The sequence below is a fragment of the Porphyrobacter sp. MBR-49 genome, assembly GCF_053628655.1.
Window position 1 is genome coordinate 111435 of the sequence record NZ_JBRJGU010000004.1, and the last position, 55501, is coordinate 166935.

The window sequence follows — 55501 nt, forward strand, 5'->3', positions numbered from 1 at the left end:
CGCAGTCGATCTGGGACATCGCCGAACATTACAAGCAGGCCTATTGGGCGGACGTGAAGGCGCTCAACATCCGCCAACCCGCGCAGTGGACGGTCGCGACCGATTACGTCGTGCAGATGATCGAATTTGCGCGAGGCATCGCGGACAAGCATTGCTACGAGCTCGACAGCGGGCTCTATTTCGATGTGTCCACCGTGGCCGATTACGGACGCTTGGCCCGCGCCGTGACCGAAGACGGAGAGGGCCGGATCGAAAGCGTCGAGGGCAAGCGCAACGCGGCTGACTTTGCGATCTGGCGCAAGACTCCGCCCGGAGAGACGCGGCAGATGGAATGGGACAGCCCGTGGGGCCGGGGCGCGCCGGGCTGGCATCTTGAATGTTCGGTGATGAGCGGCGAAGTGCTCGGCTTCCCCTTCGATATCCACACCGGCGGGATCGACCACCGCGAAATCCACCACCCCAATGAAATCGCGCAGAATCAGGCGCATTGCTGCACCAATGGCCTAGACGACCCGAAGAATTCGGGCGCCAAAATCTGGATGCACAACAACTTTCTGGTCGAACGCCGGAAGGATTCAGGGGGGGGCAAGATGTCGAAGTCGTCAGGCGAGTTCCTGCGGCTGCAATTGCTGGTGGACAAAGGCTACCACCCGCTGGCCTACCGCATGATGTGCCTGCAGGCGCATTACCGCAGCGAGCTGGAGTTCAGCTGGGAAGGGTTGGGCGCGGCGCTGACGCGGCTGAAGCGGATGGTGATGGCGCTGGCCAAGTGGCAGGCAAAGCACGATGAACAAGGCGGCCCGGTCTATGGCGATGCGTGGGAGCGCAACAGCGACACTGTCGCCCTGATCGAACGTTTCGATGCCGCCGTGGCCAATGATCTGAACACGGCGGACGCTTTGACCGTGATCGATGAATGTCTCGGGCTAAAGGGGGACAGCAATTCTATCATGTCGGCGGTAAGCCGGATGGATATGGTTCTCGGCCTTGGCTTGTTCGACCTCACCCGCGCCGACCTGCGCATCCGCCCCAAGGCGGCGACCATCACCGAGGCCGAAATCGAAACCGCGCTCGCCCGCCGCAAAGAGGCGCGCGCCACCAAGGACTTCGCCCGCTCCGACGCGATCCGCGATGAACTTGGCGCGGCTGGCGTCGAAGTGATGGACGGCGACCCGCTCGGGTGGGAGTGGAGGCTGTGAACCCCATTCCGTCACCCCGGCCCCCGAGCCGGGGTCCCGCTGCCTTCAACCGCGTTAGAAAAAAAGCGGGACCCCGGATCAAGTCCGGGGCGACGATAGGGGAAAAAGACCAATGACCATCCTAGCCATCTCCGGCCTGATCCGCCCGATGCTCGAAAGCCGCCTCCCCGAAGGGCTCGACGTGCGCTGGTTCATGACCCCCGAACAGGCGATGGACGCCGTTGCCGATGCGGAAATCGGCTGGTTCGACATGAACGATCAGGCCGCGATGGCGCAAACCCTGCGCGCGGCGAAAAAGCTCAAATGGCTCAATTCGATCTACGCAGGCCTCGATTTCCTGCCGTTGGACGTGCTGATCGAGCGCGGGATCACCGTCACCAACGGGGCCGGGATCAATGCCATCACCATCGCCGAATATGTGGTGATGGGGATGCTCAATATCGCCAAGGGCTACCGCGACGTGGTGCGAGCGCAGGAACGGCGCGAATGGCTGCTCGACAGCCCCGGCAAGCGCGAATTGGCGGGATCGAAGGCGTTGCTGCTCGGCTACGGCGCGATCGGCAAGCTGATCGAGCCGCGCCTCGCCGCGTTTGGTGTCGATGTCAGCGTGGTGCGCCGGTCGGGCGGGGATGGCACCTTGCGCCCCGACGAATGGCGCGCGCGGCTTGGCGAGTTTGACTGGATCATCCTTGCCGTGCCCGCCACGCCCGAAACCGAAGGCATGATCGGCGCAGGCGAACTGGCGGCGATGAAATCGGACGCGGTGATCGTCAACATCGCGCGCGGATCTGTGATCGATCAACCCGCGCTGGTGGATGCGCTGTCCGCCAAGGCGATCGGGGGCGCCTTCCTCGACGTGACCACGCCCGAACCGCTGCCTGCCGATCACCCGCTATGGGCGCTCGACAATGCGCATATCACCATGCACCTGTCAGGCCGGGCGCAGGACAAGATGTTTATCCGCTCCGGCGACCGTTTCCTGGATAACCTCGGCAAATATCTGCGCGGAGAGCCGGTCGCCCCGGTGTTCGACCCGCGGCTGGGTTATTGAAACTGGGACATATCTGCTGCTCAAGTCAGCGTTTCGGGATGATCCTCAGTTCATAGGGGATGAACAGGAGTACCTCGCCCGGTCCAGACTGCGCCCATTGCACCGGCATATTGAGCCCGGTCAGTTCCACGCCATAGCCATCGCCAAGCACTTCGGCCTGCCGTTTTGCATCATCTGCCACCAGCGCAACGATCTGCGATCGGTAGCTGTCCGGTCCGACGATAGAGAGGGTGGGGTCTTCAAGTACATCCATCTGAGCTCGGCCAACCTCCGGAACACCTTCGACAAATGCCTTTATCGCCGCCTGCGCCTGCGCCACCCCGCGTGTCCCGAGCGGGGCTTTGACCAGAAAGTCGATCCGTTCGCTGTCCGGTCTGCGGTCGTTGATCAGTTCCAGTTCGTCGGCATTCTCTGGCGTCAACCGTGTGAGAATGTAGTCGCCTGTGGCCAGTTCCACGCCTTGCTTGTCAGCCGCCCGGATTGCGTTGGCCAGCATGGAGCGGATTTCCTTTTCACGTCGATCAGGATCGCGAGAGTCGCCGCGAATGGTGACCTGCTGGACGAGGAAATCGGCCTTGCGTCGGAGGCCGACGGCGGGCCGAAAGTCGGAGTAATCATCCTGATCAACGCGTGATGCGGTAACGACGATTTCCTGCTGATGGAGATCCTGCGCTGCTAGCGGTGCCGCAATTGCCGTGGCGAGCATAGCGAAAATCAGCCGACGCATCGCAAATCTCCTTTTGGTTTCGTCGGTTTATCCGGCAAGCGGAGATCATGGTCAAGCAGTCCGCGCTCACCCGTCCTCCAGCAGCAGCAACACCGCCGTCACCTCCAACCGCTCCATTGCGCCGAAGCGGTGGTCGACGCTGGTGATCGTGGCATCGGCCACCAACTGTCCGGGGATCGTGAATTCGTGATCGGGCAGGCGCTCGATCAGTTCTTCGCCGTGGGCCACGGCCTCGGCCCCGCAGAACTCCAGCACCACTTCGTGGCGCGTGCCGGAAAAGGTGATCGAGGCCCAGGCCTTTTCCTCATGCGAGATCAGCGTGCCCGCGCCGTCGGTCAGCGCCATCAGCGCGCTGCGCACGCGGTCTGCGGTGGTGCGGCGGGCGCGCAAGGCGGGGGCGGGTTCAGGGGCGGGTGCGGATTTGACCTCGATATCACCGAAATCGGCAAAGATGTGGGCGAAGGGATCGCGTAAAGATTCGGTCAGCATCATGCGGCCTCCTTCATCTGATCGGCGACCCGGTCAGCATAGCCCTGCATCCATGCGCGGGTGCGCAATTCGGTATCGGGACGCGCGATGCGCCCCATCCGAAGGTCGAGCACAAAGCGCGGGTCATGGGCGGCGAGCCGCCCGAATTTGGTGGCGGGCATGGCGTGTGTCCGCAGGAAGGTTTCGATGGTCCGAAGCAGCATGGTTTGCGTCCCTGTTGAATGCTTGGCGTTGGGCGGGCATTGGGCGAATCGCTCAATGTTCCTTAAATGTTCCAGCTGAAATCCTACTTGTCTAGGAAAAATCCTTCGTGTAGGATGTTTCCATGAAAAAAGCCGATCAAAACCATGGTGAGAGCCCCGCTGGCCCGCGCGCCCGGCTGCTGGAACTGGCGCAGGCGCGCGGGGTGAGCCTTGCTGCGCTGTCCGAAATGCTGGGGCGTAATCCGTCCTATCTCCAGCAATTCATTCGCAAAGGTTCGCCGCGCAAGCTGGAAGAACAGGACCGCGCCACACTCGCGCAGTTCTTCGGCGTGGGGGAGGAGGAATTGCGCGATGTTAAGGATAATTCCTATATCGCGCCACTCAAGCCGCGCGAATCGGGCGCGTGGGTGGATGTGCCCCGGCTTGATCTGGGCGCGGCGGCGGGGCCGGGCCGGGTACCGGGAAGCGAAGCCGCGTTCGACACCTTCCGCTTCTCACGCCGCTGGCTGGCCGAACACGGGCTCGAACGCGCGCAGCTATCCGCGATCACGGTGGAGGGGGATTCGATGGAGCCGTTGCTCAATAATGGCGATGAGATTCTCGTCGATTGCGCGCCGCGCCCATTCCGCGACGGCATCCATGTGGTGCGGCTGGGCGAAACGCTGATGGTCAAGCGCGTGGCGAGCACGGGCGCGGGACGGGTGGCGCTGCTATCGCAGAACCTCGCCTACCCGCCGGTCGAGGTGGCGGCGGACGAGGTGGTGATTATCGGGCGGGTTGTGTGGAAGGGGGGGCGGGTGTGATGCCTGCGCCTGTCAGTCCAGGAGATAGGGCATATGCTTGCGCATGTAGCCCTCGGACACGAGTTCAGCCTCACCAATATCGTGGTAGGGCATTTTCGCGGTCTGTGGTGGGATCGGCCGGGCGAACATGTTTCGCGGAAAGCGGGGATCGTGGCCCAACTCTGCTAGCAGCTTAGGGCGTTCCTCTTCCCAGCCCGGCTCCAATCCGATGCCGTGCTCCGGCCATGTCCTTTGCTTGTCCAGTTCGCAAAGTCGGTCAATGATACGATTGATGCCGCGCTGTCTGCTGCGATAGGGCTCAGGCATATCTTCAGGAGGCAACACCCCTCCCGTGAGGCGATTTTTCCCGTTGGACTGCGCCATGAAGATTGCGAGCGCCGTCACGCGGTCCATGCGCTCCTGCTCCACAAGCCAGGCCATAAAGTCTTCATTCTCGACGCCGAAGATGACCATCGAGAGGGCCACCACGTGCCAGATGAGAGGGTCGCCCCTCTGTTTCACCCATGCCATGTCGTCGGCGTTCGTGAAATCGAGCGAATCGCGCAGTGGTGAGGATCCCGGTTCGCTCGTCGATTTCCTGCCAAACATGGTTCAGACTCCTGTAATTCGGACAGAAGATTGCACGACACGGGTTAAAATCGCGTGACTTGCCAGTCCGGCTGCGAAGACTATCTTGCGCGCATGATCGACACCGCCAAGCCGCTGCCCCCCCAAAGCCTACCCATGCGCGCCGCGATTATTCCGGTAACGCCGCTCCAGCAGAATTGCTCGCTGATCTGGTGCACCAAGACCATGCGCGGCGCGCTGGTTGATCCCGGCGGCGATCTCGACAAGCTCAAGGAAGCCGTCGCCAAGGCTGGCGTGACGCTCGAAAAACTGCTCGTTACCCACGGGCATCTCGACCATTGCGGGCAGGCGGGGATGCTGGCCGAGGAGTTGGGCCTCCCCATCGAAGGCCCCCACCCCGATGACCGTTTCTGGATCGAGCAATTGGATGATGACGGTGCGCGCTGGGGGATGGTCGCCAAAAGCTTTGAACCGGCCCGCTGGCTCCAGCAGGGCGACACGGTGACGGTGGGCGAACTGACTCTCGACGTGATCCACTGCCCCGGCCACACCCCCGGCCACGTGGTGTTCTACCACGCGCCCAGCCGCTTCGCGATTGTCGGCGATGTCTTGTTCCAGGGCAGCATCGGGCGGACGGACTTCCCGCGCGGCAATCATCAGGATCTAATTGTTTCGATCACCCAGCGGCTCTGGCCGCTCGGCGAAGACGTGATGTTCATTCCCGGCCACGGCCCGACCAGCACCTTTGGCCGCGAGCGCAAGACGAACGCGTTTGTGAGCGACTACGCCTTGTCCTGAATGATCGTCATTGCGAGGTGCCGAAGGCGCCACGGCAATCCAGAGCGTAACGCGAACTGCTCTGGATTGCTTCGCCTGCGGCTCGCAATGACGGGGTGTTACATCACCCCCGCTGCCACCAGCGCCGCGACCACCGCCAGCCCCAGCTGGGTCAGCATCGTGGTGAGCGTGCCGATCATCCGGCCGACCTTGGCGTTGCCGCCGTCCATCCCGAACCCGTGCGCCACCCGGCCGATAAAGTATGCCGCCGCAACGTAAGCCAGCCACCAGCTGCCTGCGCCCGCCAGTTCGATTGCCGCGATCAACACCAGCACAAACGCAGTGTTTTCGACATAGTTCAACTGCGCGCGCATCCGGCGTTGCAGCGGCTCGCTGCCGCCGTCGCCCACGCTGATGCCGAGCGCGGTGCGCAGTGCGCCGATGCGGATCGACAGCCAGATATTGAGCACAGCGGCGGCCGCGGCGGCGGCGAGTGTGACTGGAAGCACGGTCATGGTAAGATCCCCTCGTTATTGTGCCGAGCGTGCTAGGCGCGCGCAGGGCGGGTTGCAACGTGCGAATTTTCAGCTATAGCGCGCCCCTTCCCGCCGCTGCTGGCCAAGGAATGCACGCATTTGCTGCGGCTTGTGCGCTCGCTTCCCTTGCCGTAGAGGCGACCTTTCGAGAATCACGGCGCCCGGTGGCGCGATCAAACGCATTTAGTTGAGGAATTGGTGCCGCCATGGCTGTCCCCAAAAGAAAAGTATCCCCGCATCGTCGTGGCAATCGCCGTTCGCACGATTCGCTGCCGGTTGAAGCCTTCGGTGAATGCTCCAACTGCGGTGAATTGAAGCGCCCGCACAATATCTGCGGACACTGCGGCCATTACAACGGACGTCAGGTTGTTGCTGTCGGCTGATTGCCGGTGGCCCTCACCATAGACCGGAAGGAAGCGCAATGAGCCTCCCGCGTATCGCTGTTGACGCGATGGGCGGCGATGTAGGCGTGCGCGTGATGGTCGAAGGCGCCGCGCTCGCCCGCCGCAAGCATGAAGGTTTCAACTTCCTGCTGGTGGGTGATGGCAAGCGCATCGAAGCGGCGCTCGCCGACCATCCCAATATGCGCGGCGCTTCGGAAATCCTCCATTGCGAAGACGTGGTGGGCGGAGACGAACTGCCGAGCCGCGCGATCCGCCGGGCCAAGACCACTTCGATGGGCCTCGCCGTCAACGCCGTGAAAACCGGCGATGCTGGCGCTGCGGTCAGCGCGGGCAATACCGGCGCGCTGATGGCGATGAGCAAGATTGCGCTGCGCACCATGCCGGGGATTGATCGCCCCGCGCTCGCCGCGATCATGCCGACCTTGCAGGCGCATGATGTGGTGATGCTCGATCTGGGCGCCAATACCGAAGCCGATGCGCGCAATCTGGTGCAATATGCGGTGATGGGCGCGGCCTATTCGCGGATCGTCAACGGCTTTGAAAAGCCGGTCGTCCGCCTGCTCAATATCGGCACCGAAGAAATCAAGGGCACCGAAGAACTGCGCGATGCCGCCGCGATGCTGGTCGCCGCCTGCGCCCGCGAAGATGGTGGACTGGCGCTGGTGTTCGATGGCTTTGTCGAAAGCGACAAGATCAACCGCGGTGAAACCCATGTGGTGGTGACCGATGGCTTTTCCGGCAATATCGCATTGAAAGCGATCGAAGGTTCGGCGCGGTTCGTGACCGACCTGTTGAGGCAGGCGTTTACCTCCTCGCTGCGGTCGAAGATCGGGTTCCTGGTTTCGCGTCCGGCAACCGAATTGCTGAAGCATCACCTTGATCCCAATAATCACAACGGCGCGGTGTTCCTTGGCCTCAACGGCGTGGTGGTGAAAAGCCACGGCAGCGCCAATGCCAATGGTGTGGCCCATGCGGTCGCAGTGACGGCGCGGCTGCTTGAAAACAAGCTGACCGAACGGATCGCGCATGATCTTGCAGCCTTGGGCGAAGGCGCACTCAGCCGCAATGGGCGTTCCAGTGCCGCCAAAACCAGCGAGCCGGACGCGTGAACGGTTCGCGTATTATAGGCACGGGATCGGCACTGCCGCGCCGGATTGTGACCAATGCCGAACTGGCCGAGCGGGTTGATACCTCGGACGAATGGATCGTCGAACGCACCGGAATCCGTCAACGCCATATCGCCGAACCTGATGAGACCACCGCGACGCTGGCGACCGCTGCCGCGCGCGCTGCGCTGGCCGATGCGGGGGTGGATGCCTCCTCAATCGGGCTGATAGTGCTGGCCACGGCAACGCCCGACAATACTTTCCCCGCCACCGCAACCAAGGTGCAGGCTGCATTGGGATGCCGCGGCGGGATTGCGTTCGATGTCGCGGCGGTGTGTTCGGGCTTTCTTTACGCGCTGGCGACCGCCGATTCGCTGTTGCGCACCGGGATGGCCAAGCGCGCGTTGGTGATCGGCGCGGAAACCTTCAGCCGCATTCTCGATTGGGAAGACCGTACCACCTGCGTGCTGTTTGGCGACGGGGCAGGCGCGGTCGTGCTCGAAGCGCCGGACGCGGATGCGGGCGGCAGTGATGCGCCCGGCATCCTTGGCACCCGGCTCCATGCCGACGGGGCGTGCCATGATCTGCTGTATGTCGATGGCGGGCCTTCGACCACGCAGACCGTCGGCCATGTGCGGATGCGCGGGCCTGAGGTGTTCCGCCACGCGGTCGTCAACCTTTCCAGCGTTCTTAAAGAAGTGCTTGAAGAAACAGGCATTTCATCGGACGAAATCGATTGGGTCGTGCCGCATCAGGCCAATGCCCGGATCCTTGATGCCACCGCAAGGAAGCTTGGCATTTCGCCGGACAAGGTGGTGGTGACCGTGGATCGCCACGCCAATACCTCGGCCGCATCGGTGCCGCTGGCGCTCGATACAGCGCGGCGCGATGGGCGGATCAAGCCCGGCGATCTCGTCATGCTCGAAGCGATGGGCGGCGGCTTTACCTGGGGTGCCAGCCTGATCCGCATGTGATTGGGACGCGGGTAAGTGTCCCGTTCGCTGACACAATTGCTGAAAACTCAACATTCGGTTCGGCATCGCATTGCGAAACCGCCGAATATTTGTAAGATATCGGTCTTTAACGGGGTCGCACCGCTAGGGAGAAATCGCATGATGCGTTCGGTAGGCACGTTGACCCGCGCTGATCTGGCAGAAACCATCAACCGCAAGATGGGGTTCAGCCGGGCAGAATCGCTTGAATTGGTAGAAGCCATCCTCACCAAGATGAGCGATGCCTTGGCCAAGGGTGAAAACGTCAAGATTTCGGGTTTCGGCAGCTTTGTGCTGCGCGACAAGAACGAACGTATCGGCCGCAATCCCAAGACGGGCGTTGAAGTGCCGATCACCCCGCGCCGGGTGATGACGTTCCGCGCGAGCCAGCTGCTCAAGGAACAGATTACCAAGGGGTGAGCAATCAGGGTGAGGTTTGATGACCGGATTCGATGACGGCAAGGATGATGGCGCGCTCCGCACCATCGGTGAAGTCAGCGATGCACTGGGCATCAAACCGCACGTGCTGCGCTATTGGGAAGCGCAATTCCCGTTGCTCAAACCGTTGAAACGCAGCGGCGGGCGGCGCTATTACCGGGCCGCCGACGTGGCGATGGTGGAAACCATCGACCGGCTGGTGAACCACGAAGGCTACACCTTGAAAGGTGCCGAGGCGGTGCTGCGCGGCGCTGCCAAATCCGCGCTCGACCGGCGCGGTCAGGATCGTCGTAGCGGAGATCGCCGGGTTGCCGCCGAAACGGTTGAGACCCCCGGTGTGCGGCTGATGGTAAGCGACGGCCCCGACATGGCCGAAACCATCGCCGCGCTCAAAACGATCCGCGCAAAGCTGGCGACCGCGCTGGAGGCTTAGCCGCCGGGCTTGGTGCCGCACACCCCCGACGCGCAGCCAAAAAAGAAGCGGCGATAATTGGTCGCAAGACCTGCATTTCCAAGCATTTGCGAAAACTCTTCAGCATTGCCAAAGTTGGTCGAATAGGTGGCGATCATTGCAAAGTCTTGTGCTCCGCGAAGAAGGAGGCGTTCGACTGTGGGCAAAACCGTTTTCAGATGAAAAAGATAAAGTGGACGCAGGATCCAGCCCCTGGGATCGGACGCCTCAATGAAAGCGAAGCTGCCGCCGGGTTTGAGTACGTGGGCAGTCAATTGCGCAAGGCGTTCATGCTGCGCTGAATCGAACGTCTTGAGACCGAAGGTCGAGATGACGAAATCGGCGCTTTCGCTCGGCAGGTCGCTGGCGAGCACATCGTCTTCGACAAAGGTGATTTTGTGAGCGCGCATTGCGTGCAGGCGATCCATGGCGCGCAGATGCATCCCCGGCGATATGTCGACAGCGATTATCTCGCCAATGGTTGGATTGGTGCTCAAGAGATGGGGCCACACCTCCCCTGTACCGGCCATGAAGTCGTAGCCCTTTGCGCCCGGTGGTAGCTTCTCAAGCATTTCCGCACACTGTCGCCGCCAGCGCTCGGTGAAGCCGAACGAACACGCCGTGCTAAAGGCAATGTATTTTCCAGAGCAGCGGTCAAAGACATCGCGGACATAGGCAGGGTCGTAAATATTTGGCTTGGTCATATCACTCCGCCGCCAACAACGCGGCTTCGCCCAGATCCACGCTCACCAGCCGCGAAATGCCGCGTTCCGCCATCGTCACGCCGAACAAACGGTGCATCCGGCTCATCGTCACCGCGTTGTGGGTGACGATCAGGTAACGCGTGGTGGTGGTGTGCACCATCGAATCCAGCAGATCGCAAAACCGTTCGACATTGGCATCGTCGAGCGGCGCATCGACCTCATCCAGCACGCAGATCGGCGCGGGGTTGGTGAGGAACAGCGCAAAGATCAGCGCGGTGGCGGTCAGCGCCTGTTCGCCGCCCGATAACAGCGAGAGCGATTGCAAACGCTTGCCCGGCGGCTGGGCGTAGATTTCCAGCCCCGCCTCCAGCGGATCGTCGCTGTCGATCAGCGCCAGATGCGCCTGCCCGCCTTCGAACAGTCGGGTGAACAGGACGCGGAAATGCCCGTCCACTTCCTCAAACGCGGCGCGCAGCCGTTCGCGCCCTTCGCGGTTGAGGCTGCCGATTGATCCGCGCAGCCGCGCGATGGCTTCGACCAGTTCGGCCTGTTCGCTGGCGCTATTGCCGTGTTCAGCCTCGATCCGCGCGAGTTCGTCGGCGGCGACGAGGTTGACCGGCCCGATCCGTTCGCGCGCGGCGGTGAGGCGCTCCAATTCGGTCGATTCGTCGGCGGCTGGGGCAAGGTTGGCCTCATCAAATCCGAACTTTTCGCCTAACATCGGCGGCGGGCACTGGAAGCGTTCGCCCGAAATGCGCGCCATTTCCGCGCGGCGCAGTTCCTCGTTCTCGGCGCGTGCGGCCAGGCTGGCGCGGGCCTCGCGTGCCTGCGCCAGCGTTTCGGTGCACGCCGAAAGCGCGGCATCGGCGGCGCGCTGTTGTGCCTCGGCAGCGCGCATGGCCGCCTCGGCGGCGGTGAGGTCTGCGGCAAGGCGGGTGCGCGCTTCCTCACCCGCTTCGATCTCGGCAATCAGCGCGGCGGGTTTGGCGGCGTGGACGGCGCGATCTTCGGCGATTTCCGCCAGCCGACGACCGGTTTCGGCCATGCGGCGCTCGGCATCGCTGGATCGCGCCTGCCACCCTGCATGATCGGCCTGCTGCGCCGCCAGCCGTTCGCGCGCCACCGCCAGCGCCTGATCTTGCGCGGCGAGGTCTGCCAGTGCGGCCTGCACGGCGGTGCGGGCGGCTTCGTTGCGCGCCTGCGCGGCATCCAGCGCGGCGCGTTCGGCATCGCGCGCGGGCAGGCGTTCGCGCTGCGCCCGTGCGGCGGTAACTTCGGCGGCGGCAGCGGCGATTTGCGTCTCGATCTCGCCCGCATTGGCGGCCAGTTCCGCCAGCCGCGCGGCGATCCGTTCCTTGGCGGCCTCAGCCTGATCGAGCCGCCGCAATGCCTGCCGCTCCGCCTCGATTGCGCCGGCGATGCCGCGTTCCTGCGCCACCAGTGCGGCCTGCAACGCGCCGAGTTCTTCGCGCACAGCCTTGTCCTCGGCCTCGGCATTGGCAGCAGCAGCGCGCAGCGGCGGCAGCGCGGCGTCGAGTTCGGCAAAGCGGTTGGCGGCTTCCAGCTGCGCCGCCTCAGCCGCGCCTTCGCCGCGCGCGATAAACCCGTCCCAGCGGCGCAGGTGCCCGGCGCGGGTGACGAGCCATTCGCCGGGCGCGAGCGCGCGGCCATCATCGCCGTCCACGCAATGCACCAGCGCAAGCCGCGCGGCGAGTTCGGGCGGGCAGTTGGACAGCCGTGCCAGCAGGCTGTCCGCCACCGGCGCGGGCGCATCGGCCCCGGTCCAGAAGCGTCCATCCTGCGGGGTGGCGGGCGCGCCCAGCGGCGATTTGCCATCGCGCCCCAACACCGCGGCAAGCGCGCGTTCATAGCCCGGCGCAACGCTCACCCGGTCAAGCGCGGTCGCCAGCCCCTGCCGCCCCGCCTCACGCTTGGCCCGCGCGTCGCGATCACGGGCTAGCGCGGTGTGTTCGCGCTCAACCCCGGCGAGTTCGGCGCGCGCGGCGGCGAGCGCGCTTGCCGCGTTATCGCGCGCGGTCTGCAATGCGGCCTTGCGCGCCTGATCGGCGGTGAGCCTGTCGCGCAAGCCAGCGAGGCCATCCGCCGCATCATCGGCGGCCTTGCGCGCGGCGACCACATCGGCGTCCGCATCCCCGCTCTCCGCCAGATCAGCGCGGGCGCGGGCGATCCTTGCGGCCTCGGCCTCAATCCGGGCGAGCCGCGCCTCGGCCTGTTCGACCGCTGCCTCGGCGACCCGCCATTCGGCCTCGACCCCGGCGTGATCGGCAGTCGCTTTCGCCAGTGCGAGTTCGGCGGTGCGGTGCGCGCGTTCGCGATCCTCGGCCCTTTCGGCCAGCGCCGGGCGGGCAGTTTCTGCGGTGGTGACAGCGGCGCGGCTGGCGGCAACTTCCTGCGTCAACCGCGCCAGCGCCTCAACCGCAGCCGAGGTCAACCGATCGGCATCCTCGCGGTCTTCCTCCAGCCGTTTTTGCTGGCGATCCAGATCGGTGAGCCGGGTTTCGGCGGCGTCGAGCTTTTCAGCCAGCGCCGCCATGCGGTGCCCGTGGGCGCTGGCATCGTCGCGGCGGTCGGCGAGTTCTTCGCGGGCATCGGCCAGCTGCTGCGCCGCGCCTGCCTGTTCGGATTGCGCCGCCGTCACTGCGGCTTGTGCGGCGGCGACCTGTTGTTCGGCCGCCACCGCCGCCGCGCGCGCTCCTTTCGCCGCAGCGGCGGCTTCGCGCCAGCGGGCGAACAGCAGGCGGGCTTCTGCGCCCTGTATTTTGTGGGTGAGTTCGGTGTAGCGTTCGGCCTGTTTGGCCTGCCGCCGCAGCGAGGAAATTTGCGCGTCGAGCCCCGCCATCAGGTCTTCGAGCCGCGCAAGGTTCGCCTCGGCCGCGCGCAGCTTGCCCTCGGCATCCTTGCGCCGCACGTGCAGCCCAGCGATCCCGGCGGCTTCTTCCAGCATCGCGCGGCGTTCGGCGGGTTTGGCCGCGATCACTTGCGCGATCTTGCCTTGGCTGACGAGGGCGGGGGAATGCGCGCCGGTGGCGGCATCGGCAAAGGTTAACGCGACATCTTTGGCGCGCACGTCGCGCCCGTTGACGCGGTAGGCGCTGCCTGCCCCGCGTTCAATCCGGCGGGTGACGACCAGTTCCTCGCCGCCATCATCGCTGGCGTGCAGCACCACTTCGGCAAAATCGCGCGGCGGGCGGGTGGTGGTGCCCGCGAAGATCACGTCCTCCATCCCGCCCGATCGCATCGACTTGGCCGAGGTTTCCCCCATCACCCAGCGGATGGCTTCCAATAGGTTGGATTTGCCGCAGCCATTGGGGCCGACCACCCCGGTCAGGCCGGGTTCAATCCGCAACTCCGCAGGCTCAACGAAGCTCTTGAAACCGCTGAGCTTGAGCCGGTGGATCTGCATCAGGCTGACGTGCCGCCGCGCCTACGGCTTCAGCGCGCGCCGGCGCGTTGAAGCAGCGGTTCAAGCTGTGACCACTGGTTCACGTCCAGCTTCTTGCCGTTGAGCAGGAAGGTCGGGGTGCCGGTGATCTGGAACTCCCTCGCCTGCGCTTCGGTGTCTTTGACCAGAGCTTCTATCTTGGGCCCATCAGACAGGCACGCACGGGCCTGATCGGCGCTGAGGCCGCGCGCGGCGAAGAATTCGGTCAATCCGGTGACTTCGGCGATGCGGGCAAACCGCTGATCAATCGGCAATTGCCCTGCTGCCTCAACCGCGGCCGGATTTCCCTGCAAACCGGCAAAGACCTGATCGAGGTTCAGCCACACCTGATCTGACAGAGGCTGCATCTGCTCTTTCGCGCCGCACTGCGCCATCGCGGCGATGGCGACGTCATAGTGGTTGAGGAACACCTCACGCAGTTCAAAGCTGACTACGCCGGTCGGGATATACTTGTCCTTGATCACCGGCTTGCCGGTAGCGGCAAAGGTCGCGCAGTGGCCGCAGGTGTGCGAGGCGAATTCGACCAGCTTCAGCGGTGCATCGGGGTTGCCGATCATATAGCCGCCTTCTGGCGTGACCGTGACCGTATCAGCCCAATTTGTCCCCGCCGGGGCAGCAATCGCCGCAATCGTTTCGCCCGAAGCGACGGCGCCATCGGTGCCTTCGGTTTCGCTGCAAGCGGCAAGCGCAAGCGGGGCGAGGGCAAGCAAGGGAAGTGAGAGCAGGCGGGAAAGTTTCATCGACCGGGAATCCTTGAAAGTGGTTGCGGAATGAATAGCCGCGCACACGCCCTTGCAGCAAGGCTTGCCGCATGCGGTTGTGAATAAGGGGGTCAGCCGGGCGCGCCGGGGGTGGTTTCGGCGGGCGCGGCAAACCTGGCAGACAGCACCGGATAAAGCGTATCCCAGCTATGCACCTGATCGAGCAGCTTGCCATCCAATGCGAAGCTGGGGGTGCCGGGAACCGCAAATTCGGCATAATCTGCCCGGCCATTCTCGACCAGCTTTTGCGCGGCAGCATCATCCATCAGGCAGGCGTTGACCTCTCCAGCGGATTGCCCGCGCGTGGTCAGCATCTTGCCGAGGCCGAGAGCGTTGGCGGCGTTCATGCGCGCAGCCTTGTCGCCGCGCGCCCAGATTGCCTGCTGGCTTTGCGGCGCGTTGCGCGCCTTGCCCAGCCATTCATCCTGCGACAACATAAAGGCGCGGTGGCGATCCTTGAACCCCGCCGGATCGCCGCATGCGGCCAGCAGCGATACGGTAAGGTCAATCGCGTTGCGGATCACCGGGCGCACTTCCAGCGCCATTTTACCCGGCATCAGCAGCGCTAGTTCCAGTGCGGGTTCGCCCTGCGCTGTGAACTGCGCGCAATGTCCGCAGGTATAGCTGACGAATTCGATCATCTGCGCATCCGCCTTGGGATTGCCGATCAGGTGCCCGCGCGGTGTGCGGGTGATGGTGGTCTGCCAGTTGCCGGGGTTGTCCTGCGGCACAAACGCGCTGTCAGGATTGGACAGGTTCTGCTGCGCGCCCGCCGGGCCGATCGCCAATGCCAGCGCGGCAGCGGCACAAAGGAGGGGAAGCTTGATCATCTGCGGTCGTGTTCCTGTGCGGGTTCAGGTTTCGTTGTTGCCAAGGCTGCGCGCCAGCGATTCGAGCACGGTGCGCAGTTCGGGATCGCCAATATCGCGCAGGCTTTCGCCCAGTTCCAGCGGGATCGGTTTGAGCGATGGCGGCGGCTTGGCGGGCCTGCCATCGGTTGGCGGGGTGACTGCACCTTGCCGCAGCTTGACCCGCGCCACCGCTTTATAGCCGAAGAAGCGGTTCACCCGCTCGATGATTTCAGGGATGACTTGCTGGATCAGCGGCGCGTGGGCGGGCACCACCACCAGTTGCAGGATGCCTTCCGCCTTTTCACCGGGGGGAAAGCGGATCGCTTCGGGGCTGCAGATGCGGGCGTGCTGCGGGCCGACGATTTCGGGCCAACGGGTGACGACCGAACTTTGCACAAAGCCGAACCGGCGAAACGCGGTTCGCCCGATTTCGGGCATCAGATCGCCAATCGCGCGCGCACCCCTGCCGCGCGGGCGGGTATAGGGTTTTGCCTTGCCGGGTTTGCCCCCCGGCTTGCCTGAAGAGGTCTTGTCGCTTCCCATGATCGCGCCCGCCATGCCATAGGCGGGTCGTGACTGCCAGTATCTCCGACATTCTCCTGCAATGGTATGATGGCCATGCGCGCGATCTGCCGTGGCGCCTGCCGCCGAGCGCGGCGCTGCCCGATGATCCGGCGTGGCCTTACCGCGTGTGGCTGTCCGAAGTGATGCTGCAACAGACCACGGTAGCGGCGGTGAAGCCGTATTTCGCGCGGTTTACTGCGCTGTGGCCCACGGTTGACGCGCTGGCGGCGGCTCCAGACGAGGCTGTCATGGCGGCGTGGGCGGGGCTGGGCTATTATTCGCGGGCGCGCAATCTGGTGAAATGCGCGCGGGCCGTGGCAGAGCGCGGCGGGTTCCCTGCGAGCGAGGCGGAATTGCGCGCGCTCCCCGGTCTGGGCGATTATACTGCGGCGGCGATTGCGGCGATTGCGTTCGGGCAGCGCGCCGTGGTGGTTGATGCCAATGTCGAACGGGTGGCGGCGCGGCTGTTTGCGATCGATGATCCGCTGCCCGGCGCGCGCAAGGCGATCCGCGCTGCTGCGGATGCAATCACGCCCGATGTGCGTGCGGGTGATTTTGCGCAAGGTATGATGGATCTGGGCGCGCAGGTTTGCACCAGCAAAGCGCCGCGCTGCCTGCTGTGTCCCCTGCGCGACGTGTGCGCGGGCTTTGCGGCGGGTGATCCGGAACGCCTGCCGGTCAAGCCTGCGAAAAAGGCGGTGCCAGAGCGGCGCGGGACGGCATTCTGGATCATCTGCAAAGGTGGCGCCGCAGTGTGGCTCGTCACCCGGCCTGCCACCGGAATGTTAGGCGGGATGCGCGCGCTGCCTGATGATGGCTGGAGCGCGCAGGGCGATGGGTCTGGTAAGGCTCCGCTATCGGGCGAGTGGCGCGCGTTGGGCGCGGTGCGGCACAGCTTTACCCATGCGCACCTGACCCTGACGGTGTTGGGAATGGAGACCGCATCCGATCCGCCGGGAGAGGGCCAATGGTGGCCGCTTGATCACATTGACGAGGCGGGCCTTGCCACCTTGTTCCGCAAAGCTGCGCGGATGGCGTTAGCGGCTGATTAGATAATCCCGCCGCCCAGCATCAACCGCACCGCCGCGATCAACAGCACCACCAGACAGAAATTGCGCCCGCCGTCCTTGGATGACAGCGCGCCGATGATGATGCCGATCACGATCACCGGCAAGGCGATCCAGTTGGCCCAACCCAGCAGCGGGATTTGCGCCGGGATGACGATGACGAGGCTGACAAGCCCGATGAGATAGGCAAGCACGTTGAGCATGTGTCTTATATGCATAGGACACCTGCGATTTGCAAGTCTGAACGCGCAACCGGTGATTGACCCTTGCGGCAACCTGCCGCAGACAAGCAGCCATACCCCCCTTCGGAGATTCCCCCCATGGCTTACCGCGATCTCGATTTCCCCGTGCTTTCCCGCCGCGCCCTGATCCGTGGCAGCGCGCTGCTGGCGGGCGGCGCGGCCTTATCTACCCTGCCGTTCGGGCGCGGGGCATTTGCGATGCACGATGTCGGAGAGAGTTGGCCCAATGTCGCCGCGCTGGCCAACCGCTATGTCAGCGAACGCAAGCTCGCCAACCTGTTCCTGACCTTTGGCTGGGGGCAGGACAGCAGCGCGCATACCGTGGGCGGCGGCACGCTGTCGCTGGCCAAACCCACCCCGGTGGATCAGGATTCGCTGTTCCGGATCTATTCGATGTCAAAGCCGATTACCGGCATGGCGACGATGATCCTGATCGACCAAGGCAGGCTCGGCCTTGATCAGCCGCTTTATGAAATCCTGCCCGCGTTCCGCGATATGCAGGTGTTGATCGATCCCGAAGGATCGCTGGAAGAAACCGTGGCGGCCGAACGTCCGATCACGATCCGCCAATTGCTGACCCATACGGCGGGGCTTGGCTATCAGATCATCAGCAAGGGGCCATTGCAGGCCGCCTTCAACGAAAATGGTCTGGTTGGCGGACGGGTCAGCCGGATACCGCTTCCGGGCTTTCCGCCGGTTACGCCTGCACCGGGTCTGGCGGTCTGGGCAGACCGGCTGGCCGAATTGCCGCTGATGTATCAGCCCGCGACCAAGTGGAGCTATTCCGCCAGCCTCGATCTGCTTGGCCGGGTGATCGAAGTGGTCAGCGGGATGGAGTTCGAGGCGTTTCTCAAGGCGCGGATCTTCGAACCCTGCGGCATGAACAGCACCTTCATGCAGGTGCCGCAAAGCGAGGTTCACCGCCTCACCGACAATTACGGCATCGTCAACGGCACGGCTTTTCCGATCGATCCGGGTGCCAATTCGATCTTCACCGATCCGCCCGTAGTGCCTGCGGGCGGCGGCGGGCTGGTGTCGAGCCCGCGCGACTACGACCGTTTTCTGCGGATGCTGCTCGGCTATGGTCGGATTGATGGCACGTGGGTGATGAGCGAGCAAGCAGTGCGGGTTGGCACTTCCGATCTCATACCTGCGACAGTCGATACCGCTGGAACCTGGCTTGAAGGCCAGGGCCATGGTGCGGGCGGACGCAGCGTGAACGGCAGCTTTGGCTGGGGCGGGGCGGCGGGCACGCTTGCCGCAGTGGATTTCAATCTGGGCCTGCGTTCAGCGCTGTTCACCCAATATATGCCGCCCGATGCCTTCCCGATCCGCGACGAATTCCTCGCCGCGATGGAGGCTGATCTGGCGACCCTGCGCAACGCCAAGCAGGCAGCGTAATGCACCACCGCGCCTCTGTTCCACCGGGGATCGCCTTCTCCGGATCGCCGGTTGATCGGGCGGATAATATTCGCAACGACCCGGCGGCGCTCGGCAATCTGATGAACTGGCGCGCGCGGGTGCTCAACCTTGATGGCCTGCTGCCGGAATTCGACGATGACGGGCGGCTGCTGTGGCATACGCTGGCCGATGTCGCGCCGGATGCCGAACTCGTGTTCCTCGGGATGATGGACGAAAGGGCGCATTTCGCCCCCGTGCCGGAACAGGGGGCATCCGGCCCCGCCATGCCGCGCGCATGGCAGGTGATGCAGATGCTTCAGCCAGAAGATCTGGCGATCTATGGCGGGGCGCGCAGTCTGATCGATTGGCACGCGCGCCATCGCTTTTGCGCCAATTGCGGCGCGGCGACGAAGCTGGTGAAGGGCGGCTGGCAGCGGCATTGCGATGGCTGCGGCGCGGATCACTTCCCGCGCACCGATCCGGTCACGATCATGCTGGTCGAACACGAAGACAAGTTGCTGCTGGGCCGCCAGCCGCGCTTTCCGCCCAAGATGTATTCGGCGCTTGCTGGCTTTGTCGAACCGGGCGAGACGATTGAAGAAGCCGTGGCGCGCGAAATCCATGAAGAGGCGGGCCTGCGGGTGCGCGATGTGCGCTATATCGCCAGCCAGCCGTGGCCGTTCCCCAGCCAGCTGATGATCGGCTGCACATCGGTGGCGATTGACACGGAAATCACCATCGACCGCGAAGAATTGGACGATGCCCGCTGGTTCACCCGCGCCGAATTGGAAGAAGCGCGCGCGGCGGGCGAACACGGCACCGAACTGCTCAATTTCCCGCGCCCTTTCGCGATTGCGCATCATCTGGTTTCATGGTGGCTCGACAAATGACCGATACGCTGACGATTGATATCTATTCCGACGTGGTGTGCCCCTGGTGCCTGATCGGCTATGGCCAATTGACCAAGGCGCTGGAGCAGCTTGACGGTGAAATCGCGGCGCAAATCCGCTGGCGCCCGTTCGAACTGAACCCGCAAATGCCGCCTGAGGGCGAGGAGCAGGAAGCCCACCTGCAACGCAAATATCGCCGCTCGGCTGAGGACGGCGCGGCGCTGCGCGGGCAGATGAAAGCGATTGCCGAGGGCGCGGGGGTGTCGCTGTCTTACGAAGGAGAGGGTGAGGCCCCGCCCGCGATGATGTGGAACACTCGCGATTGCCACAAGCTGCTGACCTTCGCGCTGGAGGAGGCCGGGCCGCAGGTGCAGACCGCGCTGAAACTCGCGTTGTTCAAGGCGCATTTCAACGAGCGGGCGCGTCTGGGGGATCGCGACCTGTTGCTCGATATTGCCGCCAGCGTCGGCCTCCACCGCATGGCTGCCAAGGCCGCGCTCGATGATCCCGATCTGGAAGCGCGCGTGCTGGCCGAGGAGCAACAGGCATGGGATCTGAACATCTCCGGCGTTCCGGCGATGATCATCAACGGCAAATTCATGATCCCCGGCGCGCAGGCTCCGGAGGTCTATGTGAACGCGCTGCGCCGGGTCGCGGAAAAGAGCCGGATGGCGGCAGGCTAGGCGCAAACTAGGGACGGCACTGCGTGAAAGCCTTTACCGATATGGTGGCCGCATACCGGGAGCTTGGCCCGTGGCGTTCCATTTTGCTGGTTGGCGGAACCGTGGCAGTGATTTTGGCCTTTGCCGCAATCTTTTTCATGTTTGCCGACCGGATCGGCTGGCCCGAGGCCTATGGCTTCCAGTGTCGGCGCAAATGTCTGCTGGTTCACATTTGGCATAGCCCCAAGCTGCTCGCAGGCGGCTCAGGTGACGAACTTGCGCTGTTCGCGCTGATCTGGTTCTTCCCCTTCGTGGCCGCAGCGATCGCCATCCCCATCGTCGCGCGCCGCTGGCTAAAGCGGCGGCGGGGGCGCATCAGATCGATGAAATGACGGCTGACTAAACCAGCCCCAATCGCTCCAGCTTCGCCGCCAGCTTGCCGGGCAGCGCGTCGCCGATATCCTCGCCATCCGCCACATCGCGCGGGGCCTTTTCGTCGGTCAGGTAACGCCAGCCCTGATGCGCGCGTTTGGGCTGTTGGTGGACGCGGATCAGCACTGGTTCCAGGCAGATGTGCCAGCGCCCGTCATCGGTCTGGGTAAAGCCGGTGATCGGTGATCGCGCCACAATCGCGTGGTTCAATATCCAGAACAGCGAACCGCCCACCACCTCTTCATGCCGGGTTGGGCGGTTGCGGGTGGTAAGGCGCATGTCATCACGCGTCGCAAACCATCCGGCCAATTGTTCATAGCTTTTCGCGCCAAACGCGATTTTGGTTAGGTGCAGCGGCATGGCGCCTATCTACAATATCTGGCCGGGATTGCGAGCCGCCATCACAGCGGGGCAAGGCCCGCCGCCACCGCCAGGCCGAGGAAGGCAAAGAACCCCATCGAATCGGTGATCATCGTAACAAACACGGATGATGCGACCGCCGGATCCTGATCCAGCCGTTCGAATATCACCGGCACCAGCACGCCTGCCAGCCCCGCCACCGCGATATTGATCACCATCGCCAACGCAATCACCACACCCATCATCGGCGAAAACAGCACCCCTGCCGCAATCCCGATCAACAGCGCAATCGTGCCGCCATTCATCAGCGCGACGCGGAATTCGCGCCACAATATCCGCCGCGTGTTCGACCGGGTCAGCTGATTGGTGGCAATCGCGCGCACCGCCACCGCCATCGTCTGCGTCCCGGCATTGCCGCCGATGCTGGCAACAATCGGCATCAGCACCGCCAGCGCCACCAGATGTTCAATCGCCGCGCCGAACATCGCGATGATCGCCGATGCCACCACTGCCGTGCCCAGATTGGCGATCAGCCAGCGCACGCGGCTCGAATAGGCTTCGCGCAAGGGCTCGTTGATGTCGCCATCACCCGCGCCCGACAGCAGCAGCGCATCCTCGCCCGCTTCTTCGGAGATGATGTGGACAATATCATCGACCGTCATCTGCCCGACCATGCGCCCGCTTTCATCCACTACGGCGGCGGAAATCAGCGCGTATTTCTGGAACATCAGCGCGGCTTCTTCCTGATCCATCGTTACCGGGATCAGGGTCTGGTCGCGTTTCATCACGTCGGTGAGTTTGACACTGCGCGGGGTGGTGAGGATCCAGTTCAGCGCGCAGGTGCCAACCGGATGGTGGCGTTCGTCGATCACGAAAACTTCGAAGAAATCGTGTTCCAGATCGCCTTCTTCGCGCAGGTAATCGATCAGATCGCCCACGGTGAGGTGTTCGGGCACCGCCACGAAATGGCGGCTCATCAACCGCCCGGCGGTTTCTTCGGGATAGGCTAGCGCGCTCGACACCGCCTCGCGGGTTTCCGGCTCCAGTTCGGCCATCACCGCGCGCTGATCGGCTTCGTTCAAATCCTCGATCAACTGCACCGCATCGTCGGTGTCGAGCTGTTCGGCGATGACCGCGACCGCATGCGCGGACAGCGTGTCCATCAGGTCTTCGCGGACGTGATCGTTCAATTCCGCGATGACGTCGCTGGTCATCAGATCGCTGATCGCTGAGGCGAGCTGCGCACGTTCCGACCGGTCGAGCAGTTCGATCAGATCGGCGATGTCAGCGGCGTGGAGCGGTTCGACCAGATCGTAAACCGCGCCCTTGTCACCCGCCGCCAGCGCATCGTGGACGGCACTGACATAGGCGGGTTTCAGCCGGTTTTCCTCGTCATGGCGTTCATCATCGACCCGGTCATCGGGGCGCACCTCGGCATCACCGGAATCGGCGATCAGCAGATCGTCTTCGATGATGCGATCTTCGGCCATGTCGGCGGTTTAGGCGGGGAGGGGTGAAAAGCAAGCGCGGGAGGGTGACAGTCACGTTTTGCCTGCTAAAAGCGCGGGCAAATTCCCTCAGGAGATACAAGACATGGCAGACACCCTCACCTTCACCCTCGACACCGGCGACGGCGAGCCCAAGGACGTCGTGATCAAGCTGCGCCCCGATCTGGCCCCCGGCCATGTTGCGCGGATTGCCGAGCTGGCAGGCGAAGGATTCTATGATGGCGTGGTGTTCCACCGCGTGATCAACGGCTTCATGGCGCAGGGCGGCGATCCGACCGGCACCGGCATGGGCGGCAGCGACAAGCCTGACCTCGCAGCCGAATTCAACGCCGAACCCCACGTCGAAGGCGTGTGTTCGATGGCGCGTTCGCAAAACCCCGACAGCGCCAATTCGCAGTTCTTCATCTGCCTTGATGATGCGCGCTTCCTCGACAAGCAATACACCGTGTGGGGCCAGGTGACGAGCGGCATGGAACACGTCCACGCCCTGCCCAAAGGCGAACCGCCGCGCGCACCGGGCAAGATTGTGAAGGCGACAGTTGCCTGACGTTCGTCAGTTGCCTGACGTTCGTCGGGATTTGACATGATCCCGCGTCTCATCGCCCTCGCTTTTGCGCTGTTGGCGCTGGGCGGCTGCGTTACCTATCCCGATATCACCCAGTCGCGCTCTGCGTGCCGGGCGGAACCGGGCGGGTGGTGCGGTTTTGTGCGCGGTGCGGCGGTGGAAAGTTACCCCTACGCCATCGCTGCCACCAACGCCTATCAGGGTGACAGCGATCTGTTCGGCGATACCGGATCGCGGCTGGTGATGATCGATCGCCTGCCAATCGCGCCGGACGATGCCAAGACCGGGTTCGATTATCAGCTGTTCGCGCTCTATGGCGATGATGATGCGGGCCGGAACGGGGCTGTTCCCGTGGCCCGCGTCATGGCCTTTCGCGGAACGGATTTTGATGGCGTCGCCGATGTGTTTTTCGGCACTTTGCGCGATGATCAGATCGACATTGCCCGGCGCTATTTTACCGCTGAGCGCGAACGTTTTGACGATGCGGCGGCGTGGCACGTGGCGGGCCATTCGATGGGCGGGGCGTTGGCGACCGAGATTTCGATTGCCTATCCCGATGTGCGCGCGTGGCTGTTCAACCTTTCGCCCTTTTATCGCGGGGATTCGGATATCAACGCCGCCAACCGCACGCTGATCAACGAACGCGGTGAGGCGCTGCGCACGCTGCGCAAGTTCCGGTCTAACCCGGCGGCGGACGTGTTTGTGATTAATTGCCATCCGCAAAAAAGCAGGTTTTCCAAGCATTCAGTGCGCAAACTGGCCGATTGTCTGACGTGGATCGCGGCCTATGAAAGCAAGGATGCGCTGGCGGTGGTGCGCGCCAATGCGATTGCTAAGCCCGATGTGGAATGCGGCCCGCCGGACAAGCCGCATCCGGGACGCACGCTCGCGCCGCATCCTGTCTGCGCCCACCAGTCGCGCCCCGATAAGGTGCCCGATCCCGCGGCCGATTGAAACCGCCGCCCATCGGCGCTAAAGGCGCGGGCCTCATGAAACCCACCTCTCCCCCCAAAACCTACCGGGTCAAAAGCTTCGGCTGCCAGATGAACGTCTATGATGGCGAGCGCATGGCCGAATTGCTGGGGGAACGCGGCATCGCGCCCGCGCGTGAGGGGGAGGAGGCCGATCTCGTCATCCTCAACACCTGCCACATCCGCGAAAAGGCGGCTGAGAAGGTGTATTCGGACATTGGCCGATTGGTGAAGGCGGGCAACAAGGCGGGTAAGGCACCGCTGATCGCAGTCGCCGGCTGCGTCGCGCAGGCCGAGGGTGAGGAGATCATGGCGCGCGCGCCTGCGGTTTCCATCGTGGTCGGCCCGCAGGCCTATCACCGCCTGCCCGAAATGCTCGACAAGGCAGCGAACGGCGAGCGGGCGACTGATACCGACATGCCCGCCATCGCCAAGTTTGACGCGCTGCCTGCGCGCCGCAAACGCGGGCCGAGCGCGTTCCTGACGGTGCAGGAAGGTTGCGACAAGTTCTGCACTTACTGCGTAGTGCCCTATACCCGCGGCGCGGAAATCTCTCGTCCATTCAGACATCTGATCGCCGAAGCGCAGAAATTGGTTGAAGCAGGCGCGAAGGAAATCACGCTGCTTGGCCAGAACGTCAATGCGTGGGCGGGTGAGGATGACAAGGGTCGTACAACGGGCCTCGCCGGCCTGATCCACGCGCTCGCCCGGATCGATGGGCTGGAGCGTATCCGCTACACCACCAGCCACCCCAACGACATGGACGAGAGCCTGATCGCCGCGCATGGCGAGGTGGCGAAGCTGATGCCCTACCTGCACCTGCCCGTGCAGAGCGGCAGTGACCGGGTGCTCAAGGCAATGAACCGCCAGCACACGGCGGAAAGCTATCTGCGCCTGCTGGAGCAATTCCGCGCCGTGCGGCCCGATATCGCCCTGTCTGGTGACTTTATCGTTGGCTTCCCCGGTGAGACAGAGGCGGAGTTTCAGGACACTCTCAGCATAGTCGACGAAGTCCGCTACGCCCACGCCTTCAGCTTCAAATACTCCCCGCGCCCCGGCACGCCTGCCGCGACAATGGAGGGGCAGATCGCGCCAGAGGTGATGGATGATCGCCTGCAACGCCTGCAAGCCCGCATCGCCCACCACCAATTAGCGTTCAATCAGGCGAGCGTCGGCAAGACCTGCTCCGTGCTGGTCGAACGCACCGGGCGCAGCCCCGGCCAATGGCTCGGCAAATCGCCATGGCTGCAATCGGTGTGGTTCGAAGCGCCTGCCAGCTTGGGCGACCTGGTCGAGGTCGAATTGGCCGAGGCGGGGCCGAATTCGCTGATGGGGATCATCCAAAAAGTATTGTAAAAATATAACTGTATCGAAATGGCCGATTTATTCGTTAGTAGCGGTTTCCTGATTGTTGACATAACGGCTCGCCGCAGCGGCAAAAATCTGGCCGTCCATGCTGTTTGCAGGAAGTTCATAAAGCGCGCTCAGATACGCGCGATCAAATTCTGTCAGCGAATCCGGAGCATATTGTCCGTTAAACAGCGTCAGAATTGTGGGCAGGCTGGCATTGTCGTCGTTCACGTCGTCATTGGTTGATGCGAGCAGCCGCATGGTTGCATAATCGGACAATTGGCGAAAAGTCTTACCCTCTATTGCGGAGCCTTCAATCAGCACGACCGCACCCACCAAATTGTTGCGCAACCGCACAAACCGGCTTGCGCTCTCAACACGGTTGACCGCGTCGTTATGATCACTTGTGCCTCCACCGCCCTTGCGTGTGGCGGGTATTATTGAGCCATCAAGGTTGCGGAGATCGAACACATGCCACGCCCGCACACCATCCGAACCTTTGTATATTCGGTCTATTTGGTAGTCTAGAAGGCCTTCAAACAGCCACTTTTCCTTTTCACGCAATTGATCGACGGTTGCGTCCACCTCGTCGAGGAAGCCAACAAACGCATTCGGATCGCAGCCAGCCTCAGCCACCTCGATTACCTTGAGGTCTCCGATATTTTCCTCGATCCGCGCTTTGATAATCTCGGCCATATCGGCAGGAAGGCCCGAAACCTTCACACAGATTGGCGCGTCGAAGCGGCCCACCGGTAATCCTCTGCGCGATGGACGCGTGATGGCTTTGCCCAATGTCTCGACAGCCTCACGTTTCTTTTGGCCGACAACCGTTATTTCGTCTTCGACCTCGCCAGACGCCTGCTCTGATGTCTGCGCATTTGCATGGGTAGGCAGCCACGCGAAGCACAATAATGTCAGGGAAAATAGCGCTTTTTTCATATCTTCTTGTAACCCGGAAAAGCGCAAGCGACAAGCACATGATGGATCGTATCATCGCCGGGTGCGTGCCGAATTCGCTGCGGGGTCTGGTATAGGCGCCGTTGCCCGCGTGATCTGAGCGCAGCACGCAAGATTGCGTTGTTGTGACTTTCCACTGCCATCTCATCGCCATCGGCTTGCTTTGCCCTCACGTGCGCTTACCTTCGCGACTCAGGGCAGGGGATCGCCCCCGCCGCAACGCAAAGGAACCTATGGGCCGACGACCCTCCCGTGCCGGACATCCGGCTCTTTCGCCCGATCCGCGCGATCTTCCGGAACCCCGGCGCGCGCGCGTTGATCTGACCTTTGAAAACCAGTCGCTGCTCGGCCCCCTGTTCGGCCAGTTCGACGCCAATCTGGTGCAGGTCGAAAACCGGCTCGGCGTGTATATCCATGCACGCGGGCATCAGGTGGTGATCGAAGGGGCGGAGGATAACGTCGCCCGCGCCCGCGAGACGCTCAAAACCATGTATGATCGGCTTGCGCGGGGCGAGGCGCTGGATAGCGGGGCGATCGAAGCGCTGATCGCGATGTCGTCCGAACCCACGCTCGAAGGGATCATCTCGGGCGAGGCGGATGCGCCGCCGATCATGATCCGCACGCGCAAGAAAACCATTGTGCCGCGTTCCGCCACGCAGATCGAATATATGCGCAGCCTGGCGCGCGACGATATCATCTTCGCGCTTGGCCCGGCGGGGACGGGCAAGACCTATCTGGCGGTGGCGCAGGCGGTGGCGCAGCTGATCACCGGAAGCGTGCAGCGCCTGATCCTGTCGCGCCCGGCGGTGGAGGCGGGGGAGAAATTGGGCTTTCTGCCCGGCGACATGAAGGAGAAAGTCGATCCCTATCTGCGCCCGCTGTATGATGCCTTAAACGATTGCATGCCGCCCGAACAGGTTGAGCGGCGGCTGGCCAATGGCGAGATCGAAATCGCACCGATTGCCTTCATGCGCGGGCGCACGCTGGCGGACAGCTTCATCATTCTGGATGAAGCGCAGAACACCACGCGCGAACAGATGAAGATGTTCCTAACCCGGTTCGGCCAGAACAGCCGGATGGTGATCTGCGGCGATCCCCGGCAGGTGGATATTCCCGGCGGGCCGACAAGCAGCGGGCTGCACGACGCGGTATCGCGGCTGGAGGGCATCGAAGGCTTCGGCACGATCCGCTTCACCGCCGCCGACGTGGTGCGCCACCCGATCGTGGGGCGGATTGTCGAGGCGTATGAGGGCGAGGGGGCTTAGGGGAGAGGGTCCGGTTTGGGGTCATTGAGCAGGCAAAGCTGCCTTTCGGCTAACGACCCCATAGCGGTCGAGGCATCATGTTTCCACGGCAACATGTGGCACTGCGCCTAGCCGACTGTGCTGACCGCACACGCCAAATCCTCTTGCGGATTATCAATTACAGGATAGTGCGGTAGCACTAGATATTTTCAACATTTTCAGAGGGGTGTGGCGGCCATGGACAAAGACATCATGAACGCAGCTGAAGACGAAGAGGGAGCATCGGATGCGCTGAAGCTACTCGCCGCAAGTTTTGCCTTGTTATCCCTGGGGTATTTTACATTTCAAACATGGAATGGATCAAGTGATAGAATTGCGACTATGGTAAGCTTATTTTCCGCCATACCATTCACGCTCGTCGTATTTAGCACTATCATGGCAATCTCAACAAAGAGTGTTGCTCATATCGAGATGGCGATGAAGTTAATTAAGGTCTTTGCAATTGTATTATGCTCCATATTTTTGATAATCGCTTTCACGTTTTTTTACTTAGGTGCCATTTTTTATAGTGGACAAGATATCATGTCGGTAATTGAAATTGCGCTTCTTCCCGATCTTACTTTAGAAACAAAAAGATGGGCTCTATTTTTAAGTTGCGTAATTTTTGTGTTATGCGCTGGATCTGCTTCACTAATGCCCAAAGTAGTCCGTTATTTTTGGTCAAACCCTCTCAGCAGAAAAGTAATTCGCTTCAAAAATATCTAGAAGCCCAGTATTTTCGTCGCAATCATGCTCACATGATCACGCTTGCGTTGTGCAGAAGGCGCACTGAAGGAAATTCAGACAGTCCCGCGATCAGAAAATCGCCCATAACTTTATCGCTCTACTAACACATTCGAAGACCCTGTTAGGGTGAGCGGACTTTTGCCAGAATTAAGATGGCAGGGTTCCACCCAATCCCCGCCATTTGCCATCCTCCATCGCTCTCCTGAAAGCTGACATGGGCGGGGCGGGTTGAAGCGTTTCCCTTTCCTACCTTGCGGCTTTCGCGCTACCCTGCGGCTGCATGAACCACGCTTCTCGCCCTTGCCCGTTGCACCTGCGTCGCAGGCGGCTTTGTAAGGACCGGTTTTCTGCTTCAGGACAGTGTAACATGTGTCTCCTACAGGCGCGCCATGCAGCTTGATATCGACATCGAAGGCTGGCCTGCGGGCGAGTGGGAGGCGCTGGCGGAGCGTGCGGCGCAGGCTGCGGGCGAGGGCGAGCCGTTGCTGGCCAACCCGCGCCTGATGGCGAGCCTGCTGTTCACTTCCGATGCCGAAGTCCACGCACTCAACCGCGAATGGCGGCAGCGCGACAAGCCCACCAATGTGCTCAGTTTCCCGATGCTGGTGCGCGATGAACTCAGCCAACTTGCGCCGGACGGCCCGCCCGTCATGCTTGGCGATATCGCGCTGGCTTACGAAACCTGCGCGCGCGAGGCGGCGGACAAGGGCGTCAGCCTGGAAGCCCACGCCGCCCACCTGATCGTCCACGGCCTCCTGCATCTCGCGGGCCACGATCATGTCGATTCTGACGCACAGGCCGAACAAATGGAAGCGTTGGAAACGGTGATACTTGCAAAACTGGGTATCCCTGACCCATATGGCGAATAGCAACCCAAGGAGCTGTTTCTAAGGCCATGGCCGATTCTTCATCTTCTGCGCCTCAATCGGGAGACGCGGACAGTAGCAGCGGGCTTTGGCCTGCCTTGCGAAAGATCCTGGGCTTCGAAGCGGAGCGTTCCTTGCGTGAACAGCTCGAAGAGGCGATCGACGAGCACGAGGACGAGAATGACTCTGTGGGCGGCGAAGACCGCAGCACCGCGCGCGGCGACCTGTCGCGGGTTGAACGCCAGATGTTGCGCAACCTGCTGCATTTCTCCGAACATGACGCCGATGACGTGGCGGTGCCGCGCGGCGAGATCATCGCGGTGGATGCCGACATCAGCTGGGCCGAAATGGTCGCCGCCTTCAGCGAACACGGCCATTCGCGCATGCCGGTGTACCGCGAAACGCTCGATAGCGTGATCGGGATGATCCACATCAAGGATATTTTCCCCTTCCTCGCCAATGGCACCCAGCCGCCCGATGACTGGACGACATTGATGCGCCAGCCGCTGTATGTGCCGCAGGCGCGCGGGGCGCTGGATGTGCTGGCCGATATGCGCACCCAGCGCGTGCACCTTGCGATCGTGCTCGATGAGTTTTCGGGCACCGACGGGCTGATCACGATCGAGGATCTGGTCGAAGAGATCGTCGGCGATATCGAGGATGAGCATGATGATGCGCCCCAAGCGTTGATCGTTCCGATCGGTGAAGGGATGTGGGATTGTGATGCCCGCGCGGAGCTCGATGATGTCGCCGTGCAGGTCGATCCGCGCCTGGCTGAGGTTGAAGAAGCGGTCGATACGCTGGGTGGGCTGGCCTTCGTGCTGGCCGAGGCGGTGCCGCCGGTCGGCACGGTGCTGGAACACGCGAGTGGTTGGCGGATTGAAGTTACTGCGGGCGACGAAACCCATGTAACGCGGCTGCGGCTGCACCCTCCGGCAGCAGCGGGTGACGTGCAGTAGGCGCAACGCTGACACTGGGGATGCAATTTTTCTTCGATTTTTTGCATCCAAGCTGCGATTTTGGCGTATCTCCTGCCAGCAAGGAGATGTTTGATGCCCGTACGCCGCCTGCCCCCGCTTCGCGCGCTTGAAGCATTTATGCGCACTGTCCGGCTCGGTTCGGCGCGGGCGGCGGCCGAGGAGATCGGTCTCAGCCCCTCGGCATTGTCGCGACGGATCAGCAATCTGGAAGAATTCGTCGGCAAGAAACTGTTCACCCGCGCGCGCCAGTCGATGCAGCTGACCGATGAGGGCCAGGCGTTCTACGAAGCGGTGAACCCGCATATGGAGGCGCTCGCCCGTGCGGTGGAAAGCCAGTCGGACAATATCGCGCTGTTGCGCCTGCGGCTGGGCGTGTTGCCGATGTTCGGCAGCCAGCGATTGTTCCCGCGGCTGGGCGAATTGCGCCAGCGCCACCCGCTGCTGCATATCGACATTGACACTGCCCCGCATCTTGAAGACCGGGTGGGCGACACGCTGGACGCCGCGATCATCCTGTCGCGCGGCCCGGCCAGCGGGCTGCACGCGGTGCGGCTCGACCACAATCTTGTCCATGCGATCTGCAGCAAGGACGTGGCGCGGGCGATCGGGCCGAACATCACGCCCGAGACGATGGCCAGGCAGACCTTCCTGATCCACAACGAACTGCCCGAAAGCTTCGCCGCATGGAAAAAGGCAAACGATCTCGACAACATGAACCCTGCCGCCATCGATCATTACGATTCGGGTCAATTGATGCTGGAGGCCGCCGCACAGGGGCTTGGCATTGCGATCATGCACGATGATCACCTGCGCCGCGCCAATGATAGCCGGCTAATCAACCTGCCCGGCAAGCCCGTGGAAAGCCCCTATAGCTACTGGTTCGTGTGCCGACCGGTTGCGCTGGAAAGCCGACCGGTGCGGATCTTCCACGATTGGTTGGTGCGCGCGGGGCTGTAGAATCGCTCTAATCGACGGGCTGGCTTTCCGGGCGCGGTTCATAACGCACGGGCGGGACAGTGTGCGCAAACGGCCGCAGCGGGCGACCGAGTATCGCCACCAGACCTTCTTCGATCCGGCGGCGCGATTCCATGCCGATTGCCTTTCTTCCGCGAAAATCTTCGGGGCTGAAAGGTTCGAGGAAATGCACTTTGAGCCGGAAAGTGCCCCTGCGTGACAATACCCGCTTGGCGTTGTTGACGCCGCTTTCCTCGCCGATCCAGCCGATCCATTCCGCGGCCGCGCCATAATCGAGGATCACCGGCTGCACCAGCACACCGGGCGGCGGCGGTTCGAGCACCGACAACATCGAAGTCTTGAACGGCAGCAGCGATTGGCCATCGGTGGTTGTGCCTTCGGGGAACACCGTGACTGACCAGTTATCGAACAGTGCCTCTTTCAAGGCGTTGATCTGTTCGGCCACACCCATGCGGTGTTCGCGTTTGACGAATACTGTCCGGTTAAGCCGGGCCAGCCAGCCGACCACCGGCGCTTCGGCGAGTTCAGCCTTAGCGACAAAGGCGGTGCCGCTTGCCCCAGCCACCGCAAGTATATCCACCCACGACAGGTGATTGGCGACATAGAACACATCACGTCGCAGATGTGTGCCGATCACAGTAACCCGCGCGCCGCAAATCCGGGCAGCATAGCGCAGGAACAGCATCGGGAAGGGCGAGCCATAGGCGAGCGTCCGGTAGAGATAGTGCAGCGGCAAAAGCGTCAAAAGCAGGCAGACCAACGCCGCTGCGCGCAGGCCAAGACGCAGCCATCCGGCCCATGTAACCGGGGTGCTTTCCCCCCGGATTGCTGCCTGACGAAGTTCGTGTTCGCACTGATCGGAGGCTTTGTGGTTGCCGGGCGGAACAGCCGGGTCAGTCATTGCGCGACAGGCGAACGCCGTAAAGCTCCATGCGGTGATCGACTAGCCGATAACCCAGCCGTTCGGCAATCTGGCGCTGCAATGCCTCAACTTCGGGATCGACGAATTCGACAACCTTGCCGGTTTCGACATCGATCAGGTGATCGTGGTGCGCTTCGGGCACGGGTTCATAACGCGATCGGCCATCACCGAAATCATGGCGATCCAGAATGCCTGCCTCTTCGAACAGCCGAACCGTGCGGTACACCGTGGCGATCGAAATCCCCGGATCGACCTCCGCCGCGCGGCTGTGAAGCAGTTCGACATCGGGATGATCATCGCTTTCCGACAACACCTTGGCAATCACCCGGCGTTGTTCGGTGATGCGCAGACCTTTTTCGGCGCAGAGTTGTTCGAGATCGATTTTCTGGTTCAACGAAAGCTCCATCGCCGCACACGCCGCCCGAAACCGGATCGACCATTTGATAGCAAAGCAGCCCCATCCTTATAGGGATGAGGCTGCATGCTCAAGCTGGCACGGACACCCTCTCAACAGAGGCGGCCTTGCCAGCCAAGGATAGGCGACCTTTGGCCGGGATCAGGCCTTCTTTGCGCGGCGCGGGCGCACGACGGTTCCGGGTTTGCGACCAAGGCCGATCTTCTTGGCGAGTTCGCGGCGCTTTTCCGCGTAATTGGGCGCAACCATCGGATAATCAGCGGCGAGGCCCCAGCGTGCGCGATATTCTTCGGGGGTCATGTTGTAATTCGTGCGCAGGTAACGCTTGAGCATCTTGAGCTTCTTGCCGTCTTCAAGGCAGACGATGTAATCCGGCTTGATCGAATTACGGATCGCGACGGCAGGCTGCGGCTTGGGCACTTCAACTTCAACCTTTTCGCCCAGATTGGCGAGCGCGCCATAGACGTTGGTAATCAAGCTTGGCAGATCAGCAACATCGACATCATTGTTGCTGACATGAGCTGCGACAATGTCACTTGTCAGTGTGATAAGCGTTTCTTTCATTTCAAGTTCCAGATCCTGCATGGCTTCCTCTAGGGCGTCGGTGAATTTGCGCCGGTTCTTGGCTCATGACGCACGCATACAGTTTTTGCAACAGGCTTGCTTTGCATAATCCCGATTATGCGACAGGTTGAGCCGAACTAGATTGACCGGCCAAAAGTAATAGCATCAATTTTATCGCCATTTACCATTCGGTAATAGTTCTTTCGAACGCCGATCGGTTCAAAACCGAGTTTGATATAGAGATGAATTGCCGGATTGCCGCGCCGCATTTCTAGGAAGATACGGCCAATTCCGCGCGTGCGGGCTGCGGCGAACAGGTATTCGATCAAACCCGCGCCGATGCCGCGTCGCCGTGCGTCGGGAGCGACCGCGATTAGCAACAACTCTTCTTCATCAAGCACATGGCGGGTAAGCACGAAACCCGCAGGCGTTGCGCGGGGTGCTGGCCCATCGGGGATTACGGCGCCATCAGCATCAACCACCAATGCATGGGTGGAAGGCACGGTCAGCGCATCGACGACCTGCCGCCGGTTCCACGCTTCACCAAAGGCCGGGTCAAATGCGGTTTCCATCACCGCCATGATCCGGTCGACGAGGTGCGGGCAGGGGGTCATGTCCGCCCCTGCTGCGCCAATGGGGTAGCATCCGGCCCGCGACCATAGATCGGGGCGAGGTTGCGCGTCAGCAGCCGGGGATTGAGCAATCGCACCGCAGTGGCATCGGGCAGCAGGTCGATCGCTGTAATGCCCTGATCTGTGTGCAATGCGGCCAGCGCCGCTGCACGGTTGCCCGCAACCAGCGGGTGAGTTTGGCGCGCGCGCGCCGCATCGGGCGTCAGCGAGGAGGTCTGGCCCTGCGGCAATCCATCAGCGCCGAAATCCGCGACGAACCATTCGCCATGCCCGCCGTTCATGCAAATCGTCACGGCCTGCGCGGGATGGATATGCTGAGCCTGTGCGGCGGCCAGCGCGAGCGTTGGGTAGCCCAGCACTTCGGCCCCCCACGCGAACCCCAGCGCCCGCGCGGCGGCGAGGCCGATGCGCACGCCGGTGAAGCTGCCGGGGCCAAGTGAAACGAAAATGCGATTCGCGCGCCCCCTCTCCGGTAGGGCGGCGATCATCGGAACCAAGGCTTCGGCATGGCCGCGGCCGATCAGCCGGTGATCATGCGCAACGATTGCCTCGCCATCAAACAGGGCGATGGAACACGCTTCGGAAGCGGTTTCGATGGCAAGCACGCGCATTGCGGTGCGCGATGCCTCACGCTGCCGCGCTGTGCAAGCGGCAGATGCGGCGGATCAGGCGATGCGGTTGAAGCGCGCGAAGTCCGGACGCGGGCTACGGTCAAAAATGCTGGCCGGATCGCCATAGCCAACCGCGCAGATGAAATTGACCCGGTGGCGCGGTTGATCGGCAAAGAACGCGGCGTTGACGGCATCGGCATCGAACCCCGACATCGGCCCGCAATCCAGCCCCAGCGCCCGCGCTGCCAGCATCAGGTAGGCGCCCTGCAAGGATGAATTGCGGAACGCACCTTCCTCGCGCCCGGCCTCGTCACCTTCGAACCAGCTTTTGGCATCGGTATGCGGGAACAGCCACGGCAGCTGTTCGTGAAAATCGATATCGTAACCAATCACGGCGGTGACGGGGGCGGTCAGCACCTTGGCCTTGTTGCCCTCCATCACGCAGTCGGCCAGCTTGGCCTTCGCGCCGGCCGATTTCACCCACACAATCCGCACCGGCTGCATATTGGCCGAGGTGGGGGCCATTTTCACCAGATCCCAGATCGCGTGGATCTGCGCGTCCGAAACCGGCTTGTCGAGCCAGCCATTGTAGCTGCGCGCTTCGTTGAACAGCTGTGCGAGCGCTGCGTCCGACAGCACTTGGTCGTGAAATTGCACGGTCATGCTGCGCGAACCTCTGTGACTTCGGGGACGTAATGTTTCAGCAGGCCTTCGATCCCGTGCTTCAATGTTGCGGTGCTTGAAGGGCAGCCTGCGCAGGAACCTTGCAGCGTCAGATACACCACCCCGTCGCGAAAGCCGCGATAGGCGATATCGCCGCCGTCGCCCGCCACCGCCGGGCGGACGCGGGTTTCGAGCAGTTCGTTGATCGCCGCGATCACCTCGGCATCCTCGGCGCGTTCTTCGACCGCCAGATCGTTGTCGGGCGGGACGGCAATGCCGTGCGCGCTGCCGCCGGCAAATAGCGGCGCTTCGGACACGAAATGATCGAGCAGGATGGCAATGACCTGCGGTTTCAGCGCGCTCCAATTGGCCCCCGGCGCGGCAGTGACGCTGACGAAATCGGCGCCGAAAAACACGTTGACGACTTCGCCCGTGTCAAAAATCGCCTGGGCAAGCGGGCTTGCCTCGGCGGCTTCGGGGGTGGAAAATTCGCGGCTGCCTGCGTCCATGACGGCCTGACCAGGCAGGAATTTCAGCGCAGCAGGGTTGGGCGTGGTTTCGGTTTCTATGAACATGACCGCAATTTAGGTGCCGCAAGTCGATGCGGCAAGGGCGCGCGGGCACACACATTCACTATCGCTTCACACTTCGGCCCTCTATAAGCCGGGTATGACGTTGTTATCCCGCGCCAGCCGCGCTTTCGTTCTTTTGCTTGCGCCTGCTGCGCTGCTCCAACCGGCATTTGCCCAGCAAACCGCTGCGCCTGCACCTGAGGCGGTGCAGGCCCCGGCTGAACCAGCGATCCCGGCCCCGCGCGCGCTTCAGGTCAATGGCGAAGTGCCGTGGCTGTATCGGGGCAGCGATGTCCCGGTTGATGAACAATGGCTGTTTGGCGAAATGAAGAACGGCCTGCGCTATGCCGTGCGCGGCAACGGCGTGCCGCCCCAACAAGTTTCGATCCGGGTGCGCATTGATGCCGGGTCGCTGCACGAAAAAGACGCAGAACAAGGCTTTGCCCACCTGCTCGAACACCTGCTGTTCCGCGAAAGCAAATATCTGAAACAGGCTGAGGCGATTGCCGCATGGCAGCGGCTGGGCGCAACCTTTGGCAGCGATGCCAATGCCGAAACCAGCCCGACCCACACCGCCTACAAGCTGGATATTCCCAATATTGATCAGGCCAAGCTGTCGGAAAGTTTCAAGCTGTTGTCGGGCATGATCCGCGAACCGGTGCTGAATGATGCCAACGTTGCCGCCGAACGCCCGATCGTGCTGGCTGAAAAGCGTGAACGCGGCGGGGCGGGGCTGCGGATTGCCGATCTGACCCGGCAGACCTTCTTTGCCGGACAGCGGCTCGCCGCGCGCAATCCGATCGGCACTGATGAAACGCTGCGGGCCGCCAACGGCAAGGACGTCAAGGCGTTCTATGATCGCTGGTATCGTCCGGAAAACGCCGTGATCGTGGTTGTCGGCGATGCTGATCCGATGGTGTTGGCAGGGCTGGTTGAACAGTGGTTCGGCGACTGGGAAGGCAAGGGCAAACCCAGTGTCACACCCGATTTCGGCGATCCGGTTGCGCCCGCAGCCGCGCCTGAAAACCCGGTTGAAGGCACCCCGATTGGTGAGCTTGCGGTGGGGGTTGAACCCGATCTGCCGCGCAGCCTGACCTATGCGGTTATGCGTCCGTGGCGGCAGGTTGAAGATACCATCGTCTATAATGAAGGCCTGCTGATCGATGCGGTTGCGCAGTCGATCATCAACCGCCGGCTTGAAGCGCGCGCGCGCGGCGGGGGCAGTTTCCTGTATGCGCAGGTGCAGCAGGACGACGTTTCGCGTTCCACCGATGCGACCTTCGTCACCTTTGCGCCGCTGACAAGCGATTGGCAGGCGGCGCTTGCCGATGTGCGCAGCGTCATCGCCGACGCGCTGACCAATCCGCCCACGCAGGAGGAGATTGACCGCGAAGCCGCCGAATTCGACGTGGTGTTCGCCAATCAGGTCGAACAGGAAAGCGTGCAGTCAGGCTCCGACCTTGCCAACAACCTCGTCAATGCGGTCGATATCCGTGAAACCGTGGCTGCGCCGGACGTGGTGCTCAATGTGTTTCGCGGGATGACGGCGCGGCTCAATCCCGACGAAGTGCTGGCGCGCACCAAGGCGCTGTTTGATGGCACTGTTACGCGGTCGGTCTATGTAACGCCCACGCCGGGCGAAGCTGACGCCGATATGCTGCGGCTGGCCTTGGCGCGCGAAGCGGTGGTCGATGGCAGCGCCAGGCTGGCCGCGCAGACGATTTCGTTCGACGAACTTCCCCCGGTCGGCGAACCGGGCATCATTACCGAGCAAAAGCCGCTCGGCCTGCTTGATGTCGAACAGATCGATTTCGCCAACGGCGTAAAGGCGCTGGTGTGGGCCAATGATGCCGAACCCGGCCGGGTGACGGTGCGTGTGCGGTTTGGCGCGGGCTACCGGGCGTTCGACAAGGATAGTGCAGTCTATGCTGCGCTGGGTGAGGCTGCGCTGGTCGGCTCGGGACTTGGCGAATTGGGCCAGAACGAGATTGACCGGCTGGCAACCGGGCGCAAGCTTGGGTTTGATTTCGGCATTGATGAAGCGGTGTTCACCTTCACCGCCCAGACCCGGTCGGAAGACGTTGTCGATCAGCTCTATCTGTTCGCAGCCAAGCTGGGGATGCCGCGCTGGGACAAGGATCCGGTGATCCGCGCCAGGGCAGCGGCAGAACTTGCTTACAACACCTATTCGACCAGCCCCGGCGGCATTCTCAACCGTGATCTGGAATACCTTGTCACCGGCGGCGATCAGCGGTTTGCCACGCCCGACCCGGCGGCCCTGCGCGATGTCACCCCCGAAGGCTTTCGTGCGGTGTGGGAGCCATTGCTCAAACAAGGCCCGGTCGAGGTGCTGGTATTTGGCGAATTTGATCAGCCTGCCGTGATCGAGCAACTGCGCCTGACCTTTGGCGCCTTGCCGCCGCGCGAACCGATTGCGCCCGATGTGGCTGCGCGGGTGCCGTCGTTCGCGGTGGCGGGTGATCGTCCGGCCATCGTCACCCATCGCGGCGATGCCAATCAGGCCGCCGCTGTGGTCGCATGGCCCAGCGGGGGCGGGGTTGATGCCTTGCGCGAAGGCCGCCAGCTTGAAATCCTCACCCAGCTGTTCAACAACCGCCTGCTCGAAGCGCTGCGGGAACGCGCCGGGGCCAGCTATTCGCCGCAGGTGTTTTCGCGCTGGCCTGCGGATATTGCCAGCGGCGGACGGATCACTGCGCTGGCGCAGCTGGAGCCGGAATTCGTGCCCGTGTTCTTTGCCGAGGCTGACCGCATTGCCAAAGATTTGGCCGCCAACCCGCCCACAGCCGACGAATTGGAGCGAGTGACCGAACCGCTCGGTCAGCTGATCCGGCGCGCCTCGACGGGCAACCAGTTCTGGCTGTATAACCTCGAAGGCGCAGCGTTCGATCCGCGGCGCGTGGGATTGTTGCGCACGCTGCTGGCCGATTATTCGCAGACCAGCCCGCAGGTGATGCAGTTTCTGGCCGACCGTTATTTTGCCAACGGAGCGCCGTATCGTTTGGCGATCATCCCCGAAGGCCAGACCTTGGCTGAAGCGCCGGTTGGCGGGGCGAGTGCCGCTGGTGCCAGAGGGGGCATGACAGGCCGTTGATCGGCTCTGCCGCATAGTGTGGTCGGGAAATAAAGTTGTGCTACACACCGTTGCGGCTTTACAATTCAATCGTGCCTCCTGTAGCGGGCGGGCCCGCGCGAACCTTGCGCGCCAAGCCATGAAAGAGTTTTGACTGTGCCGATGACCTGGACCCCGGATAGCTGGAAGGCGCACGAAGCGCGCCACCTGCCGCATTACGAGGATGCAGCCGAACTGGCAGCGGCAGAGCAAACCCTTTCAAACTATCCCCCGCTGGTGTTCGCGGGCGAGGCGCGCGCATTGAAGGCCGATCTGGCCGATGTCGCCAATGGCCACGGTTTTCTGCTGCAAGGCGGGGACTGCGCGGAAAGTTTTGCTGAATTTCACCCCAACAACATCCGCGACACCTTCCGCGCGATTTTGCAGATGGCGGTGGTGATGACCTTCGCCAGCAAACGTCCGGTGGTGAAGGTGGGCCGCATGGCGGGCCAGTTCGCCAAGCCGCGTTCTGCCCCGACCGAAACGATCGATGGCGTGACCCTGCCAAGCTACCTTGGCGACAATATCAACGGGATCGAATTTGATCCTGTGTCGCGCCGCAATGATCCGGCGCGGATGGTGCGCGCCTATTCGCAGGCCGCCGCGACATTGAACCTGCTGCGCGCCTTCGCCAATGGCGGCTATGCCAACCTGCGCCAGGTGCATCAGTGGACGCTCGATTTCATGGGCCGCACCCCGTGGACCGAAAAGTTCAGCGAAATGGCCGACCGGATCGGCGAAGCGCTCGATTTCATGGAGGCTTGCGGGGTTGACCCGGCAACTGTCCCACAATTGCAGGGCACCAGTTTCTACACCAGCCACGAAAGTCTGCTGCTGCCTTACGAACAGGCGATGACCCGGCAGGATTCGCTCACCGGTGATTGGTATGCGACCAGCGCGCATATGTTGTGGATCGGGGATCGCACCCGCTTCCCCGGCTCTGCGCATATCGAATACGCGCGCGGGATCGGCAATCCGCTGGGGATGAAATGCGGGCCGACGCTGGAACCGGACGCGTTGCTGGCGCTGCTCGACGAACTCAACCCCAAGCGTGAGGCCGGGCGGATCACGCTGATCAGCCGGTTCGGGCATGACAAGGTTGAAGATGGCCTGCCGCGGCTGGTGCGCGCGGTGGAGCGGGAAGGGCATCCGGTGGTGTGGAGCTGCGATCCGATGCACGGCAACGTGGTGAAATCCGACACCGGCTTCAAAACCCGCCCGTTCGACCGCATCCTGCGCGAAGTGAAGGGCTTTTTCGCGGTGCATCGCGCCGAAGGCACGCACCCCGGCGGCATCCATATCGAAATGACCGGGCAGGACGTGACCGAATGCGTTGGCGGCGCGGTGGCGATTACCGAGGAACGCCTTGGCGATCGCTATCACACCCATTGCGACCCGCGCCTGAATGCGGAACAATCGCTCGAACTGGCGTTTCTGGTTGCAGAAATGCTCAATGAAGCGGCGGGTGAACGTGATGCCGGGATCAGCGCCAACGCGGCCTGAACGCGGCGCGCTGCGGCTTTGAATTGTCACCGCCTGCGGGCAGTGGCTGATGTGTTGAAGCAAGGCGGCAACAGGAGACGCGCGTGCCTCGTGGCGAACGGCAAAATCCCATCAGCGGCGCAGATGCGGCAACATTGGGTGAAAGTTTTCGTGCCACCCGTACGCTGACCGAGGCATTGGTTCGCCCGCTCAGCGATGCCGATGCCAGCCTGCAATCGATGGAGGATGCCTCTCCTGCCAAGTGGCACCTCGCGCATACGACGTGGTTCTGGGAGACGTTCCTGCTACGCGATCATGCGCCGGGCTATCGGTTGTGGCGCGACGAATGGCCGTTCCTGTTCAATTCCTATTACGAGGCCGAAGGCGCGCGGATGGCGCGGGGGCAGCGCGGGATGCTGTCACGCCCGACGCTGGCCGAGGTGCTGGAATGGCGCGCAGCGGTGAATGACGCGATGACGCCGCTGCTGGATGATCCGGCGCTCAGCGGCCTGATCGCATTGGGCGTTGCGCATGAACAACAGCACATCGAATTGCTGCTGACCGATATCAAACACGCGCTATTCCAGAACCCGCTTGGCCCGGCGATATGGGATGGCGCAGCGCCTTCCGCAGCGCCTACTGCGGCGATGGGCTGGCACCAGCACCCCGGCGGGATCGCGCTTGTCGGCCACCAGGGTGACGGCTTCGCCTTCGACAATGAAGGCCCGCGTCACCGCGTGTTGATTGAACCGTTTGCGCTCGCTGACCGCTTGGTGACCAATGGCGAATGGGATGGCTTCATCGCTGACGGCGGCTATCGCGATGCGCGGCTGTGGCTGTCTGATGGCTGGGGCTGGGTGCAGGCGCAAGGCATAGCCGCGCCGCTATATTGGCGTGATGATCAGCATTTCACCCACCAAGGCTGGCAGCCACGCGATGCCAATGCGCCGGTCAGCCATATCTCGTATTATGAGGCGGATGCCTTTGCCACCTGGGCGGGCCGCCGCCTGCCGACCGAGTTCGAGTGGGAGGCGATAGCGGCCAGCCATAATCCCGCCACTGGCAATCAGCTTGATGGCGCCGCGCCGCCACTCCCGCAGGGCGGGCAGCACCTGTTCGGTGATTGCTGGCAGTTCACCCGCTCAGCCTACCTGCCCTATCCCGGCTTTCGCATCGCCGAAGGAGCAGTGGGCGAATATAACGGCAAATTCATGAGCGGGCAGGTGGTGCTGCGCGGAGCGAGCTGCGCGACGGTGCGCGGACATTCGCGCGCGTCATACCGCAATTTCTTCTACCCCCAGCAGCGCTGGCAATTCACCGGCCTGCGGCTGGCCAAGGATGTTTGAGATGACGACGAATAGAGGGCTGAAGCTGGTTGAGCGCGATTCCGCCGGGGTTGATCGCGCCTTCCGGGCAGACGTGCTGGCGGGGCTGGCCGAACCGCAAAAAGCGATCCCGGCGCGCTGGTTCTATGATGATGTCGGATCGCAACTGTTTGAAGATATAACCCAGCAGCCCGAATATTACCCGACCCGCGCCGAAACCGAAATCCTGACCGAGCGCGCGGGCGCGATGGCCGATTTGATTGGGCCGGGCCGTGCGGTGGTGGAGTTTGGCTCTGGCTCTTCGGTCAAGACCCCGCTGCTATTATCCGCGATTGCGCCATCGGCCTATGTTCCACTTGATATCGCAGGCGATTTTCTGCGCGCGGCGGCGGCTGATCTGGCGGCGAAGTTTCCGGGTCTTCCGGTTTACCCGGTTGAGGCTGATTTCATGCGCCGGGTTGAATTGCCCGGTGCGGTTGCAGACCTGCCCAAGCTCGGCTTTTTCCCCGGATCGACCATCGGCAACATGATCGCGCGCACTGCCACTGATCTGCTGCGATCGATGCGCGAAACGCTGGGTGAAGGCGCGCTACTGCTGATCGGCATGGATCTCGTCAAGGACGAAGCGGTGTTGAAGGCCGCCTATGATGATGCGGCGGGGGTCACGGCAGCGTTCAACCGCAACCTGCTGACCCGGATCAACCGGGAGCTTGCAGGCGATATTCCGGTCGACCAATTCCGCCACGAAGCGCGCTGGAACGATACATTTGCGCGGATCGAAATGCACTTGGTCGCCGCCGCCGACATGACGTTCACGATCAGCGGGCAGCGCTTTACGCTTCGCAGCGGGGAAAGCATCCACACCGAAAACAGCCACAAGTTCACCCGCCGTTCGGCTCAGATGCTGTTGGCGAGCGCGGGGTGGGAACCGCGCGCGCGGTGGGCCGATAGCGCAGGGCAATTCCTGCTACTGTTGGCCGAAGCGTGTCCGCCACGCTCGGCCCCCTGAAACCCTCGGCCCTTTCGATTGCGTGCCGATGCCGTGCGGCGCGTTACGTCTCCGCTGGGCAATACCGCGCCACGTAATCGCCGTGCCCCGGCATGTGCTGCACCAGATAGCGGATGGATTTCTCCATCTCGTCGGCTTCCTCGCGGGTCTTGGCCGGATCAAGCGCGTCGGTCATCGCATTGCGCCCGCCCATTTGGATCCCTTGACCCATCATCACCGCCGCCCAGCTGGTTTCGGTGAATAATTCATCCTCTTCGCGGAAGATCTGGCCGTTGGCTTTGAATATCTCGATCTTCTCGGTCAGCGATTCGGGCACTTCCATCGTGCGAACGTAGTTCCAGAAATCGGAATCATCGCGTGATGTGGCGTTGTAATGCAGGATCAGGAAATCGCGGATGCGGCCATATTCTCGCGCGGTCAGGCGGTTGAAGGCATCTTCCTGCGCCTGCGTGATGCCATCCAGCGACAACAGTGAAATCAGCTTGTCGATCCCGGTATTGACGAGGTGGATCGAGGTGGATTCGAGCGGCTCCATGAAGCCCGCCGCCAGCCCGAGCGCGACCACGTTCTTGTTCCAGAACTTCTTGCGCCGGCCGGTAACGAAGCGCAGGAAATTGGGTTCGGCCTGCGGTTTGCCCGCGATATTGCCGACAAGGATGTCGAGCGCTTCCTGATCCTCCATAAAGCTGGAGCAATAGACGTGCCCATTGCCGTTGCGGTGTTGCAGCGGCACCTGCCATTGCCAGCCTGCGCGGTGTGCGGTGGCGCGGGTGAAGGGCGGGGGCGGGCTGCCATCTTCGCGCTGGCAGGGCAGCGCAACCGCGCGGTTGCACGGAAGGTAATGGCTCCAGTCATCATAGCCGGTCTGCAAAGCCTGTTCGATCAGCAGCCCGCGAAAACCCGAGCAATCGATGAACAGATCGCCTGCGAATTGCTGCCGATCATCCAGCGTGACGGTGGTGACAAACCCGGTTTCGCCATCCAGCGCGACATCGGCGATCCTGCCTTCCTGCCGCACCACGCCGCGCGCTTCGGCAAAGCGCCTGAGAAAAGCGGCATAGCGGGTCGCATCGAGGTGATAGGCGTAATTGACCGGCGGCAGATCGTCGCGCGCGAAATCCTGCGTGCGGGCGAACTTGCCGAAATAGGCAGCCATTGTTTCAAGGTTGAAAACCTGGATCGGGCGCTTGTCTCCCGCATTCGCCATGCGGTGCCAGACATGGTGAAACGAAATCCCGCCCATGGTGTATCCATAAGCGCCGAAGGGGTGAATGTAGCTGTCGCCGATGCGGTTCCAATTTTCGAACTGAATGCCCAGCTTGAACGTGCCCCCGACCGCGGCGAGCATTTCGGCCTCGTTGACGCCGAGCAGATCGTTGAAGCCGACGAAAGGTGGAATCGTTGCCTCACCCACGCCAACCGTGCCGATCGCTTCGGATTCGATCAGCGTAATTTCTACAGGCCGTCCAGCCTTGATCCGCGATAGCGCAGCGGCCGCCATCCACCCGGCTGTGCCCCCACCAACGATGATTATACGTTGAATTTGCATGATTTCCTCAATCCCGACCGTGCGCTTGACGGGTATTATCGCGCGTTTCCCCGGTCTCGCCAAGTGTTGCAAGAATGCAATAGCGTGTAGAGATTTCAAGTCTTGAGAACGCTCTCAAGATGCGTTACAAACGTCGCGTCAACACCCAGTGATCGGCACGAATCTATCACGGGACAAGGGGAGGTCTGAAACATCATGCAATTCGCACCGGTTGCGCCGTCGCGGCGTATTTTTGCTCTCGGCACCGCGTCGTGCCTCGCCTTGTCGGCGGCACTCGCTTCGCCAGCGCTTGCGCAGGATGCAAGCGCAGACGAGCCGCCTGCTGAAGACGTTGCTGCAGCAGAGCCGGTTGCTGGCGAGATCATCGTTTCGGGCTTCCGCGCCGCGCTGCAATCGGCGCAGAATATCAAGCGTAATGCTGACACCTTTGTTGACGTGATCACCGCCGAAGATATCGGCGCATTGCCTGATCGTTCGGTCGCAGAAGCTTTGCAGCGCGTGCCGGGCGTGAATATCGGGCGTTTCGAAAAGCCGTCCGACCCTGACCGTTTCTCGGTCGAAGGCACCGGGGTGATCGTGCGCGGTCTGCCGTTTGTGCGATCGGAACTGAACGGCCGCGACATTTTCTCGGCCACGGGTGGCACCGTTCTCAGCTTCAACGATGTCTCGCCCGAATTGCTGGGCCGGGTCGAGGTGTTCAAGAACCTCACCGCCGACATGGTCGAAGGCGGGATCGCGGGCACCGTGAACCTCGTCACCCGCAAACCGCTTGATCGGCGCGGCACCCATATCGCGGGAACGATTGAAGGCAATTACGGCGATCTTGCCGAAGAATGGTCACCGGGTTTCTCGTTCAATGGGTCAACCACCTTTGAAACGGGTGTAGGCTCTTTTGGTGTGCAGTTCGGCTATGCCAATTCAGAGCTGGTCAGCCGCACCGATGCCTCGCAATTGGGCGATCCGTGCTTCCGCGCACCAAGCCTTGATGGGCCGTGTATCCGGGTCGTGCCGGTGAATAGTGGCGGCTTTGACGGTGATCCTGTGTTTGACGAAGCCAATTTCCCGCCAGCGGGGTCGGTCGTGGTGCCCAAGGGTGCGGGCGTGCGGACGACCGAACTGGAACGTGACCGTGAAGCATTTTCAGGGGTGCTCCAGTACGAAAGCCCCGGCGGCGATTTCCTCGTCACCTTTGAATGGCTGCGCGCCGAAACCAGTTTTGATACTGATGAAGCGGCAGCGATTGCGCTGGTCAATGATGATCTGCTGTTCCCGGTTCCGGCGGCAGGCAGCACGTTCGAATTTGATGAAAACGGTATTTTCCAGCGCGGCATTCTTAGTCAGCGGATCGGGGATGCATTCGCCACCCCGTTCGGGCGCGGCGGTATTCCGCTCGAACTTTTGCGGTTTCAGCGCTTCACCGATTCGACGACCGAAGATTTCTCGATCGACATTGACTGGAGCGTCACTGACCGGTTTCGGGTGAATTTCGAAGCCCAGCGGATCGACTCTGACCTGGAGCAGGATTCGATCATTGGCACGATGATCACATGGGCCAATGTTGCGATTGATGCGAGCCGCAGCACGCCGCAGGTCGAATTCCTGGCACCTCCGGGATCACCCAGTGATTTCTTCACCAGCGGGGAAAACACTTTCTTTTGGTTTCTGCTCGACAGCAAGGCGCGTAATGAAGGCCAGCTTGATAGCCTGCGGCTTGATGCCGAATATGACATCAGCGACGAAGGCTTCTTCAAAACGGCCAAATTTGGTGCGCGCTGGTCTGATCGTGACCGGGTAACGCGCGACACCAATTTCAGCACCTGGGGGAATCTGTCTGCTCCGTGGACGGGTCGCGCGGGCTGCGCGCCGTGGAATGACGGGCCGGGCTGTGCCGCCACCGGCGGGTTTCAACCGGGACGTTTCTTCACCGGACTTCCGGGGCAGGATTTTGCGATTGCAGGCGGGGCCTTTGTCGATGATTTCCCCGATGCGGCGAACTTGCGCACGCCGTTTGACGATGGCTTTCAGCGTGGCGGCGCACCAGCACCCTTGCCGGGTGGCGGGTTCTTCTTTGGCGGCGATGATTTGCTTGGCGAATACCTGTCGGGCCTGTCAGAAGAACAAGCGCGCGAAATCAATACTTTTTCACAGACGCCCAACCCGTTTTTTGGCGTCAACAACCGCACGTTCAACAATGCCGTGACGGGTGAGGTAACGCCGTGCGATCCGTTCTGCACGCCTGAGATTTCGGCCGTGTCTGAGATTACCAGAGCCGCCTATGGCCGGATCGATTATGGTACTGATTTCAGCAATGGCTGGAAACTGATCGGCAATTTCGGCCTTCGTTATGTGGAAACCGAAGTGAAGACCGCCGGAATCATCGGCTTTCCCAACGGCGCGTTTTTTGATGACGTGGGCGCGGGCGGCAATGGTGACGGGGTGGTGCAGGTTTCCGAAGTTGAGGAATCCTGTGGTCGCGCACCTCCGGGCAACACTCCGGGGTTCTGCGGTCTATCGCCTGCGCGGCTCGCGGAATTTGCCGCAGCGCATACAGGTGAGGTGGTCATTGATGATCGGGATGTCACGTTTGATAACTGGCTGCCCAGCTTTAATGCGCTGCTTGATGTCGGTGGCGGGTTGTTGTTCCGTGGAGCAGTGTCGAAGGGGTTGAGTCGTCCCGATCTGGGCGCGTTCCGATCTGGCGGTGCGATTGGCGATAATACCGGTGATTTGCTCGCTGGTGGTACGCTGGAAACCGGCCCATTGTTCCAATTATCTACCGGCAACCGCAATTTGCGTCCGATTGAATCGTGGAACTACGATCTTTCCGTCGAATGGTATTTCGATAGGGTTGGATCGTTGACGCTTAACGGGTTTATCAAGGACATCAGCGGGATTGTTGATAACGGGTTTGCCCTGGTCAACTTCGTCAGCCCGGGCGGATCGTCGCTTGATGTTGAGGTCAATGGCCCGGTCAATTCGCAGAACGGCACGCTGAAGGGCGTGGAAATCGCTTATCAGCAGACCTATGATTTCCTGCCGGGCGTGCTCAGCGGCTTGGGGACGCAGTTGACCTATACCTATGTTGATGGTGGCGGTTTCAGCAATACTGATCTTGCCGGGACGCTCGGCCCGTTTGCTCCGGGTCAGCCGCTGGCGGGTATTTCCAAGAGCACGATCAATGCCACGCTGTTCTATGAAAAGGATTGGTTGTCGGCCCGTGCGGCCTATAACTGGCGATCAGCATTCCTGATCACCCCGCGCGATGATATCTTCCCGTTCTCGCCAATTTGGGGCGAATCGACTGGGCAATTGGATGCGTCGATCTTTGTAACGGTGATGGACGGGGTGAAGCTGGGCGTGCAGGGTGTGAACCTGCTGGATGAGGTAACGCGCACCAGCCAGGTGATCGACTTTGACGGGACCAGGGTAACGCGCTCGGCGTTCCGCAACGATCGCCGTTACACCTTCCTTGCGCGGTTTGATTTCTGACGAGGAAATAGTGATGATAACAGGGCCGCTTAAAGCAGGAATGCTGGCAGCGGCCCTGCTCCTGTTCGCGGGGTCAAGTGCCGCCGAGGCTCCGGTAGCCCTCGCCCCGTTGGAAGGGGCCGGGTGGAAGCTGGCGTGGGCTGACGAGTTCGACGGCGACAGCCTTGACCGCAGCAAGTGGACGCCCGAGGTGTCATGCTGGGGCGGGGGCAATTTCGAACGCCAATGCTACACTGATCGGCCCGAAAACATCGCGGTTGAAGGCGGGATGCTGCTGCTCAAAGCGCGCAAGGAACGTTTCACCGGCCCGGCGCGTCCGCCTGAAATTGCCGAAAATCCCAACCCTCAGCTGACTCAAAGCTACACCTCGGGCAAGGTGCGCACGCGCGGGCTGCACGCGTGGCGTTATGGCCGGATCGAAGTGCGCGCCAAGGTGCCGCCGGGGCAGGGCCCGTGGTCTGCGGTGTGGATGATGCCTGATGCCGACGCCTATGGAAGATGGCCGCTGTCGGGCGAGATCGACATCCTTGAGGCGGTCAATATTGGTGCCAAGTGCAAGCTGTGCGATGGCGGCCGGGGTGAAAACCGCACGATCAGCGCGCTGCATTTCGGTGATCTGCCGCCCCGCAATCGCTTGGTCGATGGCCGCACCACGCTGCCCGATGGGGCGTTGCCGTCGGACGATTTCCACGTCTATGCGGTTGAATGGGGCGAAGGTCTGATCCGGTTCCTGGTCGATGACCGTGTCCATCTGACTGTCACATCAGATCAATGGGATAGCGCATCGCCGCGTGCCAAGGGCAATGCCGCAGCCCCGTTCGATCAGCCGTTCTATGTCATGGCCAACCTTGCCGTGGGCGGACGCCTGGCAGAAGAAAACAATGCCAAGGGGGTTGCGGCCAAGAGCTTTCCCGCGCAATTCGCAATCGATTGGATCAGGGTTTACCAATGCGCCGAAGATCCCGATCGGGGGCGCGCGTGCATGCGGTAGGCAGGATGGGAACGGGTGCGTAATGGCGCGGGTGCGCAAAGCAGTCACGATCAAGGACGTGGCCGGGGATGCGGGCGTCTCGCTTCAGACGGTAAGCCGGGTGGTCAACGGCGGGCCGAACGTGCGCCCGCAATTGCGCGACAAGGTGCGCGCTTCGATTGAACGGCTGGGCTACGTCCCCTCGCTCGCCGCGCAGCGGATGAGCGGGTCGCGTTCCTACATCATCCTTGCCATCAACGACCGCGAACGCACGCTGGCTGACTGGAGCGAGCGGCGCGGCACTGACTGGGTTGACCAGATGCTGCTGGGCGGGATTTTGACCTGTTCCAAGCACGGTTACCGGATGATGGTGGAACTGGTCGATACCCATTCCGATCATGTCGAACGCGAATTGGGCGCGGCGATTTCCGCGCTGCAGCCCGACGGCGTGATCCTGACCCCGCCGCATTCGGAAAACCGGTTGATTACCGAATTGCTGGCCGCGCGCGCGATTCCGTTTGCGCGGATCGGATCGAATGCGCCGGGGCCGGGGATCCCGCTGACGATGGGCGATGAAGGCGCTGCGCATCTCGCCACCAGCCGCTTGATCGAACTCGGCCATCGCCGCATCGCGATGATCGCGGGGCCATCGCAATATAGCCTTAGCGCATGGCGCATCGATGGCTGGCGGCGCGCGCTGGGCGATCACGGCATCCCCAGCGAAGGGCTGCTGGAAGTGGGCGATTTCGGCTATGAATCGGGCACCCGCGCGGCGCGCGCTTTGCTTGATCGCAACCCTGATCTTACCGCGATCATCGCCAGCAGCGACCAGATGGCGCTGGCCGCGCTCGAAGTGGCGCGTGATCGCGGGCTGAACGTACCGCGCGATCTTTCGCTGATTTCCTTCGACAACACCCCGATCGTGCGCTTCTCTCAGCCGCCGCTGACGGCGATTGATCAGCCGATTGCCGAAACGGTATCACGCGCGGTCGAACAGTTGATTGCGCGCGGTGAAGATAGTGACAGCGACACGGTAATCGAAGTCGCTGCGGCGCTGGTTGAACGTTCGTCCACCGCACCTGCGCCGGGCACAGCTTGATCGCGCCTTTCGTCGTTTTACCGGAACGCCAGCCGCGCTGGTTCCTTGTGCTGTTCGCGCTTGCTGCCGCAGGGGGCGCGGTGGCCTATGTCCCGTTGCTGACGGTGCTGTTGCCGCAGCAGATCGTCACATTGCAGGGCGGCGAAGATGTCGCCGCGTTGGCGCAGGTGTCCTTTTTGGGCGCGGTCATGGCCAGTCTTGCCAATATCGCCGTGGGTGCGCTTAGCGACCGCAGCACTATGCGCCGCCCTTGGATAATCGCTGGGCTGATTGCCTCGAACATCGCGCTGATCGCTATCGGCAGGGCGGATTCGATTGCAGAATTGGTGCTGCTGATCATGGCGTGGCAGGTCGCGCTCAACCTGATGCTCGCCCCGCTGATGGCGTGGGCGGGCGATTGCTTCCCCGATAGCCAGAAAGGCGTGCTGGGCGGGGCATTGGCGCTGGCCCCGGCGCTGGGGGCGATTGCTGGGTCGGTGGTCACGTTTGCCGGGCTGGTTCCGCCCGATGCGCGGCTGGGGCTGGTGGCGTTGCTGGTGACTGCGCTGGTGCTGCCCGCCGTGGTGCTGGGCGGTGGGCGGGTGCGTGGTGAACTGATGCAGCCGGTTGTGCCGACAGGCGATCCGCTGCGGCTGCGTGACCGGGTGGTGGTAAGGATGTGGATCGCGCGGCTGCTGGTGCAGGTGGCAGAGGGCGGGATGTTTGCTTTCCTGCTCTATTGGCTGCGTTCGCTGGCGCCCGATTATCCTGAAAACGGCGCGGCCAATATCTTCAGCATGGTGCTGGTCTGCGCGGTGCCGCTGTCGTTGTTGCTGGGCCGCTGGTCGGATCGCCACGCGCGCCCGATACTGCCGCTGGTCGCCTGCGCGCTGCTGTGCACTGCCGGGATGCTGGTGATGGCGGCGGCAGGCACGCTGGAAATGGCGATTGCTGGCTATGTCTTGTTTGGCCTCGCGGCGGCGATTTTCCTTGCGCTTCATTCCGGCCAGACATTGCGCGTGCTGCCCGCGCCGCAGCATCGCGGGCGCGATCTTGGGCTGTTCAACCTTACCAACACCGTGCCGGGCATGGTGATGCCGTGGCTGACAGTGCTGCTGGTGCCCAGCTTCGGCTATTCAGCGCTGTTTGTGTTGTTCGCGGCCCTGTCGCTGATGAGCGCCGCATTGCTCACCGCCGTCATGCGCCGCGCGTGAAGCTTGCGCTTGATACTTGCCAAAGCGGGCGCGGCTCGGCATAAGTTGATAACGTTCTCAAAATGACACGGCCTTGGGAGGGGCTGGCTTAATGATACGACAATTGCTGGGGCGGTTGGCCTGCGGTGCGGGACTTGCTGCTTTGTTGGCGGGATGCGCGGGTGCGCCGCCGGTCGAAGTAAGCGGCACCAACGCTGCCGTTCAAGCTGGCGCGAACGCGCCCGAAGCGCTGCTCGCCCGGATGACCGTGGAGCGCAAGGTTGCGCAGCTGGTGATGCCCGATATCGGATCAATCACGCCGGACGACGTGCGGCAATACCGGTTCGGCACAATCCTCAATGGCGGTAATTCCGGCCCCGGCGGGGATGATAAGGCGCCTGCGCCCGAATGGCTCAAACTGGCCGATGCCTATTGGGAAGCGTCCACCGCGCCGCTGCCCAATGGTGAACCGGCTATCCCGGCGGTGTGGGCGACCGATGCTGTGCATGGCCATGCCAATGTGATCGGCGCGACGGTGTTCCCGCACAATATCGCGCTGGGCGCGACGGGCGATGCTGATCTGATCCGCCGGATCGGCGCGGCGACCGCGGTCGAAATCGAAGTAACCGGGATCGACTGGACATTCGCCCCCACCATCGCGGTGGCGCGTGATGACCGCTGGGGCCGGACATACGAAAGCTATTCCGAAGACCCGGCGCTGGTTAGCCGCCTTGGCGCAGCGATGGTCGAAGGGCTGCAAGGTCGCCCAGGCGAACCGGGGTTCCTTGGCGCGGGCAAGGTGGCGGCGACGGCCAAGCATTTCTTTGGTGACGGCGGCACCGCGCAGGGTGTGGATCAGGGCGATGTCAACGGCGATCTGGCCGAATTGATGGCGATCCACGCCGCGCCCTATCCTGCCGCAATCGGCGCGGGTGTTGCCAGCGTGATGGCCAGTTTCAATTCTATCAATGGCACCAAAATGCACGGCAATGGCCCGCTGTTGACTGGCGAGTTGCGCGGCAATCTTGGGTTTGAAGGCCTGGTGGTGGGCGATTGGAACGGGCATGGGCAAGTCACCGGTTGCACCAATTCCGATTGCCCGCAGGCGCTGCTCGCGGGCCTTGATGTCTACATGGTGCCCGAGGACTGGAAGGCGCTCCATGCATCGCTGACCGCGCAGGTCAAGGATGGCACGATCCCGATGGCGCGGCTGGATGAAGCGGTGCTGCGGGTGCTGCGGTTAAAGCAGCAAATCGGCATTTTTGATGGTGAGGTAATGCCATCGGCGCGCGCCTATGGTGGGCGCTGGGAACTGCTCGGCTCACCCGAACATCGCGCCATCGCGCGCGAAGCGGTGGCCAAATCGCAGGTCGTGCTCAAGAACCACGGCGTGTTGCCGTTGAAGCCGGGCGCACGGATCGAAGTGGCAGGCAGCGCGGCAGACAATATCGCGCAACAGGCGGGCGGATGGACAATCACCTGGCAGGGCGGCGGCGATTTGACCCCGGCTGATTTCCCCGGTGCAACCTCGATCTATGGCGGGATCGCAGCCGCCGCGAAGGCTGCCGGCGGTGAGGCGGTGCTGGCGGTTGATGGCGTTTCGACCGGCAAACCCGATGTTGCGATCGTGGTGTTTGGCGAAGAACCCTATGCCGAGTTTGTCGGTGATCGGAAGGATCTGGCGTTTCGCGACGAAGAAGGGCTTGCGTTGCTCAAATCCTATCGTGAGCGCGGCGTGCCGACGGTGGCGGTGTTCCTTTCAGGCCGCCCGCTGTGGATGAACCGCGAATTGAACGCCGCAGATGCGTTTGTCGCCGCATGGCTTCCGGGTAGCGAAGGGGCAGGCGTGGCCGATGTGCTGTTCGGTCAGCACCCGGCCACGGGGCGGCTATCATTCAGCTGGCCCGCAACTTGCGAAGGCACCCCGGTCAACGGCCCCGAAGGCGCGCTGTTTCCGCGCGGCTACGGGCTTGACCTGACAGCAAGCGCGCAGTTCGCGCCGCTGGATGAGACGTGCGATGCGCTCACCATCGATACCGGCGCGACGTGGTTCGCCAACGGAAAGCTCGGCATGCAGGTGCAGGCTGTGGCGGATAACGCGCTGCTGCCCGACCTGCGCGGTGTGGGCAGCGGCATTACCGCGACCGGCATCGATCGCAAGGCGCAGGAAGACGCGCGCCGCATCACCTTTGCGCCCGGTGCGAAGCTGGCGCTGACCGGGCCGGACAGCGGCGCGGCGTGGCGGATCGCCTATCAGGTAACTGCGCGCCCGACCGCGTCGGTCACTGTCAGCGCAGGCGCCGCCGCGTTCGACATCACCCATCCGATGGCGGTTGCCGAGGGCAAGGGTTGGCGCGAAATGGTGTTGACCAGCGCCTGTCTGGGCGCTGCGGGCGGCAACCTGAACTTTGCCTCGCAGGGCGCATTCACGCTCCAGATCAGCGAGATTACGCGCGATGACGCGGCGGCTGGCGCGGAGTGTTCGTTCTAGGGCGTTACGATGTCAAAGCCCTGCGGCACCGGATCGAGCGCATCGATCAGGTGTTGCAGCGCGGTGGCATCGCCTTCGACCTGAAGCCCGGCTTTTTGCATCGCGGCGACCGGCTGTTTCAGAAACAGCATCGCCAGCAACAGCGCACGCGGGCCGCGAACGGTAATGTCGGGCGCGGCGGGCAACGGGCCGACCCGGCCGATCAGCACGCGGCTATTGGCTTCGAGCATCGCCTGTTCCTTGCGGTCGGTGAGGTCGAGCGCAACGGTCAGCTTGCGCGCGCCGAACCGTTCCGGCGCAAACCGGGTGGCGGCGGAATCGAGCAGTTCGGCGGTGGCAATCGCGGCGATCAGATCGGTGCTCTGCGCCGCTGATCTTGGTGTGCTGCCCTGTCGCAGATCGCGCGCGGCGGCGAGGAACTGGTTGCGCCAGATCGCGCTTTCAGCCTGAAAGCCCTGCTGTTCATAACTTTCGGCCAGCAATGCCGTGGCCGCCGCATTGTCAGGCGCTGCAAAAACCAGATTTTGCAGCAAATCCGACGCCCAGCGGTAATCCCCCGCCGTCATCGCAGTGCGGGCCAGCGCCAGCGTGCGGTCTGCACCCCCCAATGCGTCGATCAGCCGCGTGGCGCGTTCCACCGGCGGATGGGCGTGGAGGTTGGCGGGCACCGCATCATACCAGCCGAGGTAGAACTGATAGACCGCCTTGGAATTGTGGCTGACCGTGCCGTAATAGCCATGCGTCGCCCATTCATCGCCCAGCCCCGGCGGCGGCGCGGCGGACAATGCCTCGGCAATCTCGCCCATTGTCTCACCCCGGTTCATGCGCCGCACGGTCTGATCGTGCAGCCAGCGGTAATTGTCGCGCTGCGCGGTGAGCCATGCGGTGCCTTCCGCCTGCCCGAAGATCGGCCAGCAATGGCTGGAAATCACCACCTCGCTTTGCGGGCCGTAACGGGTGGCCGCTTCGTCGAGGTAATGCGCCCATGCGCGCGTATCGCGCACCTTCGCGCCGCGCGGGGTGAGGATGTTGTGCAGCGTGCAGGTGGCGATTTCAGCGGCGAGGAAGGTCTTTTCGGGTGCGACGAACACGTTGAATTCCGCCGGAGCCTCGCTGCCCGAAACGATCTGGAATTCAAGCGCCACACCGTCAACCTCGCGGGTTTCGCCGGTCGCGGCGATGGTGGCGGTCGGCGCGATCAGCGACAGTGTGCCGCCCGATACCGCCATGCCGATCCCGCTGCCCATCTGGCCGGTTGGGCCGGGCGGCATCCCGGTGCCAAACTGATAGGCCGCGCGCCGCAGCATCGCTCCGCCGGCCATGACATTTTCCGACGTGGCTTCTTCCATGAAGCCTTCGGGCGCGATCACCTGCGTGCGGCCTGCGGCAACGTCTGCCGGATCAACCACCCCGCGCACGCCGCCGAAATGGTCGGCATGGCTGTGCGAATAAATCACCGCGCTGACGGCACGCTGGCCGAGGGTCGCGTTCACCAACTCCATCGCCGCGCGCGCGGTTTCGACGCTGGTGAGCGGGTCGATCACGATCCAGCCAGTCTGCCCGCGAATGATCGTCATGTTCGACAGGTCAAAGCCGCGCACCTGCCAGACATTGTCCGTCACCTGATACAGCCCGTGGTGCTTCAGGTGGCGCATATGCCGCCACAGGCTGGGGTGGACAGTGTCGGGCGCAGGGCCATCGACAAAGGCATAGGCGGCAAGGTTCCAGACCGGCTTGCCGCTGGCATTGGTGATCACCGGATCAGCGCGCGTGGCGATAAATCCGCGGGTGGAAAAATCCCCATCGCGCGTGCCTTCGGCGGGCAGGGCGGCGGCTGCGACGGCCTGCGCGGTGCGGGTCGGATCGCTGGCGGCCGGAGGCCCGGCGGTTTCCTGCGCTGCTACGGCCGCCGCGCTAGCCACGGCGAGCATTGCGCCTGCCCAATAACGCACCATCATCATCGCTCGCTCTCCTGTTTCCGCATTGCGGTCATGCGCGTGTCGAAGCGCAGGATCAAGGAACGTGTAATGGGAAGCTAGCGCGATTCAGCAGTGGTGGCTTTCC

The 55501-nt window shown here is 62.6% G+C and carries 55 protein-coding genes (2 of these 55 only partly in view); 31 read left to right on the top strand and 24 right to left on the bottom strand.

The annotated features are described in order from the left end of the window. Together cysS and ACSSV3_RS06805 are read left to right on the top strand one after the other, a co-directional pair. Positions 1 to 1199, top strand: partial view of a cysteine--tRNA ligase gene (gene cysS, locus ACSSV3_RS06800; protein WP_354323208.1) — the 3' portion only. It extends 280 nt beyond the left edge of the window; 1199 of the gene's 1479 nt are visible here — the last part of the coding sequence; its start codon lies beyond the left edge, outside the window; its stop codon occupies positions 1197 to 1199. A 112-nt stretch (positions 1200 to 1311) separates the two neighbouring features. After that, a complete protein-coding gene (locus ACSSV3_RS06805; RefSeq protein WP_354323210.1) occupies positions 1312 to 2250 on the top strand; it encodes a D-2-hydroxyacid dehydrogenase in 939 nt (312 codons plus the stop codon). A 25-nt stretch (positions 2251 to 2275) separates the two neighbouring features. On the opposite strand, the gene ACSSV3_RS06810 is transcribed toward ACSSV3_RS06805, so the two are convergent. The 3 genes from ACSSV3_RS06810 to ACSSV3_RS06820 form a co-directional block, all read right to left on the bottom strand. Then, positions 2276 to 2977: a TonB-dependent receptor gene (locus tag ACSSV3_RS06810; protein ID WP_354323212.1), complete on the bottom strand. Its 702-nt coding sequence runs from the start codon at positions 2975 to 2977 to the stop codon at positions 2276 to 2278. Between the two features lie 66 nt (positions 2978 to 3043). Then, a complete protein-coding gene (locus ACSSV3_RS06815; protein ID WP_354323213.1) occupies positions 3044 to 3469 on the bottom strand; it encodes a hypothetical protein in 426 nt (141 codons plus the stop codon). Further along, the gene (locus tag ACSSV3_RS06820; protein ID WP_354323214.1) at positions 3466 to 3669 is read right to left on the bottom strand and encodes a hypothetical protein; all 204 of its coding nucleotides are present in this window, start codon (positions 3667 to 3669) and stop codon (positions 3466 to 3468) included. The genes ACSSV3_RS06815 and ACSSV3_RS06820 overlap by 4 nt, the downstream gene beginning before the upstream one ends. A gap of 122 nt (positions 3670 to 3791) precedes the next feature. Between ACSSV3_RS06820 and ACSSV3_RS06825 the strand changes: the two genes are divergently transcribed. Continuing rightward, positions 3792 to 4472: a S24 family peptidase gene (locus ACSSV3_RS06825; RefSeq protein ID WP_354323215.1), complete on the top strand. Its 681-nt coding sequence runs from the start codon at positions 3792 to 3794 to the stop codon at positions 4470 to 4472. A 12-nt stretch (positions 4473 to 4484) separates the two neighbouring features. On the opposite strand, the gene ACSSV3_RS06830 is transcribed toward ACSSV3_RS06825, so the two are convergent. Further along, positions 4485 to 5060 (bottom strand): hypothetical protein, encoded by a 576-nt coding sequence (locus tag ACSSV3_RS06830; RefSeq protein ID WP_354323216.1) that lies wholly within the window; start codon positions 5058 to 5060, stop codon positions 4485 to 4487. 135 nt (positions 5061 to 5195) lie between these two features. On the opposite strand from ACSSV3_RS06830, the gene ACSSV3_RS06835 reads away from it, so the two are divergent. Continuing rightward, positions 5196 to 5837 (top strand): MBL fold metallo-hydrolase, encoded by a 642-nt coding sequence (locus tag ACSSV3_RS06835; protein ID WP_354323584.1) that lies wholly within the window; start codon positions 5196 to 5198, stop codon positions 5835 to 5837. A 98-nt stretch (positions 5838 to 5935) separates the two neighbouring features. On the opposite strand, the gene ACSSV3_RS06840 is transcribed toward ACSSV3_RS06835, so the two are convergent. Then, positions 5936 to 6331, bottom strand: a complete 396-nt coding sequence (locus ACSSV3_RS06840; RefSeq protein WP_354323218.1) for an MAPEG family protein — start codon at positions 6329 to 6331, stop codon at positions 5936 to 5938. Between the two features lie 227 nt (positions 6332 to 6558). On the opposite strand from ACSSV3_RS06840, the gene rpmF reads away from it, so the two are divergent. The 5 genes from rpmF to ACSSV3_RS06865 all read left to right on the top strand — a co-directional run bounded on the left by rpmF (position 6559) and on the right by ACSSV3_RS06865 (position 9725). Next, positions 6559 to 6735, top strand: coding sequence for a 50S ribosomal protein L32 (rpmF, locus tag ACSSV3_RS06845; protein WP_354323220.1), 177 nt, complete (start codon positions 6559 to 6561; stop codon positions 6733 to 6735). 38 nt (positions 6736 to 6773) lie between these two features. After that, on the top strand, positions 6774 to 7865 hold the full coding sequence (gene plsX, locus ACSSV3_RS06850) for a phosphate acyltransferase PlsX (protein WP_354323222.1): 1092 nt from the start codon (positions 6774 to 6776) through the stop codon (positions 7863 to 7865). Beyond that, a complete protein-coding gene (locus ACSSV3_RS06855; RefSeq protein WP_354323224.1) occupies positions 7862 to 8836 on the top strand; it encodes a beta-ketoacyl-ACP synthase III in 975 nt (324 codons plus the stop codon). Before plsX ends, ACSSV3_RS06855 begins: the two co-directional genes overlap by 4 nt. Before the next feature lie 138 nt (positions 8837 to 8974). Then, positions 8975 to 9274: an integration host factor subunit alpha gene (locus ACSSV3_RS06860; protein ID WP_354323226.1), complete on the top strand. Its 300-nt coding sequence runs from the start codon at positions 8975 to 8977 to the stop codon at positions 9272 to 9274. 19 nt (positions 9275 to 9293) lie between these two features. Beyond that, positions 9294 to 9725 (top strand): MerR family transcriptional regulator, encoded by a 432-nt coding sequence (locus ACSSV3_RS06865; RefSeq protein ID WP_354323227.1) that lies wholly within the window; start codon positions 9294 to 9296, stop codon positions 9723 to 9725. Here ACSSV3_RS06865 and ACSSV3_RS06870 read toward each other — a convergent pair. The 5 genes from ACSSV3_RS06870 to ACSSV3_RS06890 all read right to left on the bottom strand — a co-directional run bounded on the left by ACSSV3_RS06870 (position 9722) and on the right by ACSSV3_RS06890 (position 16065). Further along, positions 9722 to 10447 carry a class I SAM-dependent methyltransferase gene (locus tag ACSSV3_RS06870; RefSeq protein ID WP_354323229.1) on the bottom strand — a complete coding sequence of 242 codons (726 nt, stop codon included), beginning with the start codon at positions 10445 to 10447 and terminating at the stop codon, positions 9722 to 9724. The genes ACSSV3_RS06865 and ACSSV3_RS06870 overlap by 4 nt on opposite strands. 1 nt (position 10448) lies before the next feature. Then, positions 10449 to 13871 (bottom strand): chromosome segregation protein SMC, encoded by a 3423-nt coding sequence (gene smc, locus ACSSV3_RS06875; protein ID WP_354323230.1) that lies wholly within the window; start codon positions 13869 to 13871, stop codon positions 10449 to 10451. A 29-nt stretch (positions 13872 to 13900) separates the two neighbouring features. Continuing rightward, positions 13901 to 14650: a DsbA family protein gene (locus ACSSV3_RS06880; RefSeq protein WP_354323232.1), complete on the bottom strand. Its 750-nt coding sequence runs from the start codon at positions 14648 to 14650 to the stop codon at positions 13901 to 13903. A gap of 92 nt (positions 14651 to 14742) precedes the next feature. Beyond that, entirely contained in the window at positions 14743 to 15501 is a 759-nt protein-coding gene (locus tag ACSSV3_RS06885; RefSeq protein ID WP_354323234.1) for a DsbA family protein, read from the bottom strand. Between the two features lie 24 nt (positions 15502 to 15525). After that, the gene (locus ACSSV3_RS06890) at positions 15526 to 16065 is read right to left on the bottom strand and encodes a DUF721 domain-containing protein (RefSeq protein ID WP_354323236.1); all 540 of its coding nucleotides are present in this window, start codon (positions 16063 to 16065) and stop codon (positions 15526 to 15528) included. A 29-nt stretch (positions 16066 to 16094) separates the two neighbouring features. On the opposite strand from ACSSV3_RS06890, the gene ACSSV3_RS06895 reads away from it, so the two are divergent. After that, positions 16095 to 17138: an A/G-specific adenine glycosylase gene (locus tag ACSSV3_RS06895; protein ID WP_354323238.1), complete on the top strand. Its 1044-nt coding sequence runs from the start codon at positions 16095 to 16097 to the stop codon at positions 17136 to 17138. Here the strand turns inward: ACSSV3_RS06895 and ACSSV3_RS06900 are convergent. Continuing rightward, a complete protein-coding gene (locus tag ACSSV3_RS06900) occupies positions 17135 to 17356 on the bottom strand; it encodes a hypothetical protein (RefSeq protein WP_354323240.1) in 222 nt (73 codons plus the stop codon). The genes ACSSV3_RS06895 and ACSSV3_RS06900 overlap by 4 nt on opposite strands. A gap of 117 nt (positions 17357 to 17473) precedes the next feature. Between ACSSV3_RS06900 and ACSSV3_RS06905 the strand changes: the two genes are divergently transcribed. Genes ACSSV3_RS06905 through ACSSV3_RS06920 form a run of 4 tightly spaced genes read left to right on the top strand, consistent with a single transcriptional unit; the run spans position 17474 to position 20740 of the window. Continuing rightward, positions 17474 to 18796 (top strand): serine hydrolase domain-containing protein, encoded by a 1323-nt coding sequence (locus ACSSV3_RS06905; protein WP_354323242.1) that lies wholly within the window; start codon positions 17474 to 17476, stop codon positions 18794 to 18796. Continuing rightward, positions 18796 to 19686 carry an NAD(+) diphosphatase gene (nudC, locus tag ACSSV3_RS06910; RefSeq protein WP_354323244.1) on the top strand — a complete coding sequence of 297 codons (891 nt, stop codon included), beginning with the start codon at positions 18796 to 18798 and terminating at the stop codon, positions 19684 to 19686. The genes ACSSV3_RS06905 and nudC overlap by 1 nt, the downstream gene beginning before the upstream one ends. Further along, positions 19683 to 20369 carry a DsbA family oxidoreductase gene (locus ACSSV3_RS06915; RefSeq protein WP_354323246.1) on the top strand — a complete coding sequence of 229 codons (687 nt, stop codon included), beginning with the start codon at positions 19683 to 19685 and terminating at the stop codon, positions 20367 to 20369. The genes nudC and ACSSV3_RS06915 overlap by 4 nt, the downstream gene beginning before the upstream one ends. A 23-nt stretch (positions 20370 to 20392) precedes the next feature. Then, a complete protein-coding gene (locus ACSSV3_RS06920; protein ID WP_354323248.1) occupies positions 20393 to 20740 on the top strand; it encodes a hypothetical protein in 348 nt (115 codons plus the stop codon). 7 nt (positions 20741 to 20747) lie between these two features. On the opposite strand, the gene ACSSV3_RS06925 is transcribed toward ACSSV3_RS06920, so the two are convergent. Together ACSSV3_RS06925 and mgtE are read right to left on the bottom strand one after the other, a co-directional pair. After that, a complete protein-coding gene (locus tag ACSSV3_RS06925; protein WP_354323250.1) occupies positions 20748 to 21140 on the bottom strand; it encodes a DUF1489 family protein in 393 nt (130 codons plus the stop codon). A 41-nt stretch (positions 21141 to 21181) separates the two neighbouring features. Further along, the gene (gene mgtE, locus ACSSV3_RS06930) at positions 21182 to 22630 is read right to left on the bottom strand and encodes a magnesium transporter (RefSeq protein ID WP_354323252.1); all 1449 of its coding nucleotides are present in this window, start codon (positions 22628 to 22630) and stop codon (positions 21182 to 21184) included. A gap of 103 nt (positions 22631 to 22733) precedes the next feature. Between mgtE and ACSSV3_RS06935 the strand changes: the two genes are divergently transcribed. From ACSSV3_RS06935 to miaB, 3 genes are read left to right on the top strand one after another with little or no spacing between them, the layout of a single operon-like run. After that, entirely contained in the window at positions 22734 to 23195 is a 462-nt protein-coding gene (locus ACSSV3_RS06935; RefSeq protein WP_354323253.1) for a peptidylprolyl isomerase, read from the top strand. A gap of 36 nt (positions 23196 to 23231) precedes the next feature. Beyond that, positions 23232 to 24167, top strand: a complete 936-nt coding sequence (locus tag ACSSV3_RS06940) for an alpha/beta hydrolase (protein ID WP_354323254.1) — start codon at positions 23232 to 23234, stop codon at positions 24165 to 24167. Between the two features lie 35 nt (positions 24168 to 24202). Continuing rightward, positions 24203 to 25540, top strand: a complete 1338-nt coding sequence (miaB, locus tag ACSSV3_RS06945; RefSeq protein WP_354323256.1) for a tRNA (N6-isopentenyl adenosine(37)-C2)-methylthiotransferase MiaB — start codon at positions 24203 to 24205, stop codon at positions 25538 to 25540. A gap of 27 nt (positions 25541 to 25567) precedes the next feature. Here miaB and ACSSV3_RS06950 read toward each other — a convergent pair whose 3' ends face one another. Beyond that, positions 25568 to 26473, bottom strand: coding sequence for a hypothetical protein (locus ACSSV3_RS06950; RefSeq protein WP_354323258.1), 906 nt, complete (start codon positions 26471 to 26473; stop codon positions 25568 to 25570). A gap of 251 nt (positions 26474 to 26724) precedes the next feature. On the opposite strand from ACSSV3_RS06950, the gene ACSSV3_RS06955 reads away from it, so the two are divergent. From ACSSV3_RS06955 to ACSSV3_RS06975, 5 genes are all read left to right on the top strand, one after another. After that, a complete protein-coding gene (locus ACSSV3_RS06955) occupies positions 26725 to 27756 on the top strand; it encodes a PhoH family protein (protein ID WP_354323259.1) in 1032 nt (343 codons plus the stop codon). A gap of 216 nt (positions 27757 to 27972) precedes the next feature. Continuing rightward, on the top strand, positions 27973 to 28500 hold the full coding sequence (locus ACSSV3_RS06960) for a hypothetical protein (protein ID WP_454184775.1): 528 nt from the start codon (positions 27973 to 27975) through the stop codon (positions 28498 to 28500). A gap of 410 nt (positions 28501 to 28910) precedes the next feature. Further along, complete coding sequence (gene ybeY, locus ACSSV3_RS06965; RefSeq protein WP_354323263.1) at positions 28911 to 29390, top strand: rRNA maturation RNase YbeY; 480 nt, start codon at positions 28911 to 28913, stop codon at positions 29388 to 29390. 26 nt (positions 29391 to 29416) lie between these two features. Then, complete coding sequence (locus tag ACSSV3_RS06970; protein WP_354323265.1) at positions 29417 to 30346, top strand: hemolysin family protein; 930 nt, start codon at positions 29417 to 29419, stop codon at positions 30344 to 30346. Positions 30347 to 30439: 93 nt separating this feature from the next. After that, the gene (locus ACSSV3_RS06975) at positions 30440 to 31324 is read left to right on the top strand and encodes a LysR substrate-binding domain-containing protein (protein ID WP_354323267.1); all 885 of its coding nucleotides are present in this window, start codon (positions 30440 to 30442) and stop codon (positions 31322 to 31324) included. Between the two features lie 7 nt (positions 31325 to 31331). Here ACSSV3_RS06975 and ACSSV3_RS06980 read toward each other — a convergent pair whose 3' ends face one another. From ACSSV3_RS06980 to ACSSV3_RS07010, 7 genes are all read right to left on the bottom strand, one after another. After that, positions 31332 to 32243, bottom strand: a complete 912-nt coding sequence (locus ACSSV3_RS06980) for a lysophospholipid acyltransferase family protein (RefSeq protein ID WP_354323269.1) — start codon at positions 32241 to 32243, stop codon at positions 31332 to 31334. Next, complete coding sequence (locus ACSSV3_RS06985; protein WP_354323271.1) at positions 32236 to 32658, bottom strand: Fur family transcriptional regulator; 423 nt, start codon at positions 32656 to 32658, stop codon at positions 32236 to 32238. The genes ACSSV3_RS06980 and ACSSV3_RS06985 overlap by 8 nt, the downstream gene beginning before the upstream one ends. Positions 32659 to 32820: 162 nt before the next feature. Then, positions 32821 to 33264: a MucR family transcriptional regulator gene (locus ACSSV3_RS06990; RefSeq protein ID WP_354323273.1), complete on the bottom strand. Its 444-nt coding sequence runs from the start codon at positions 33262 to 33264 to the stop codon at positions 32821 to 32823. 116 nt (positions 33265 to 33380) lie between these two features. After that, the gene (locus ACSSV3_RS06995; protein WP_354323275.1) at positions 33381 to 33857 is read right to left on the bottom strand and encodes a GNAT family N-acetyltransferase; all 477 of its coding nucleotides are present in this window, start codon (positions 33855 to 33857) and stop codon (positions 33381 to 33383) included. Then, positions 33854 to 34486, bottom strand: coding sequence for a tRNA (adenosine(37)-N6)-threonylcarbamoyltransferase complex dimerization subunit type 1 TsaB (gene tsaB, locus ACSSV3_RS07000; RefSeq protein WP_354323277.1), 633 nt, complete (start codon positions 34484 to 34486; stop codon positions 33854 to 33856). Before tsaB ends, ACSSV3_RS06995 begins: the two co-directional genes overlap by 4 nt. 54 nt (positions 34487 to 34540) lie before the next feature. After that, the gene (locus ACSSV3_RS07005; RefSeq protein WP_354323279.1) at positions 34541 to 35149 is read right to left on the bottom strand and encodes a malonic semialdehyde reductase; all 609 of its coding nucleotides are present in this window, start codon (positions 35147 to 35149) and stop codon (positions 34541 to 34543) included. Further along, entirely contained in the window at positions 35146 to 35724 is a 579-nt protein-coding gene (locus ACSSV3_RS07010) for a NifU family protein (RefSeq protein WP_354323280.1), read from the bottom strand. The genes ACSSV3_RS07005 and ACSSV3_RS07010 overlap by 4 nt, the downstream gene beginning before the upstream one ends. A 94-nt stretch (positions 35725 to 35818) precedes the next feature. On the opposite strand from ACSSV3_RS07010, the gene ACSSV3_RS07015 reads away from it, so the two are divergent. The 4 genes from ACSSV3_RS07015 (at position 35819) to egtD (ending at position 42667) form a co-directional block, all read left to right on the top strand. Beyond that, a complete protein-coding gene (locus ACSSV3_RS07015; protein ID WP_354323282.1) occupies positions 35819 to 38833 on the top strand; it encodes a M16 family metallopeptidase in 3015 nt (1004 codons plus the stop codon). A gap of 141 nt (positions 38834 to 38974) precedes the next feature. Next, on the top strand, positions 38975 to 40354 hold the full coding sequence (locus ACSSV3_RS07020) for a class II 3-deoxy-7-phosphoheptulonate synthase (RefSeq protein WP_454184776.1): 1380 nt from the start codon (positions 38975 to 38977) through the stop codon (positions 40352 to 40354). An 83-nt stretch (positions 40355 to 40437) separates the two neighbouring features. Further along, entirely contained in the window at positions 40438 to 41679 is a 1242-nt protein-coding gene (gene egtB / locus ACSSV3_RS07025; protein WP_454184777.1) for an ergothioneine biosynthesis protein EgtB, read from the top strand. 1 nt (position 41680) lies between these two features. Then, positions 41681 to 42667, top strand: coding sequence for an L-histidine N(alpha)-methyltransferase (gene egtD / locus ACSSV3_RS07030; RefSeq protein WP_354323285.1), 987 nt, complete (start codon positions 41681 to 41683; stop codon positions 42665 to 42667). A 43-nt stretch (positions 42668 to 42710) separates the two neighbouring features. Here the strand turns inward: egtD and ACSSV3_RS07035 are convergent, their stop codons facing one another. Further along, positions 42711 to 44216, bottom strand: coding sequence for a tryptophan halogenase family protein (locus tag ACSSV3_RS07035; RefSeq protein ID WP_354323287.1), 1506 nt, complete (start codon positions 44214 to 44216; stop codon positions 42711 to 42713). 195 nt (positions 44217 to 44411) lie between these two features. Here ACSSV3_RS07035 and ACSSV3_RS07040 point away from each other — a divergent pair, with 195 nt between their 5' ends. The 5 genes from ACSSV3_RS07040 (at position 44412) to ACSSV3_RS07060 (ending at position 53437) form a co-directional block, all read left to right on the top strand. Next, positions 44412 to 47705, top strand: a complete 3294-nt coding sequence (locus ACSSV3_RS07040) for a TonB-dependent receptor (protein WP_354323288.1) — start codon at positions 44412 to 44414, stop codon at positions 47703 to 47705. 13 nt (positions 47706 to 47718) lie between these two features. Continuing rightward, a complete protein-coding gene (locus ACSSV3_RS07045) occupies positions 47719 to 48696 on the top strand; it encodes a glycoside hydrolase family 16 protein (protein ID WP_354323290.1) in 978 nt (325 codons plus the stop codon). 22 nt (positions 48697 to 48718) lie between these two features. Then, the gene (locus ACSSV3_RS07050; RefSeq protein ID WP_354323291.1) at positions 48719 to 49774 is read left to right on the top strand and encodes a LacI family DNA-binding transcriptional regulator; all 1056 of its coding nucleotides are present in this window, start codon (positions 48719 to 48721) and stop codon (positions 49772 to 49774) included. Continuing rightward, the gene (locus ACSSV3_RS07055; RefSeq protein ID WP_354323293.1) at positions 49771 to 50967 is read left to right on the top strand and encodes an MFS transporter; all 1197 of its coding nucleotides are present in this window, start codon (positions 49771 to 49773) and stop codon (positions 50965 to 50967) included. The genes ACSSV3_RS07050 and ACSSV3_RS07055 overlap by 4 nt, the downstream gene beginning before the upstream one ends. A 91-nt stretch (positions 50968 to 51058) precedes the next feature. Next, a complete protein-coding gene (locus ACSSV3_RS07060; protein ID WP_354323295.1) occupies positions 51059 to 53437 on the top strand; it encodes a glycoside hydrolase family 3 protein in 2379 nt (792 codons plus the stop codon). Here ACSSV3_RS07060 and ACSSV3_RS07065 read toward each other — a convergent pair. Then, the gene (locus tag ACSSV3_RS07065; protein ID WP_354323297.1) at positions 53434 to 55398 is read right to left on the bottom strand and encodes an alkyl/aryl-sulfatase; all 1965 of its coding nucleotides are present in this window, start codon (positions 55396 to 55398) and stop codon (positions 53434 to 53436) included. The two genes, ACSSV3_RS07060 and ACSSV3_RS07065, sit on opposite strands and share 4 nt — an antisense overlap. Before the next feature lie 84 nt (positions 55399 to 55482). After that, a protein-coding gene (locus tag ACSSV3_RS07070) for a carbonic anhydrase (RefSeq protein WP_354323299.1) crosses the window boundary here: on the bottom strand, positions 55483 to 55501 show its 3' portion. 647 nt of this gene lie beyond the right edge of the window; only the last 19 of its 666 coding nucleotides appear in the window; its start codon lies off the right edge, out of view; its stop codon occupies positions 55483 to 55485.

Excerpts from the sequence above, each read along its gene's own strand:
- ACSSV3_RS06995 (WP_354323275.1), bottom strand. The coding sequence starts at position 33,857 with ATGACCCCCTGCCCGCACCTCGTCGACCGGATCATGGCGGTGATGGAA.
- ACSSV3_RS07035 (WP_354323287.1), bottom strand. The coding sequence starts at position 44,216 with ATGCAAATTCAACGTATAATCATCGTTGGTGGGGGCACAGCCGGGTGG.
- miaB (WP_354323256.1), top strand. The coding sequence starts at position 24,203 with ATGAAACCCACCTCTCCCCCCAAAACCTACCGGGTCAAAAGCTTCGGC.
- tsaB (WP_354323277.1), bottom strand. The coding sequence starts at position 34,486 with ATGCGCGTGCTTGCCATCGAAACCGCTTCCGAAGCGTGTTCCATCGCC.
- ACSSV3_RS06885 (WP_354323234.1), bottom strand. The coding sequence starts at position 15,501 with ATGATCAAGCTTCCCCTCCTTTGTGCCGCTGCCGCGCTGGCATTGGCG.
- ACSSV3_RS06980 (WP_354323269.1), bottom strand. The coding sequence starts at position 32,243 with ATGACTGACCCGGCTGTTCCGCCCGGCAACCACAAAGCCTCCGATCAG.
- ACSSV3_RS06940 (WP_354323254.1), top strand. The coding sequence starts at position 23,232 with ATGATCCCGCGTCTCATCGCCCTCGCTTTTGCGCTGTTGGCGCTGGGC.
- egtD (WP_354323285.1), top strand. The coding sequence starts at position 41,681 with ATGACGACGAATAGAGGGCTGAAGCTGGTTGAGCGCGATTCCGCCGGG.
- ACSSV3_RS06925 (WP_354323250.1), bottom strand. The coding sequence starts at position 21,140 with ATGCCGCTGCACCTAACCAAAATCGCGTTTGGCGCGAAAAGCTATGAA.
- ACSSV3_RS07005 (WP_354323279.1), bottom strand. The coding sequence starts at position 35,149 with ATGACCGTGCAATTTCACGACCAAGTGCTGTCGGACGCAGCGCTCGCA.
- ACSSV3_RS07020 (WP_454184776.1), top strand. The coding sequence starts at position 38,975 with ATGACCTGGACCCCGGATAGCTGGAAGGCGCACGAAGCGCGCCACCTG.
- ACSSV3_RS06970 (WP_354323265.1), top strand. The coding sequence starts at position 29,417 with ATGGCCGATTCTTCATCTTCTGCGCCTCAATCGGGAGACGCGGACAGT.
- ACSSV3_RS06975 (WP_354323267.1), top strand. The coding sequence starts at position 30,440 with ATGCCCGTACGCCGCCTGCCCCCGCTTCGCGCGCTTGAAGCATTTATG.
- ACSSV3_RS07040 (WP_354323288.1), top strand. The coding sequence starts at position 44,412 with ATGCAATTCGCACCGGTTGCGCCGTCGCGGCGTATTTTTGCTCTCGGC.
- ACSSV3_RS06900 (WP_354323240.1), bottom strand. The coding sequence starts at position 17,356 with ATGCTCAACGTGCTTGCCTATCTCATCGGGCTTGTCAGCCTCGTCATC.
- nudC (WP_354323244.1), top strand. The coding sequence starts at position 18,796 with ATGCACCACCGCGCCTCTGTTCCACCGGGGATCGCCTTCTCCGGATCG.
- ACSSV3_RS06955 (WP_354323259.1), top strand. The coding sequence starts at position 26,725 with ATGGGCCGACGACCCTCCCGTGCCGGACATCCGGCTCTTTCGCCCGAT.
- ybeY (WP_354323263.1), top strand. The coding sequence starts at position 28,911 with ATGCAGCTTGATATCGACATCGAAGGCTGGCCTGCGGGCGAGTGGGAG.
- ACSSV3_RS06880 (WP_354323232.1), bottom strand. The coding sequence starts at position 14,650 with ATGAAACTTTCCCGCCTGCTCTCACTTCCCTTGCTTGCCCTCGCCCCG.
- ACSSV3_RS06960 (WP_454184775.1), top strand. The coding sequence starts at position 27,973 with ATGGACAAAGACATCATGAACGCAGCTGAAGACGAAGAGGGAGCATCG.
- ACSSV3_RS06835 (WP_354323584.1), top strand. The coding sequence starts at position 5,196 with ATGCGCGCCGCGATTATTCCGGTAACGCCGCTCCAGCAGAATTGCTCG.
- ACSSV3_RS06815 (WP_354323213.1), bottom strand. The coding sequence starts at position 3,469 with ATGATGCTGACCGAATCTTTACGCGATCCCTTCGCCCACATCTTTGCC.
- ACSSV3_RS07050 (WP_354323291.1), top strand. The coding sequence starts at position 48,719 with ATGGCGCGGGTGCGCAAAGCAGTCACGATCAAGGACGTGGCCGGGGAT.
- ACSSV3_RS06890 (WP_354323236.1), bottom strand. The coding sequence starts at position 16,065 with ATGGGAAGCGACAAGACCTCTTCAGGCAAGCCGGGGGGCAAACCCGGC.
- smc (WP_354323230.1), bottom strand. The coding sequence starts at position 13,871 with ATGCAGATCCACCGGCTCAAGCTCAGCGGTTTCAAGAGCTTCGTTGAG.
- ACSSV3_RS06990 (WP_354323273.1), bottom strand. The coding sequence starts at position 33,264 with ATGCAGGATCTGGAACTTGAAATGAAAGAAACGCTTATCACACTGACA.
- ACSSV3_RS06825 (WP_354323215.1), top strand. The coding sequence starts at position 3,792 with ATGAAAAAAGCCGATCAAAACCATGGTGAGAGCCCCGCTGGCCCGCGC.
- ACSSV3_RS06860 (WP_354323226.1), top strand. The coding sequence starts at position 8,975 with ATGATGCGTTCGGTAGGCACGTTGACCCGCGCTGATCTGGCAGAAACC.
- ACSSV3_RS06805 (WP_354323210.1), top strand. The coding sequence starts at position 1,312 with ATGACCATCCTAGCCATCTCCGGCCTGATCCGCCCGATGCTCGAAAGC.
- plsX (WP_354323222.1), top strand. The coding sequence starts at position 6,774 with ATGAGCCTCCCGCGTATCGCTGTTGACGCGATGGGCGGCGATGTAGGC.
- ACSSV3_RS06820 (WP_354323214.1), bottom strand. The coding sequence starts at position 3,669 with ATGCTGCTTCGGACCATCGAAACCTTCCTGCGGACACACGCCATGCCC.
- ACSSV3_RS06905 (WP_354323242.1), top strand. The coding sequence starts at position 17,474 with ATGGCTTACCGCGATCTCGATTTCCCCGTGCTTTCCCGCCGCGCCCTG.
- ACSSV3_RS06830 (WP_354323216.1), bottom strand. The coding sequence starts at position 5,060 with ATGTTTGGCAGGAAATCGACGAGCGAACCGGGATCCTCACCACTGCGC.
- ACSSV3_RS07015 (WP_354323282.1), top strand. The coding sequence starts at position 35,819 with ATGACGTTGTTATCCCGCGCCAGCCGCGCTTTCGTTCTTTTGCTTGCG.
- ACSSV3_RS06950 (WP_354323258.1), bottom strand. The coding sequence starts at position 26,473 with ATGAAAAAAGCGCTATTTTCCCTGACATTATTGTGCTTCGCGTGGCTG.
- ACSSV3_RS06810 (WP_354323212.1), bottom strand. The coding sequence starts at position 2,977 with ATGCGTCGGCTGATTTTCGCTATGCTCGCCACGGCAATTGCGGCACCG.
- ACSSV3_RS07010 (WP_354323280.1), bottom strand. The coding sequence starts at position 35,724 with ATGTTCATAGAAACCGAAACCACGCCCAACCCTGCTGCGCTGAAATTC.
- ACSSV3_RS07065 (WP_354323297.1), bottom strand. The coding sequence starts at position 55,398 with ATGATGATGGTGCGTTATTGGGCAGGCGCAATGCTCGCCGTGGCTAGC.
- mgtE (WP_354323252.1), bottom strand. The coding sequence starts at position 22,630 with ATGGCCGAAGATCGCATCATCGAAGACGATCTGCTGATCGCCGATTCC.
- ACSSV3_RS06935 (WP_354323253.1), top strand. The coding sequence starts at position 22,734 with ATGGCAGACACCCTCACCTTCACCCTCGACACCGGCGACGGCGAGCCC.
- ACSSV3_RS06840 (WP_354323218.1), bottom strand. The coding sequence starts at position 6,331 with ATGACCGTGCTTCCAGTCACACTCGCCGCCGCCGCGGCCGCCGCTGTG.
- ACSSV3_RS07045 (WP_354323290.1), top strand. The coding sequence starts at position 47,719 with ATGATAACAGGGCCGCTTAAAGCAGGAATGCTGGCAGCGGCCCTGCTC.
- rpmF (WP_354323220.1), top strand. The coding sequence starts at position 6,559 with ATGGCTGTCCCCAAAAGAAAAGTATCCCCGCATCGTCGTGGCAATCGC.
- ACSSV3_RS06915 (WP_354323246.1), top strand. The coding sequence starts at position 19,683 with ATGACCGATACGCTGACGATTGATATCTATTCCGACGTGGTGTGCCCC.
- ACSSV3_RS06870 (WP_354323229.1), bottom strand. The coding sequence starts at position 10,447 with ATGACCAAGCCAAATATTTACGACCCTGCCTATGTCCGCGATGTCTTT.
- ACSSV3_RS07060 (WP_354323295.1), top strand. The coding sequence starts at position 51,059 with ATGATACGACAATTGCTGGGGCGGTTGGCCTGCGGTGCGGGACTTGCT.
- ACSSV3_RS06865 (WP_354323227.1), top strand. The coding sequence starts at position 9,294 with ATGACCGGATTCGATGACGGCAAGGATGATGGCGCGCTCCGCACCATC.